The sequence below is a fragment of the Neisseria uirgultaei genome (assembly GCF_962719845.1).
GTDB lineage: Bacteria > Pseudomonadota > Gammaproteobacteria > Burkholderiales > Neisseriaceae > Neisseria > Neisseria bergeri.
Genome location: NZ_CAUIYF010000009.1, coordinates 1 through 55,257 on the forward strand (window position 1 = coordinate 1; position 55,257 = coordinate 55,257).

Annotated in this window: 57 protein-coding genes, 2 tRNA genes, 2 pseudogenes and 1 riboswitch (1 of these 62 only partly in view); of the genes and pseudogenes, 37 read left to right on the forward strand and 24 right to left on the reverse strand. The window is 54.3% G+C overall.

Annotated features, from left to right (window positions below; genetic code table 11):
* The first annotated feature begins 81 nt into the window (after window positions 1–81).
* The 5 genes from Q9J32_RS06685 (at window position 82) to ilvE (ending at window position 4,563) form a co-directional block, all read left to right on the forward strand.
* Window positions 82–1,002 carry a choline kinase family protein gene (locus Q9J32_RS06685; protein WP_301885580.1) on the forward strand — a complete coding sequence of 307 codons (921 nt, stop codon included), beginning with the start codon at window positions 82–84 and terminating at the stop codon, window positions 1,000–1,002.
* Window positions 1,002–1,880 carry a DMT family transporter gene (locus tag Q9J32_RS06690; RefSeq protein ID WP_301672803.1) on the forward strand — a complete coding sequence of 293 codons (879 nt, stop codon included), beginning with the start codon at window positions 1,002–1,004 and terminating at the stop codon, window positions 1,878–1,880. The genes Q9J32_RS06685 and Q9J32_RS06690 overlap by 1 nt, the downstream gene beginning before the upstream one ends.
* Window positions 1,877–2,605 carry an NTP transferase domain-containing protein gene (locus Q9J32_RS06695; RefSeq protein ID WP_301885581.1) on the forward strand — a complete coding sequence of 243 codons (729 nt, stop codon included), beginning with the start codon at window positions 1,877–1,879 and terminating at the stop codon, window positions 2,603–2,605. Before Q9J32_RS06690 ends, Q9J32_RS06695 begins: the two co-directional genes overlap by 4 nt.
* Window positions 2,606–2,679: 74 nt before the next feature.
* On the forward strand, window positions 2,680–3,483 hold the full coding sequence (locus Q9J32_RS06700) for a LicD family protein (RefSeq protein WP_301885583.1): 804 nt from the start codon (window positions 2,680–2,682) through the stop codon (window positions 3,481–3,483).
* An 81-nt stretch (window positions 3,484–3,564) separates the two neighbouring features.
* Window positions 3,565–4,563: a branched-chain-amino-acid transaminase gene (ilvE, locus tag Q9J32_RS06705; RefSeq protein ID WP_196979304.1), complete on the forward strand. Its 999-nt coding sequence runs from the start codon at window positions 3,565–3,567 to the stop codon at window positions 4,561–4,563.
* 243 nt (window positions 4,564–4,806) lie between these two features.
* On the opposite strand, the gene fabI is transcribed toward ilvE, so the two are convergent.
* The 3 genes from fabI to pgi form a co-directional block, all read right to left on the reverse strand.
* Complete coding sequence (fabI, locus tag Q9J32_RS06710) at window positions 4,807–5,592, reverse strand: enoyl-ACP reductase FabI (protein WP_002223367.1); 786 nt, start codon at window positions 5,590–5,592, stop codon at window positions 4,807–4,809.
* Window positions 5,593–5,746: 154 nt separating this feature from the next.
* Window positions 5,747–6,568 carry a 2,3,4,5-tetrahydropyridine-2,6-dicarboxylate N-succinyltransferase gene (gene dapD, locus Q9J32_RS06715; RefSeq protein ID WP_301885585.1) on the reverse strand — a complete coding sequence of 274 codons (822 nt, stop codon included), beginning with the start codon at window positions 6,566–6,568 and terminating at the stop codon, window positions 5,747–5,749.
* 214 nt (window positions 6,569–6,782) lie between these two features.
* Window positions 6,783–8,426 carry a glucose-6-phosphate isomerase gene (gene pgi / locus Q9J32_RS06720; protein WP_304666849.1) on the reverse strand — a complete coding sequence of 548 codons (1,644 nt, stop codon included), beginning with the start codon at window positions 8,424–8,426 and terminating at the stop codon, window positions 6,783–6,785.
* Window positions 8,427–8,743: 317 nt separating this feature from the next.
* Between pgi and Q9J32_RS06725 the strand changes: the two genes are divergently transcribed.
* From Q9J32_RS06725 to Q9J32_RS06750, 6 genes are all read left to right on the forward strand, one after another.
* The gene (locus Q9J32_RS06725; RefSeq protein WP_301885588.1) at window positions 8,744–10,063 is read left to right on the forward strand and encodes an MFS transporter; all 1,320 of its coding nucleotides are present in this window, start codon (window positions 8,744–8,746) and stop codon (window positions 10,061–10,063) included.
* Window positions 10,064–10,079: 16 nt separating this feature from the next.
* Entirely contained in the window at window positions 10,080–10,304 is a 225-nt protein-coding gene (locus tag Q9J32_RS06730; protein ID WP_301885589.1) for a hypothetical protein, read from the forward strand.
* 179 nt (window positions 10,305–10,483) lie between these two features.
* Window positions 10,484–11,716 carry a type 4 pilus assembly protein PilG gene (pilG, locus tag Q9J32_RS06735; RefSeq protein WP_107819070.1) on the forward strand — a complete coding sequence of 411 codons (1,233 nt, stop codon included), beginning with the start codon at window positions 10,484–10,486 and terminating at the stop codon, window positions 11,714–11,716.
* Window positions 11,717–11,789: 73 nt separating this feature from the next.
* Window positions 11,790–12,650, forward strand: a complete 861-nt coding sequence (locus Q9J32_RS06740; protein WP_301885590.1) for a prepilin peptidase — start codon at window positions 11,790–11,792, stop codon at window positions 12,648–12,650.
* Between the two features lies 1 nt (window position 12,651).
* The gene (gene coaE, locus Q9J32_RS06745) at window positions 12,652–13,284 is read left to right on the forward strand and encodes a dephospho-CoA kinase (protein ID WP_301885592.1); all 633 of its coding nucleotides are present in this window, start codon (window positions 12,652–12,654) and stop codon (window positions 13,282–13,284) included.
* A complete protein-coding gene (locus Q9J32_RS06750; protein WP_301885593.1) occupies window positions 13,277–13,486 on the forward strand; it encodes a DNA gyrase inhibitor YacG in 210 nt (69 codons plus the stop codon). The genes coaE and Q9J32_RS06750 overlap by 8 nt, the downstream gene beginning before the upstream one ends.
* An 84-nt stretch (window positions 13,487–13,570) precedes the next feature.
* Here the strand turns inward: Q9J32_RS06750 and pilB are convergent, their stop codons facing one another.
* From pilB to ispB, 5 genes are all read right to left on the reverse strand, one after another.
* A complete protein-coding gene (gene pilB / locus Q9J32_RS06755) occupies window positions 13,571–15,247 on the reverse strand; it encodes a type IV-A pilus assembly ATPase PilB (RefSeq protein ID WP_118792469.1) in 1,677 nt (558 codons plus the stop codon).
* A 190-nt stretch (window positions 15,248–15,437) separates the two neighbouring features.
* On the reverse strand, window positions 15,438–15,593 hold the full coding sequence (locus Q9J32_RS06760; RefSeq protein ID WP_301885594.1) for a hypothetical protein: 156 nt from the start codon (window positions 15,591–15,593) through the stop codon (window positions 15,438–15,440).
* A gap of 86 nt (window positions 15,594–15,679) precedes the next feature.
* Window positions 15,680–15,751, reverse strand: a tRNA-Arg gene (locus Q9J32_RS06765).
* Window positions 15,752–15,771: 20 nt separating this feature from the next.
* Window positions 15,772–16,218: a DUF441 domain-containing protein gene (locus Q9J32_RS06770; protein ID WP_002220271.1), complete on the reverse strand. Its 447-nt coding sequence runs from the start codon at window positions 16,216–16,218 to the stop codon at window positions 15,772–15,774.
* Between the two features lie 3 nt (window positions 16,219–16,221).
* Entirely contained in the window at window positions 16,222–17,196 is a 975-nt protein-coding gene (ispB, locus tag Q9J32_RS06775; RefSeq protein WP_301885595.1) for an octaprenyl diphosphate synthase, read from the reverse strand.
* A gap of 224 nt (window positions 17,197–17,420) precedes the next feature.
* Between ispB and rplU the strand changes: the two genes are divergently transcribed.
* From rplU to ubiM, 3 genes are all read left to right on the forward strand, one after another.
* Window positions 17,421–17,729 (forward strand): 50S ribosomal protein L21, encoded by a 309-nt coding sequence (gene rplU, locus Q9J32_RS06780; RefSeq protein WP_304675382.1) that lies wholly within the window; start codon window positions 17,421–17,423, stop codon window positions 17,727–17,729.
* Between the two features lie 24 nt (window positions 17,730–17,753).
* On the forward strand, window positions 17,754–18,026 hold the full coding sequence (gene rpmA / locus Q9J32_RS06785) for a 50S ribosomal protein L27 (protein ID WP_002212328.1): 273 nt from the start codon (window positions 17,754–17,756) through the stop codon (window positions 18,024–18,026).
* A gap of 234 nt (window positions 18,027–18,260) precedes the next feature.
* Entirely contained in the window at window positions 18,261–19,445 is a 1,185-nt protein-coding gene (gene ubiM / locus Q9J32_RS06790; RefSeq protein WP_301885596.1) for a 5-demethoxyubiquinol-8 5-hydroxylase UbiM, read from the forward strand.
* Window positions 19,446–19,657: 212 nt separating this feature from the next.
* On the opposite strand, the gene rpmG is transcribed toward ubiM, so the two are convergent.
* From rpmG to farA, 4 genes are all read right to left on the reverse strand, one after another.
* Window positions 19,658–19,813 carry a 50S ribosomal protein L33 gene (gene rpmG, locus Q9J32_RS06795; protein ID WP_002212306.1) on the reverse strand — a complete coding sequence of 52 codons (156 nt, stop codon included), beginning with the start codon at window positions 19,811–19,813 and terminating at the stop codon, window positions 19,658–19,660.
* Window positions 19,814–19,841: 28 nt separating this feature from the next.
* Complete coding sequence (rpmB, locus tag Q9J32_RS06800) at window positions 19,842–20,075, reverse strand: 50S ribosomal protein L28 (protein WP_002216391.1); 234 nt, start codon at window positions 20,073–20,075, stop codon at window positions 19,842–19,844.
* Between the two features lie 254 nt (window positions 20,076–20,329).
* Window positions 20,330–21,856: a fatty acid resistance MFS efflux transporter permease subunit FarB gene (farB, locus tag Q9J32_RS06805; protein WP_301885665.1), complete on the reverse strand. Its 1,527-nt coding sequence runs from the start codon at window positions 21,854–21,856 to the stop codon at window positions 20,330–20,332.
* 23 nt (window positions 21,857–21,879) lie between these two features.
* A complete protein-coding gene (farA, locus tag Q9J32_RS06810) occupies window positions 21,880–23,034 on the reverse strand; it encodes a fatty acid resistance MFS efflux transporter adaptor subunit FarA (protein WP_301885597.1) in 1,155 nt (384 codons plus the stop codon).
* Window positions 23,035–23,427: 393 nt separating this feature from the next.
* A riboswitch (PreQ1 riboswitch) is annotated at window positions 23,428–23,472 on the forward strand.
* Window positions 23,473–23,475: 3 nt separating this feature from the next.
* Here farA and queF point away from each other — a divergent pair.
* On the forward strand, window positions 23,476–23,949 hold the full coding sequence (gene queF / locus Q9J32_RS06815) for a preQ(1) synthase (protein WP_301885598.1): 474 nt from the start codon (window positions 23,476–23,478) through the stop codon (window positions 23,947–23,949).
* A gap of 74 nt (window positions 23,950–24,023) precedes the next feature.
* On the forward strand, window positions 24,024–24,701 hold the full coding sequence (locus tag Q9J32_RS06820; protein WP_301885599.1) for a 7-cyano-7-deazaguanine/7-aminomethyl-7-deazaguanine transporter: 678 nt from the start codon (window positions 24,024–24,026) through the stop codon (window positions 24,699–24,701).
* A gap of 465 nt (window positions 24,702–25,166) precedes the next feature.
* On the opposite strand, the gene Q9J32_RS06825 is transcribed toward Q9J32_RS06820, so the two are convergent.
* Complete coding sequence (locus Q9J32_RS06825; protein ID WP_301885600.1) at window positions 25,167–26,459, reverse strand: DD-carboxypeptidase/endopeptidase Mpg; 1,293 nt, start codon at window positions 26,457–26,459, stop codon at window positions 25,167–25,169.
* Window positions 26,460–26,536: 77 nt separating this feature from the next.
* Here Q9J32_RS06825 and Q9J32_RS06830 point away from each other — a divergent pair, with 77 nt between their 5' ends.
* Complete coding sequence (locus Q9J32_RS06830; RefSeq protein ID WP_301885601.1) at window positions 26,537–27,505, forward strand: hypothetical protein; 969 nt, start codon at window positions 26,537–26,539, stop codon at window positions 27,503–27,505.
* Between the two features lie 72 nt (window positions 27,506–27,577).
* Here the strand turns inward: Q9J32_RS06830 and dxs are convergent, their stop codons facing one another.
* Both dxs and Q9J32_RS06840 read right to left on the reverse strand, forming a co-directional pair.
* Window positions 27,578–29,482, reverse strand: a complete 1,905-nt coding sequence (gene dxs, locus Q9J32_RS06835) for a 1-deoxy-D-xylulose-5-phosphate synthase (protein WP_301885602.1) — start codon at window positions 29,480–29,482, stop codon at window positions 27,578–27,580.
* Window positions 29,483–29,566: 84 nt separating this feature from the next.
* Window positions 29,567–30,484 carry a tyrosine recombinase XerC gene (locus Q9J32_RS06840; RefSeq protein ID WP_301885603.1) on the reverse strand — a complete coding sequence of 306 codons (918 nt, stop codon included), beginning with the start codon at window positions 30,482–30,484 and terminating at the stop codon, window positions 29,567–29,569.
* A gap of 196 nt (window positions 30,485–30,680) precedes the next feature.
* Here Q9J32_RS06840 and fba point away from each other — a divergent pair, with 196 nt between their 5' ends.
* The 9 genes from fba to Q9J32_RS06885 all read left to right on the forward strand — a co-directional run bounded on the left by fba (window position 30,681) and on the right by Q9J32_RS06885 (window position 39,354).
* Window positions 30,681–31,745 carry a class II fructose-bisphosphate aldolase gene (gene fba, locus Q9J32_RS06845; protein ID WP_002219833.1) on the forward strand — a complete coding sequence of 355 codons (1,065 nt, stop codon included), beginning with the start codon at window positions 30,681–30,683 and terminating at the stop codon, window positions 31,743–31,745.
* Window positions 31,746–31,901: 156 nt separating this feature from the next.
* Window positions 31,902–32,741, forward strand: coding sequence for a factor H-binding protein (locus Q9J32_RS06850; protein WP_301885604.1), 840 nt, complete (start codon window positions 31,902–31,904; stop codon window positions 32,739–32,741).
* A gap of 138 nt (window positions 32,742–32,879) precedes the next feature.
* The gene (gene tsaB, locus Q9J32_RS06855; protein WP_301885605.1) at window positions 32,880–33,557 is read left to right on the forward strand and encodes a tRNA (adenosine(37)-N6)-threonylcarbamoyltransferase complex dimerization subunit type 1 TsaB; all 678 of its coding nucleotides are present in this window, start codon (window positions 32,880–32,882) and stop codon (window positions 33,555–33,557) included.
* Window positions 33,554–33,994, forward strand: coding sequence for a ribosomal protein S18-alanine N-acetyltransferase (gene rimI, locus Q9J32_RS06860; protein WP_301885606.1), 441 nt, complete (start codon window positions 33,554–33,556; stop codon window positions 33,992–33,994). Before tsaB ends, rimI begins: the two co-directional genes overlap by 4 nt.
* Window positions 33,988–34,725: a uracil-DNA glycosylase family protein gene (locus Q9J32_RS06865; RefSeq protein WP_301885608.1), complete on the forward strand. Its 738-nt coding sequence runs from the start codon at window positions 33,988–33,990 to the stop codon at window positions 34,723–34,725. Before rimI ends, Q9J32_RS06865 begins: the two co-directional genes overlap by 7 nt.
* Before the next feature lie 61 nt (window positions 34,726–34,786).
* Complete coding sequence (pyrE, locus tag Q9J32_RS06870) at window positions 34,787–35,428, forward strand: orotate phosphoribosyltransferase (RefSeq protein ID WP_003708289.1); 642 nt, start codon at window positions 34,787–34,789, stop codon at window positions 35,426–35,428.
* Between the two features lie 73 nt (window positions 35,429–35,501).
* A complete protein-coding gene (locus Q9J32_RS06875) occupies window positions 35,502–35,933 on the forward strand; it encodes an MJ0042-type zinc finger domain-containing protein (protein WP_301885610.1) in 432 nt (143 codons plus the stop codon).
* On the forward strand, window positions 35,930–37,240 hold the full coding sequence (gene argA / locus Q9J32_RS06880; protein ID WP_301885611.1) for an amino-acid N-acetyltransferase: 1,311 nt from the start codon (window positions 35,930–35,932) through the stop codon (window positions 37,238–37,240). The genes Q9J32_RS06875 and argA overlap by 4 nt, the downstream gene beginning before the upstream one ends.
* 95 nt (window positions 37,241–37,335) lie before the next feature.
* Window positions 37,336–39,354, forward strand: coding sequence for a prolyl oligopeptidase family serine peptidase (locus tag Q9J32_RS06885; RefSeq protein WP_301885613.1), 2,019 nt, complete (start codon window positions 37,336–37,338; stop codon window positions 39,352–39,354).
* A 54-nt stretch (window positions 39,355–39,408) separates the two neighbouring features.
* Here the strand turns inward: Q9J32_RS06885 and Q9J32_RS06890 are convergent, their stop codons facing one another.
* The 3 genes from Q9J32_RS06890 to Q9J32_RS06900 form a co-directional block, all read right to left on the reverse strand.
* Window positions 39,409–39,735: a rhodanese-like domain-containing protein gene (locus tag Q9J32_RS06890; protein ID WP_301885666.1), complete on the reverse strand. Its 327-nt coding sequence runs from the start codon at window positions 39,733–39,735 to the stop codon at window positions 39,409–39,411.
* Between the two features lie 76 nt (window positions 39,736–39,811).
* Window positions 39,812–40,468, reverse strand: a complete 657-nt coding sequence (locus tag Q9J32_RS06895) for a protein-L-isoaspartate O-methyltransferase family protein (RefSeq protein WP_301885614.1) — start codon at window positions 40,466–40,468, stop codon at window positions 39,812–39,814.
* A 101-nt stretch (window positions 40,469–40,569) separates the two neighbouring features.
* The gene (locus Q9J32_RS06900; RefSeq protein ID WP_301885615.1) at window positions 40,570–41,073 is read right to left on the reverse strand and encodes a free L-methionine (R)-S-oxide reductase MsrC; all 504 of its coding nucleotides are present in this window, start codon (window positions 41,071–41,073) and stop codon (window positions 40,570–40,572) included.
* A gap of 180 nt (window positions 41,074–41,253) precedes the next feature.
* Between Q9J32_RS06900 and tpiA the strand changes: the two genes are divergently transcribed.
* The 6 genes and pseudogenes from tpiA (at window position 41,254) to Q9J32_RS06930 (ending at window position 44,289) form a co-directional block, all read left to right on the forward strand.
* Entirely contained in the window at window positions 41,254–42,027 is a 774-nt protein-coding gene (gene tpiA / locus Q9J32_RS06905; RefSeq protein ID WP_003712638.1) for a triose-phosphate isomerase, read from the forward strand.
* A 6-nt stretch (window positions 42,028–42,033) separates the two neighbouring features.
* A complete protein-coding gene (secG, locus tag Q9J32_RS06910) occupies window positions 42,034–42,384 on the forward strand; it encodes a preprotein translocase subunit SecG (RefSeq protein ID WP_301885616.1) in 351 nt (116 codons plus the stop codon).
* Window positions 42,385–42,397: 13 nt separating this feature from the next.
* Window positions 42,398–42,483 (forward strand) — tRNA-Leu (locus Q9J32_RS06915).
* A 779-nt stretch (window positions 42,484–43,262) separates the two neighbouring features.
* Window positions 43,263–43,626: pseudogene (locus tag Q9J32_RS06920) on the forward strand (type II toxin-antitoxin system RelE/ParE family toxin).
* 2 nt (window positions 43,627–43,628) lie between these two features.
* Window positions 43,629–43,946, forward strand: a complete 318-nt coding sequence (locus Q9J32_RS06925; protein ID WP_301885617.1) for a helix-turn-helix domain-containing protein — start codon at window positions 43,629–43,631, stop codon at window positions 43,944–43,946.
* Window positions 43,947–44,055: 109 nt separating this feature from the next.
* The gene (locus Q9J32_RS06930) at window positions 44,056–44,289 is read left to right on the forward strand and encodes a hypothetical protein (RefSeq protein ID WP_301885618.1); all 234 of its coding nucleotides are present in this window, start codon (window positions 44,056–44,058) and stop codon (window positions 44,287–44,289) included.
* Between the two features lie 71 nt (window positions 44,290–44,360).
* Here Q9J32_RS06930 and Q9J32_RS06935 read toward each other — a convergent pair whose 3' ends face one another.
* From Q9J32_RS06935 to leuS, 4 genes are all read right to left on the reverse strand, one after another.
* Complete coding sequence (locus Q9J32_RS06935) at window positions 44,361–45,068, reverse strand: M48 family metallopeptidase (protein ID WP_304666927.1); 708 nt, start codon at window positions 45,066–45,068, stop codon at window positions 44,361–44,363.
* 261 nt (window positions 45,069–45,329) lie between these two features.
* On the reverse strand, window positions 45,330–45,443 hold the full coding sequence (locus Q9J32_RS06940) for a leucyl-tRNA synthetase (RefSeq protein ID WP_301670317.1): 114 nt from the start codon (window positions 45,441–45,443) through the stop codon (window positions 45,330–45,332).
* Between the two features lie 146 nt (window positions 45,444–45,589).
* A complete protein-coding gene (locus tag Q9J32_RS06945; RefSeq protein WP_301885619.1) occupies window positions 45,590–46,363 on the reverse strand; it encodes a DpnI domain-containing protein in 774 nt (257 codons plus the stop codon).
* Window positions 46,364–46,569: 206 nt separating this feature from the next.
* The gene (leuS, locus tag Q9J32_RS06950) at window positions 46,570–49,200 is read right to left on the reverse strand and encodes a leucine--tRNA ligase (RefSeq protein ID WP_301885620.1); all 2,631 of its coding nucleotides are present in this window, start codon (window positions 49,198–49,200) and stop codon (window positions 46,570–46,572) included.
* Between the two features lie 264 nt (window positions 49,201–49,464).
* Here leuS and Q9J32_RS06955 point away from each other — a divergent pair, with 264 nt between their 5' ends.
* The 4 genes from Q9J32_RS06955 to Q9J32_RS06970 all read left to right on the forward strand — a co-directional run bounded on the left by Q9J32_RS06955 (window position 49,465) and on the right by Q9J32_RS06970 (window position 52,887).
* Window positions 49,465–49,980, forward strand: coding sequence for an outer membrane protein assembly factor BamE (locus Q9J32_RS06955; RefSeq protein WP_301885622.1), 516 nt, complete (start codon window positions 49,465–49,467; stop codon window positions 49,978–49,980).
* 6 nt (window positions 49,981–49,986) lie between these two features.
* On the forward strand, window positions 49,987–50,430 hold the full coding sequence (locus Q9J32_RS06960; protein WP_301885624.1) for a murein L,D-transpeptidase: 444 nt from the start codon (window positions 49,987–49,989) through the stop codon (window positions 50,428–50,430).
* Between the two features lie 168 nt (window positions 50,431–50,598).
* Window positions 50,599–52,656, forward strand: coding sequence for a polyphosphate kinase 1 (gene ppk1 / locus Q9J32_RS06965; RefSeq protein WP_301885668.1), 2,058 nt, complete (start codon window positions 50,599–50,601; stop codon window positions 52,654–52,656).
* 24 nt (window positions 52,657–52,680) lie between these two features.
* Window positions 52,681–52,887, forward strand: coding sequence for a hypothetical protein (locus Q9J32_RS06970; protein ID WP_301885625.1), 207 nt, complete (start codon window positions 52,681–52,683; stop codon window positions 52,885–52,887).
* Window positions 52,888–53,072: 185 nt separating this feature from the next.
* Here the strand turns inward: Q9J32_RS06970 and dnaN are convergent, their stop codons facing one another.
* The gene (gene dnaN, locus Q9J32_RS06975) at window positions 53,073–54,176 is read right to left on the reverse strand and encodes a DNA polymerase III subunit beta (protein WP_301885626.1); all 1,104 of its coding nucleotides are present in this window, start codon (window positions 54,174–54,176) and stop codon (window positions 53,073–53,075) included.
* A gap of 22 nt (window positions 54,177–54,198) precedes the next feature.
* Here dnaN and Q9J32_RS06980 point away from each other — a divergent pair.
* Window positions 54,199–54,309, forward strand: a pseudogene (locus Q9J32_RS06980) (IS5/IS1182 family transposase); the annotation flags it as partial.
* Between the two features lie 51 nt (window positions 54,310–54,360).
* Here Q9J32_RS06980 and dnaA read toward each other — a convergent pair.
* Window positions 54,361–55,257: the 3' portion of a chromosomal replication initiator protein DnaA gene (gene dnaA, locus Q9J32_RS06985; RefSeq protein WP_301885628.1), read on the reverse strand. 660 nt of this gene lie beyond the right edge of the window; 897 of the gene's 1,557 nt are visible here — the last part of the coding sequence; its start codon lies off the right edge, out of view — the gene reads right to left on this strand; the stop codon is at window positions 54,361–54,363.

A 55,257-nucleotide genomic window follows, 5' to 3' on the forward strand; every position in this document is an offset into this window, starting at 1 on the left:
GGATAGGGAAGCCGCTGACACGGACAGGCCGCAATGCTAAAATATGCAAAGACAAACTCCCCGCGCCGATACAGAAATGCCATGCAATCAATCAATCAATCAATCAATAAAATTGTAGGCTTTGCCCGAACCTGCCGCAAGCCTGACGAAGTATTTGATTTTCTCACGCGCCACGCCGTCCCCTTCTCCCCCATCGGGGGGATGACCAACCAAAATATCCTGCTGGACCTACCCGGCGGGAAATTCGTCCTGCGCCTGCCCCATCCCGCCCGCGCCACCTTAATCGACCGGGAGCACGAGGCATTCAACAATGATTTGGCGTACCGCGCTGGTTTGAATGTGGAAACGCCTGTTTTGGATGTGCGAAGCGGAGTGAAGCTGACGCGTTATCTGGAAAACGGCGCGCCCTTAAATCAAACGCAACTGCAAGACGGACGCTGCCTGCGCCTGATTGCAGGCAACCTGCGTCGGCTGCACGGCGGAAACTTCGCCTTCCGCAACACATTCAATGCCTTTGACGCATTCCGCCGGTATTTCTCCTTATTGCAGGACAAGGATTTGTTCCTGAAGGCAGACGCGCGTATGGACAGGCTCGCGGATGCTTTTTGGCGGCTGGAAGGCGTATGCCGGAAACTGCCCCTGCACCCGTGCCACAATGATTTGGTACCGGAAAATATGCTGCTGCAGGGGGAGAGGCTGTTTTTTATCGATTGGGAGTATTCGGGTATGAACGACCCCTTGTTCGACCTTGCCGCCGTTATCGAGGAGGGGCGGATGCCGTCTGAAGCGACAGACTGCCTGCTGGAAGCCTATTTTGCCGGCGGGGCTTCAGACTGCATTTCGGCGCGGGACGCGGCGGCGCGCCTGACCATCCACCGGTTTTGCCAAAACGTGCTGTGGTTTTTGTGGACGAAGGTTAAAGAGGAACAGGGTGAAGATTTCGGCGGTTATGCGGCACGGCGGCTGGCTGCTGCGTTTGAACTGTCGGCGGTGCTGCCGTGATGCGCGGTTATCTGTTCGGAGCGGCCTCGGCGGTATTTTGGGCGGCTTCCGGCCTGTTGTTCGACCGTTTGCCGTTTGCGCGCGGCGCGGCATTCGGACAGATGGTTTTTTTGCTGTTTTTGATTGATTTGTGTTCTTTGTCGGCAGTGTGGGCGGGCTTGGGGAGCGGCGGGCGGCCGGGGTTTCGCGGCGTTTTTTGGCGGCCCGTGTTGTCGGGACTGCTCGGCGGGCCGGTCGGTATGTCGGCATACCTTTTGGGCATCCATTACCTGACGGTATATTACGCAGCGCCTTTATCGTCCCTGTTCCCCGTATTGGCGGCGGCTTTGTCGGCTTGGTTTTTAAAGGAACGCACGGGGGCGGCGGCGCGTGCCGGTTTCGCGCTGGCGGTACTCTCTTCGGCGGGCTTGGCTGCGGATGCGGGCGGACGGGGCGGACTGAACGCTTTGGGGTTGGTTTGTATCGCGGTGTGCGTTTCGGGCTGGTCGCTCGAGGTTGTTTTGTCTGCCCGGACGATGCGTACGCTCTCCGGCCTTCAGGTTTATTGTTTGCGCCTGTGCGGATCGGTATGCGGCTACCTGCTGATCCTTGTCTGCCTGTCTGCCCGGGGGTTTTCTTTAAACCCCTCCGATTTGTACGACGCGCGCATCATCGGCATCATTGCCTTCGGCGCGTTGTCTTATGCCTGTTATTATCAGGCGATTTATCTGTTGAAACCCCTCAAGGCGATGGCCTTGAACATCACCTATCCTGTTTGGGCGATGGTTTTGGGGTTCTTCGTTTACCGCCACCCGGTTCCGCCGTCCGCCATAATGTGGGCGGTTTTGTTGGGAACCGGCGCGGCATTGAGCCTGTGCGGGCGGAAAGGTGAAATATGAATGCCATTATTTTGGCGGCGGGGCTGGGCAGCCGCTTTAAAGAAATGACGCAAACCGTCCACAAAGCCCTTTTGGACATCTGCGGCACGCCCAACCTCGAAAGGACGCTGTCCTTCCTGCACGAAGCCGGCATAAGCAATATCGCCGTCGTAACCGGCCATTTGCACCGGCAATTCGATTATCTTCAAGAAAAATACGGCTGTATTTTGATTCACAACGAAAAATATCGGGAATACAACAGCATCTATTCCTTTTCGCTGGCGCGTGATTTTTTCAACGGCTGCTACGTCGTCGATGCCGACGTGGTGCTCGGACGCAATATTTTTTTAAACCGCCCGCGGCACAGCACCTATTTCACCGTCGTCCGCGCCCGCACGCACAACGAATGGCTGCCCGTTTCAGACGGCGCCGGACGGGTCGTCCGCATCGACATCGGTTCCCAATCCCGCCCCAGCCTGTCGGGCGTGTCTTACTGGACGGCGGAAGACTGCCGCACCGTCTTAAACCTGCTCGGGGCATACGCCGGCGCGGAACGCTTGGAAAACCCCAAACTCTATTGGGACAACATCCCGATGGAACACCTCGGCAAACTGGACATCCGCACCGAGCTGCTCGGCAGCGGCGACATATTTGAAATGGACGACCAAGAAGACTACCGCGCCATCTTGCGGCAACTCTCCCCCCTTAAAGAGCGGCAATGCTCCGACGCGCAAGGCGGCGCATAAAACACGCCCCTACCGTATTGCCCGAACAGGTTTGCCGCTACGGATGACGGCGTTTCAACCGGAAAGGAATTTAAATGAAAAAACTGACACTCAGGGAACAACAGCTTGTCTGCCTCGACATTTTGGACGATTTCCACGCCCTGTGCGAACGGCACGGCATCCGCTATTCGCTCGGCGGCGGCACACTGATCGGCGCGATACGCCACCAAGGCTTCATCCCTTGGGACGACGACATCGACGTTTATATGCACCGCGACGAATATCAAAAATTTGTCGGCGTTTGGCAAAAAACCGCGCACCCGCACTATTTTTTGGAAACCGCCGAAGACATCCGCGCCCGACATACCGGGGAAATGGCAAAAATCTTCGACCCGCGTGCAGAACTCATCGACGCATACGGCAAAAAAAGTCCTTTATTTATCGACATTTTCATTTATGACGGCGTGCCGGACGAGCCAAAAACCATTTTCCGTATGATGAAAAAACACCGCCGCATCAAGCTGCGCTTTTCTTCCTGCAAAAAAAGGTGGCTGAAAGCAAAAGAAGGCAGCCTGAAATACAAAATCCTCGGCAGCCTGAGCCGTTTCCTGTTCGACAAAATGACGCGCAACCTGCAACAGTTCCAAACCGCCTACCCGATTCGGGAATGCGGTTTCATCGGTTTGGTTTTGTCCGACTACGGCGGCTGGCGGAAATCCTATATGCCTAAAAAATATTTCGACAGCGTCGTCTATAAAACATTCGAGGGCAGGCAGTTTCAAGTGATGAACGGCTACCACGAACACCTGACGCAATATTACGGCGACTATATGCGGCTGCCGCCCGAAGAAGAACGGAAACCGCACCATACGTCCGAAGCATACCTGTTGTCCGAATGAGCGCGGCCGGCAGATTGTCATCCGTCCCCGATACGGATTAAAATGTCCGAATACATATCCGAACAAGAAAGGCTTTACATCATGAGCAGACCCGTACCCGCCGTATTCGGCAGCGTTTTTCACAGTCAAATGCCCGTCCTCGCCTACCGCGAAGGCAAATGGCAGCCGACCGAATGGCAATCTTCCCAAGACCTCTCCCTCGCACCGGGTGCGCACGCCCTGCACTACGGCAGCGAATGTTTCGAGGGACTGAAAGCTTTCCGTCAGGCAGACGGCAAAATCGTGCTGTTCCGTCCGACTGCCAATATCGCGCGCATGCAGCAAAGTGCGGACATTTTGCACCTGCCGCGCCCCGAAACCCAAGCTTATCTCGATGCTTTGGTTGAATTGGTTAAACGCGCTGCCGATGAAATTCCCGATGCGCCTGCCGCGCTGTACCTGCGCCCGACCTTAATCGGTACCGATCCCGTTATCGGCAAGGCCGGTTCTCCTTCCGAAACCGCCCTGCTGTATATTTTGGCTTCCCCCGTCGGCGACTATTTCAAAGTCGGCTCGCCCGTTAAAATCTTGGTGGAAACCGAACACATCCGCTGCGCCCCGCATATGGGCCGCGTCAAATGCGGCGGCAACTACGCTTCCGCCATGCACTGGGTGCTGAAGGCGAAAGCCGAATATGGCGCAAATCAAGTCCTGTTCTGCCCGAACGGCGACGTACAAGAAACCGGCGCGTCTAACTTTATCCTGATTAACGGCGATGAAATCATTACCAAACCGCTGACCGACGAGTTTTTGCACGGCGTAACCCGCGATTCCGTACTGACGGTTGCCAAAGATTTGGGCTATACCGTCAGCGAACGCAATTTCACGGTTGACGAACTCAAAGCTGCGGTGGAAAACGGTGCGGAAGCCATTTTGACCGGTACGGCAGCCGTCATCTCGCCCGTTACTTCCTTCGTCATCGGCGGCAAAGAAATCGAAGTGAAAAGCCAAGAACGCGGCTATGCCATCCGTAAGGCGATTACCGACATCCAGTATGGTTTGGCGGAAGACAAATACGGCTGGCTGGTTGAAGTGTGCTGATGCTTTAAATAAAAAATGCCGTCTGAAACCCGTTTGGCGTTTCAGACGGCATTTTCGCGTTCGGACCGTTTCCGCCGCGCCTGTAGCAAGTCAGCACAAAGGCAATCGGTTAAAACAAGCGTCCGCATTTCCCATCCCGCCTGCCGCAAGTCGGACATTTCTCTGGAAATACGCTTCAGACGGCAAACCGCCGCCCGAAACCGATATGCGGTACGGACGGCGCACGGATTTGAAAACGGCGGATTATCCCTCGGTGCTCAAGGCATTGATGCTGTAACCGCCGTCAACATAAGTAATTTCGCCGGTAATGCCGGACGACAGGTCAGATAGCAGGAAGGCGGCGGTATTGCCGACTTCTTCGATGGTAACGTTGCGGCGGAGGGGATTGTGGGCGGCGACGTGTCCCAAGAGTTTGCCGAAATCGGCGATGCCGGAGGCGGCAAGCGTTTTAATCGGGCCGGCGGAAATGCCGTTGCAGCGGATGCCTTCTTTGCCCAGGCAGGCGGCGGTAAAGCGGATGCCTGCCTCAAGGCTGGCTTTTGCCATACCCATCACGTTGTAGTTCGGAATCGCGCGCACCGCGCCCAAGTAGCTCAGGGCGACGATGGCGGAGTTTCTGCCGCGCATCATCGGACGGGCGGCTTTTGCCAATGCGGGCAGGCTGTATGCGGAAATTTCGTGTGCGGTGTTGAACGCTTCGCGGCTGATGCTGTCGAGGAAGTCGCCGCTCAAGGCTTCTTTCGGCGCGAAGCCGATGGAATGCACCAAACCGTCCAAGCCGTCCCAATGTTTGCCCAAATCGGCGAACACTTGGTTGATTTCGTCGTCGCTGGCGACATCGCAGCGGAATACGAGTTCAGAATCCAATTCCGCCGCCATTTTGCGGACGCGCTCTTCCAGTTTGTCCACAACGTAGGTAAACGCCAGTTCCGCGCCTTGTTCGCGGCAGGCTTTGGCGATGCCGTAAGCGATGGAACGCTCGGAAATCATGCCGGTAATCAGAATTTTTTTGCCTTGCAGAAAACCCATTTTGTATCCTTCAAATAGTGTTCGGTTCGTTCTAAACCGTTGATTATAGCAAATTGTCCCTGTTTCTGTGTTTTCACGTTGCAGCGTGCAAACGGCAATGCCGTCTGAAGCGGATTTCAGACGGCATTGGACGTTTCAAATACGGTTTAAGGCATCAGATGCCGCGCAACAATTCGTTCACGCTGGTTTTCGCACGGGTTTGCGCGTCCACGCGTTTGACGATGACGGCGCAGTAGAGGCTGTGGCTGCCGTCTTTGGAAGGCATGCTGCCGGACACGACGACCGAACCTGCCGGTACGCGGCCTTGGTAGATTTCGCCGGTAGTACGGTCAAAGATTTTGGTGGATTGGCCGATGAACACGCCCATCGAAATCACGCTGCCTTCTTCGACAATCACGCCCTCAACGATTTCAGAACGCGCACCGATGAAGCAGTTGTCTTCAATAATGGTCGGGGCGGCTTGCAGGGGTTCGAGTACGCCGCCGATGCCGACGCCGCCGCTCAAGTGGACGTTTTTACCGATTTGCGCGCAAGAGCCGACGGTCGCCCAAGTATCGACCATCGCACCTTCGTCAACGTATGCGCCGATGTTGACGTAAGACGGCATCAGCACGACATTTTTCGCCACAAAGCTGCCGCGTCGGGCAACCGCACCCGGAACTGCACGGAAACCTGCGCTGCGGAATTCGTCTTCAGACCAGTCGGCAAACTTGGTCGGCACTTTGTCAAAGTATTTGTTCACGCCGTCGTTGAGGACTTCGTTGTCTTGGATACGGAAGGACAGCAACACGGCTTTTTTCGCCCATTCGTTGACTTTCCACTCGCCCACGCCCAAGCGTTCGGCAACGCGCAGTTTGCCTGAGTCAAGTTGGCGGATGGTTTCCAACACGGCTTCTTTAACTTCGGGAGTAACGGTGGTTGGAGTGATGTCCGCGCGGTTTTCAAAGGCGGTTTCGATGATGTTTTGCAAAGACATAATGTTTCCTTATGTGAGATGTTTCGTGGGACGCTTGCCGGTATTTTCAGGCAGTATGTTCATTTGAAATGAATGCGCTATTGTGCCACGCAAACGCATATTCGTCAGCAATACGCGGGCGGTTGCCGAACATTGGCGTTTCGGAATCGGGCGGGCGGCGGGCTTATGCCTTTTTCCGCGCCCGAATCAATACAGAACGGCGGCGGCAGTACCTTTATGCCGCGCCGCCGCCTTTCAGACGGCATTCGCGGTAAAACGCCATCAGCCCTTCGGTCGAGGCATCGTGTACGGACGTGCCGCCTTCCAGTTCGCCGATGATGGTTTTTGCCAACTGTTTGCCGTACTCAACCCCCCACTGATCAAAGGGATTGATGTTCCAGATTACACCTTGTACAAAGGTTTTGTGTTCGTAAGCCGCCATCAGCATACCCAAATTGTAGGGCGTGAGGCGGTCGAGCAGGATGCTGTTGCTGGGGCGGTTGCCGGGGAACTCTTTGTGCGGCGCGAGACGTTCGCGTTCCGCTTCGGGCAAATCTGCCAGTTCGGCGCGTGCTTCGTCTAAGGTTTTGCCCTTCATCAAGGCTTCAGCCTGTGCAAAGGCGTTGGCAACAGTAAAACGGCTGCGTCCGTCCTCCACGCCCTGCGCCGTCACCGGGACGATAAAGTCGCAGGGAATCAGGCGCGTGCCTTGATGAAGCAGTTGGAAATAGGCGTGCTGGCAGTTGACCCCTTCACCGCCGAACACGATGCCGCCCGTTTTGCATACGGCGGGACTGCCGTCTGAAGCGCGGCTTTTGCCCAAACTCTCCATATCGAGCTGGTTCAGCCACGCCGGCAGCAGGCGCAGGTTGTGGCTGTACGGAACGGCGGTCTGCCCGTCCGCGTGCTGGAAATTGTTGTACCACACGGCAATCAGTGCCATTAAAACGGGGATATTATGACGCGTCGGCGTACTGAAAAAATGCCTGTCCATCGCGTGCGCCCCCGCCAACAATTCCCGAAAACACGCCCCACCGACAGCGACCATCACAGGAAGCCCGACAGGCGACCAGACGGAATAGCGTCCGCCCACCCAGTCGTACATCGCAAACACACGTTCCGCCGCAATGCCGAAACTTTGCGCCGCTTCCGTATCGGCAGATACCGCGCAAAAATGGCGTGCTGTTTCGGATTCCGGGAATCCCGCACCGCGATACCACGCCTTGACTGCCTGTGCATTGAGCAGGGTTTCGGGCGTTTTAAAGGACTTGCTGGCAACGCAAAACACCGCCGTTTCAGGGTTCAGACGGCATAAAACCGCATCCAGGCAGGCAGGATCGGCGTTGGCGGCAAAATGGACGGCGATATGCCGTCTGAACGGCTCGAGTGCCTGAACGCACATTGCCGGCCCGAGGTCGGATCCGCCTATGCCGATGTGGACAAAATCCGTAATCCGCCTTCCCGTCGCCCCCTTGTACGAACCGTCGTCCAAACTGTATGCAAACTTCAACGCACGATTTAACTCGCGGCGGATTTCGGGCAGCACATTTTTACCGTCCGCACAAACGGCATCCGCACCGTCGGGCAGGCGCAAAGCCGTATGCAGCGCGGCACGCCCCTCGCTGCCGTTGACTTTCGCACCCGTCCGCAAAGCACGCATTTTCCCTTCCAAATCCGCCGTCTCCGCAAGACGGCAGAGCAGTTGCAGCGTATCTTCGCCCAAACGGTTTTTGCTGTAATCGAACAACATCCCGTCCAAACGCTCATGCATACGCTCAAAACGGTCGGGTTCGGCAGCAAAACGGTCGCGCAAAAGGACATAACGCGTATCCTGATTGTGGCGTTCAAGCGCATGCCATGCACGGGTAAAAGCATCCATCTGTTTTCCTTGATTTTTCAGAACCGGATTAAAATGTAGCAGAATGTAGTTTAACAAACGGCAGCGGCTTTGGCGAATTACGGAAACACTACGCCCCGCTTTCAGACGGCAGCAGAATTGATTTTTATCAAGCAGGATACCGATGAAGGTGCAGGATGCAAAAAACTTGTGCTATTCTTTGTAATCGAATGAAAGACGGGGGTTATCGTCTGTAAGATACCTACAAGATGCCGCACGACGGCACGGTTGGCAAAAGAAAACGGCACACCGCTTCGCAAATTGTTGTTTCTTCCCATTTTCCTCAGGAGCAGGTCGATATGAAGGTTTCCCCACAAACGGCAATGACGCTTCGCCAAATCATGCTGATGAACTTCGGATTCTTCGGCATCCAATACAGCTTCGGTTTGCAGCAGACCGCCATCAACCCCATCTTCAGCTTTCTTCAGGCCGACCCCGCACAACTGCCCGTACTCAATATGGCGGGCCCGATTACCGGACTGCTCGTGCAGCCCATCATCGGCGCGATGTCCGACCGCACTTGGATACCCGGCCTGGGTCGCCGCCGTCCGTATTTCCTCATCGGCGCAATCGGGTGCAGCCTCTGCCTCTTCATCTATCCGCACGTTACCGCCCTGTGGGTCGCCGTCATGCTGCTCTGGCTGCTCGACATCAGCAACAACACCGCCATGGAACCCTTCCGCGCCTTCGTTGCCGACACCGTTCCCGAGAAACAGCAGCCTACCGGCTTTCTGATGCAGTCCGTGTTTACCGGATTGGGCATCACGCTGGCAAACGTCTCCCTCTACATCTTCCAACAAATCGGCTGGCTCAAACAAACCTCCGAAGCAGGCATCCCCTACTGGGTATTCGGTTCCTTCTACATCGGCGCGGCCTGTTCCATCGGCTCGGTGCTCATTACCATCCTCTCCACGCAGGAAAAAATGCCCACAGGCAAAGAAGCCGCCGAGTTGAAAGCCAAAACGGGCAATCCCTTGGGGGCAGTCAAAGACATCTTCGCCGCCATCAAAGAAATGCCCAAAACCCTGTGGCAGCTCGCCCTTGTGTACCTCTTCCAGTGGTACGCCCTCTTCATCTACTGGCAATACATCTCCCACAGCATCGTCCAATCCGTCTGGCACTCGACCGCCGCCGACAAAGCCGCCTACGAACAGGCAGTCGCCTGGACGGGTCTGGTCAACGGTTTCTACAACATCGTAACCTTCGTTTCCGCGTTCGGACTGATGTGGCTTGCACGCAAATACGCCGCCAAATACGTCCACGCCTTCGCCGTTTCCCTTGCTGCCGCCGCACTGTTGGCAATTCCCCACATTTCCGACAAATACCTCATGTTCGCACCCATGATCGGTTTCGGCGCAGGTTGGGCAAGTATGATGGGCGTGCCGTTCATGATTGTCGTCAACTCCATCCCCAAAGCGCGTTACGGCGTGTACATGGGCATCGTCAACATGATGATCGTCATCCCCATGCTGATCGAAACCGTAACCTTCGGCTGGGTTTACAACACCTTCCTCGGCGCAAACCCTGCCAACGCCATGACCTTCGCCGGCATTTTCCTCGCCGTCGCCGCCGTCCTGACGCTGGGCATCAAAACCAAAGGCAAACCGTCCGAATCCTGATACATCCGCCTGCCCCATGCCGTCTGAAGACAACCGTTTTCAGACGGCATCTTGTTTTCCGAACACCACAAAACACCCTCACACCGGTCTTTTAAAAATAAACGGGCATTCCGAAAAACTTCCTTACCGGTTAGAACGTACCTCTGAAAACAATAGATTTTTGGTTTATTCGAAAGGAGTACAGACCCTTCCAAATCAGGGCAATAAAGGGCTGCACCTTGTGTGCGGCACTGCATATTGAAACATTGCAGATGCATAGATGTCAGACAACCGTTTAATAAGGTATAATTGCACCCGATTCCGTCCCATTTGCACTCCGCAAACGGGCGGACGGCTGACCCTATATTATCGGAAAACACCGATACTGTTGTTTTAACAATATTTCTATACTTTATTCCAATTACTTTACGGGGCTAGAATATGGCTAAAAATGGGGGATTTTCTTTGTTCGCAAAGAAAGAAAAACGCTTTATCTTTGAAGGCAGGCATTCCGCCTCCGACAAACTGGTCAACGGCGAAGTATCCGCGTTTACCGAAGAAGAGGCGCGCAAAAAACTGGCCAAACGCGGCATCCGCCCGTTGCAGATTACCCGTGTGAAAACAAGCTCCAAGCGCAAAATCACACAAGAAGACATTACCGTCTTCACCCGCCAGTTGTCCACGATGATTAAAGCGGGCCTTCCGTTGATGCAGGCGTTTGAAATTGTGGCGCGCGGACACGGCAACCCGTCTATGACGGAAATGCTGATGGAAATCCGCAACAATGTGGAACAGGGCAGCACGTTGAGCCGCGCATTCTCCAACCACCCTAAATATTTCGACCGCTTCTACTGCAACCTGGTTGCGGCGGGCGAAACGGGCGGCGTGTTGGAAAGCCTGTTGGACAAATTGGCAGTTTACAAGGAAAAAACCCAGGCCATCCGCAAAAAGGTAAAAACCGCGCTGACCTATCCGGTATCCGTCATCGCCGTCGCCATCGGTTTGGTATTCGTGATGATGATTTTCGTACTGCCCGCCTTTAAAGAGGTTTACGCCAATATGGGCGCGGAGCTTCCCGCACTGACCCAAACAGTGATGGATATGTCCGACTTTTTCGTCTCATACGGCTGGATGGTGCTGATCGCACTCGGCTTTGCCATATACGGCTTCCTCAAATTGAAGGCGCGTTCGATTAAAATCCAACGGCGTATGGATGCCCTGCTGCTGCGTATGCCGATTTTCGGAGACATCGTCCGCAAAGGGACGATTGCCCGCTGGGGCAGGACGACGGCGACACTGATTGCGGCAGGCGTGCCTTTGGTCGATGTCTTGGACTCCACCGCCGGTGCGGCGGGCAATTTAATCTATGAAGAAGCCACCCGGGAAATCCGTACGCGCGTCATCCAAGGCCTGTCTATGACTTCGGGGATGCGTGCGACGGAACTGTTCCCCAATATGATGGTGCAGATGTCCTCCATCGGCGAGGAATCGGGTTCTTTGGACGATATGCTAAACAAAGCCGCCGAATTTTATGAAGACGAGGTGGACAATGCGGTCGGCAGGCTGTCCGCTATGATGGAGCCGATTATTATTGTGATTTTGGGCTTGGTCATCGGTACGCTTCTGGTCGCTATGTATCTGCCGTTGTTCAACTTGGGCAACGTGGTCGGCTGACCCGTCATACGGATCCGGCGCGGATTGATTCTGCGCCGGTTTGTTTTTGCTTTGAATATATCGAGGGCAAAATATGTTTGCTTTATCTGTACTGCCTCCGTTTGCCGTACCTTTGGCGGCGGTTTTGGGGCTGCTGGTCGGCAGCTTCCTGAATGTCGTCATTTACCGCGTGCCCGTTATGATGGAACGCGGCTGGACGGTATTTGCCAAAGAACATTTAAACCTGCCGCTGACCGACGAGGAAAGCCGTACCTTCAACCTGATGAAGCCGGATTCCTGCTGTCCGAAATGTCGCACACCGATACGCGCGTGGCAGAACATCCCGATTGTCAGCTACCTGCTCCTGCGCGGCAAATGCGCCTCCTGCCGCACAAAAATCAGCATACGTTATCCCTTAATCGAGCTGCTGACCGGCGTATTGTTCGGGCTGGTCGCCTGGCAATACGGCTGGTCTTGGATTACGCTGGGCGGATTGGTGCTGACTGCGTTTCTGATTTCCCTGACCTTTATCGATGCGGACACCCAATACCTGCCCGACTCGATGACATTACCCTTGATTTGGCTGGGGCTGATATTTAATTTGGACGGCGGCTTCGTGCCTTTGCAGTCTGCCGTTTTAGGTGCGGTTGCCGGCTATGGTTCGATATGGCTTTTATGCGCGGTATATAAACTGATTAAAGGCGAAACCGGTATGGGCAACGGAGATTTCAAACTGATTGCCGCATTGGGCGCGTGGCTCGGCATATCCGCATTGCCCGTGCTGATTTTTGTTTCCTCACTGATCGGTTTGATTGCGGCAATCGTTATGCGCATCGCCAAGGGGCAACATTTTGCCTTCGGTCCCGCACTGACAGTTTCGGGCTGGATAATTTTTACGGCAAACGATTCCGTATGGCGGGCGGTCAACTGGTGGCTGACCCATCCGGTGCTGTAAGATGACGGTATGGGTCGGGCTGACCGGAGGAATCGGCAGCGGCAAATCGGCAGCCGCGCAATGTTTTGCCGATTTGGGCGTGCCGCGCATCGATGCGGATGCGGCAGCGCACTCGCTGACGGCTTCAGACGGCATCGCCCTGCCGGAAATCAGGCGGCTGTTCGGCGACACCGTTTTCGACACACAGGGTTTGTTGCGGCGCGACATATTGCGTAAAGAAATCTTTGCCTCCCCATCGCGCAAAGCCTTGCTCGAATCCGTGATGTTGCCGCTGATTTTCTCAGAAATCAAAAAACAGCAAGAAACCTTTACCGATGCGACCTACGGCATTGTCGAAATCCCGCTGCTGACGGAAAAGCGTCAATTTATCAGCCTGATACGGCGTGTCCTGACCATAAGCGCACCTTTGGAAAAACGTATCGGCAGGGTGATGGCCCGCAGCGGGCTGACGCGCGGCGAAGTGGCGGACATCATCAGCCATCAGGCATCCGAATCCGAACGCCTGCTGCTTGCAGACGATGTGCTGCTCAATGACGGCAACCTCAAAAGCCTGCGTGAGAAAACAATGCGCCTGCACGCGTTTTATTCAGGGATTTTCGCCTCAAAACCAACACAAGGAAAACACAATGGCTGAATCGCGGCAAACACGCCTTCAAGTCAAATGTCCGACCTGTCAAACGGCAGTAATATGGGAACCGGAAAACGCATTCCGCCCATTCTGTTCGCAACGCTGCAAACTGATCGACTTGGGCGGATGGGCAGACGGGAAATATACAGTTTCCGGCCAAACGGAAAGTTTGCCGGAAATATCCGAACCCGACGGGGCATACCGCTGACCGCCCCGCCTTCCCGGCAATCACCCTGAAAGTCAAATGCCGTCTGAAACAAACACGCTTCAGACGGCATTTTCATTCTCAAACCTAATCGTTGGTATTTGCCGTTACCTCTTCCAATGAAGTAATGCCCTGCATAACTTTCAACAAACCGGCCCGGCGCAAATCCACCATACCCTCCTTATAGGCAACGTCCAAAATATCCACTTCCGTACCGTTGTTCATAATCACACGCTGCATTTCTTCGCTGATGGGCATAACCTCATACACGCCCGCACGCCCCTTATAACCCTGCCCCCGGCAACGGTCGCAACCGACGGCGCGGTAAAGTTTCCAATCTTTTGCAAGATCCTCATCGGTGAAACCGACTTCCTTCAAAGCAGAGGCAGACGGGCGTTCCACTTCCTGTTTGCAGCTCGAACACAGCCTGCGTAAAAGACGCTGCGCCATAATCAGGCTGACCGAACTGGCAATATTAAACGGCGCGACACCCATATTCAGCATACGCGACAACGTCGCCGGCGCATTATTGGTGTGCAGGGTGGAAAACACCATATGCCCTGTTTGTGCCGCCTTAATCGCAATATCGGCAGTTTCCAAATCACGAATCTCACCGACCATAATGATGTCCGGATCCTGACGCAGGAAAGACTTCAAAGCAGCGGCAAAAGTCAGCCCCTGCTTCTCATTGACGTTAACCTGATTGATGCCCGGCAGGTTAATCTCGGCAGGGTCTTCCGCCGTTGCAATATTTACCGACTCCGTATTCAAAATATTCAAACAGGTATAGAGCGACACCGTCTTACCCGAACCCGTCGGACCGGTTACCAGCACCATCCCGTAAGGACGGTGAATCGCTTCCAACAACAATTTTTTCTGAAACGGCTCAAAACCGAGCTGGTCGATGTTCAAAGACGCGGCATCGGAATTCAAAATCCGCATCACGACCTTTTCGCCAAACAGCGTCGGCAATGTGCTGACACGGAAATCGATAGGCTTGCCGCCCTTTTGAAAGGTCAGCTGCATCCTGCCGTCCTGCGGTATCCGTTTTTCGGAAATGTCCAAACGCGACATCACCTTAATCCGGGAAGCAAGCTGCCCCCTTACCGCAATGGGCGGCTGAACCACCTCGCGGAGCTGCCCATCCACACGGAAACGGATACGGGCATTGTGTTCGTAAAACTCAAAATGGATGTCTGATGCCCCGCTGCGCAAGGCATCAGACAAAGTTTTATGGATAAACCTCGGAACAGGGCCGTCCTCAGCCTCCTCATTGTCGATATACAGGGTGTGGCTTTCCTCTTCCTCCTGCTCCTCTCCAAGCTCCTGAAGCAGCGATGTCGAACGCGAACCCACCCAATCGAGCAAACCCGCCAACTGGTCATCCTCGACAATGACCAACTCAACCGCAATCCCTGCGGCAGAAACGGTTTTCTGAATTTGCGGCATCTGGGTCGGATCGGAAACCGCAAAAAATACTTTGTTGTCCCGACGGAAAACCGGCACACAGTGGAACTCCACCATCTGCTCCTCCGTCAACACCCCCATCAGCACCCTATGGCGCGGATAATGGCGCAAATCAAGAACCGAATAACTGAACACCCTCGCAATCAATGCCGCAAGCGACTTGGGCGAAATGACGCCGTCTGAAAACAGCATCGGCAATACTTCTTTACCCGCCTGCGACTCCTTGTAGTAATGCTCGGCCTGCTCAACAGTAACCACCTGGTTTTGAACCAGAATCCTCAGCAAACCTACGCTCATACGACCTTATCCCCAAACTTATTCATTGTTATACCAATATGACTTTTGTCATTGAATATTATCGGCGAACAGATTATCAAAAAAACAACCGCCTTGCAAATTCGGCATATTTCCATATATCCCGGCAAACGGACGGCATACGCCTCTCCTCCCTTATATATTGCGCCCCATCAAAGGGGGCATTACTTTTTTAACCATCCCCGTTGACAGCCGAGTAAAAAGGTTTTATGCCATCATCAAAATTAATATTTTCTTCTTCTGCCATATCATCCACATTAAAAAATGCGCCCCAAAACCCCCCGTTTCCCGGCAAAAAAGTTCCCGTACAACGCAAAAAGCCTTTCATATCGCTGAAAGGCTTGTTTTACTTTGGTTTGTTACCGCCGATTGTTACACATTGCATCGGCTTGAAACCCCATTTTAGGGATTCTGCCTCGCCAACAGGAATCGAACCTGTATTTTACGCTTAGGAGGCATACGTTCTATCCGTTGAACTATGGCGAGCCAAAATGAAGATGGGGATTTTAACCCTTTCCGACGACAAAAGACAAGATGCCGGCCGCAATCAGCGGCCCGACAGGAATGCCGCCCATAAATGCCACCCCGATAACCGTCCCGATTAACAGCCCTGTAATTAAAACAGGCTGCTGTCCCATCAGAGGCACGCCGCGCCCGGCCAGCCAAGCCACGAAAATACCGATAAAAACGGCGGATATCATTTTAAAATTCAAAAATTCGGCAACAGGAGGAACCTGCGCCTTTCCTGAAACCAACGGACTCAAAACCCCTATGGTCAAAAGAATGATACCGAGATTCAATCCGTGCTTCTCGACCAACGGGACAAACTGTACCAATGCCGTCTGCTGCATCAGCAGCAATATGGTTGCCGAGATGGTAATCGAATTGTTGTTGCTGACCACACCCAACAGAATCAGCGTAACCAGAAACAAGGGAACAAAACTGAAATTCATCGGTTACGACACCCTGACCAAAGATTCCTTCGCCAGCTGAATCATGGCATCTTTCACTTCGCTGTCGGGCAGGGCATCCAAGGCGGCAACGGCACAATCGACTGCTTTGCGCGCCTCGCCTATTGAATATGCCAAAGCATCCGAACGGACGACATAATCGTGGATTTTCTCAAAATAGCTGCGATCTGCATTTTTCAAAGCAGTACGCACATCGTTCGCAACCTGTTCGGAACCCTGACGCATCAGATAAATTAAAGGCAGGGTCGGTTTTCCTTCTGCCAAATCGTCGCCGACGTTTTTGCCGGTTTCTTCGGTTTCCCCCGAATAATCCAGCACATCGTCAATAATTTGGAATGCCGTACCGACATACATACCGTAGTCTTTCAAGGCCTGTTCGTGTTCGGGGGAAGCCTTGCCCAAAATTGCGCCGACTTGAGCGGCAGCTTCAAACAGTTTGGCCGTTTTATATTGGATGACTTGGATATATTGTTCTTCGGTAATGTCCGTATTGCCGATGTTCATCAACTGCATGACTTCGCCCTCGGCAATAATGTTGGTTGCATCCGCCATCACTTCCAAAACGCGCATACTGCCCGAGGCAACCATCAGTTGAAAGGCGCGCGTGTATAAAAAGTCGCCAACCAACACTGCCGCCGCATTGCCGAACAGATTGTTTGCCGTTGCCCGCCCACGGCGCAAATCACTTTCATCGACCACATCATCATGCAGCAGCGTCGAAGTGTGGATAAACTCGACCATCGCCGCCAGCGAATATAGTTTCTCATCATCATAACCGACCGCCTTACCCGCCAAAATCGTCATAATCGGACGCAGGCGTTTGCCGCCCGCGCTGATGATATATGTACCGATTTGCGAAATCAGTGCGACATCGGATTGCACCGCACGATTGATGACTTCATTGACTTTGGCAAGGTCTTCAGGCAGATGTCGCTGAAAATAGGGCAGATTCTCGAGCATGGCAGACTCTCAGGTTTACGCTTCCATCAAACGGCAAATACCGCTTGAAAGCTGATTCAAATAGCGGGCAATTATATCAGCAAAGCCATCAGGGTACATCTTTTCAGACGGCATATGGTTATCCGAACCGCGCAAACTTTGACAAAACAGGCAAATAACAATACAATGCCGAATTTCGCACAATGGTGTGCGGATATTAACCATAACCCTTAATGGAGTTGAGTATGTACGCGGTCGTAAAAACCGGCGGCAAACAGTATAAAGTTTCCGTCGGCGAAAAATTGAAAGTAGAACAGATACCAGCCGAACTCGACAGCCAAATCGAACTGACCGAAGTTTTGATGATTGCTGACGGCGAATCTGTAAAAGTTGGCGCACCCTTTATCGAAGGTGCAAAAGTAACAGCTAAAGTAGTGGCACACGGCTGTGGCGAAAAAGTCCGCATTTTCAAAATGCGCCGCCGCAAACACTACCAAAAACGCCAAGGCCACCGCCAAAATTTCACCCAAATCGAAATCGTGGCAATCGCCTAACCTTAAAACTTAGGAGCATTACAAATGGCAAGTAAAAAAGCAGGCGGCAGCACCCGCAACGGTCGCGATTCAGAAGCCAAACGCTTGGGCGTTAAAGCCTACGGCAACGAGCTGATTCCCGCAGGTTCCATCATCGTACGCCAACGCGGTACCAAATTCCACGCAGGCGACAACGTAGGCATGGGCAAAGACCACACTTTGTTCGCCAAAGTTGACGGTTATGTCGAATTCAAAACCAAAGGCGCGCTGAACCGTAAAACTGTCAGCATCCGTCCTTACACCGGTTCTGAAGAATAATCCAACCGATACCTGAAGCCGCATCTTTTCACGATGCGGTTTTTTATATACCCCATACCCGATTTGATACACATTAAGCTGAAAGTAAAAATCCGCATACACCCTCCCCTGCATATTTCTTCAACAGCGGGTTTTGATATAATCGCCTATCTATTACAGATAGTTCAAACGGCATTCAAACCCTTACAAATGCCGTCTGAAATCATCGGCATCCGCCTATGCAAAGGATATTTTATGAGTTTACACAGCGACATCCTCGTCGTCGGCGCAGGCCCGGCGGGTTTAAGTTTTGCAGCCGAACTTGCCGGCAGCGGTTTGAAAGTTACCCTGATCGAACGCAGCCCACTGACTGTTCTGCAAAATCCTCCATATGACGGACGCGAAATCGCCCTGACCCATTTTTCCCGCGAAATCATGCAGCGTTTGGGTGTGTGGGACAAAATTCCCGAAAACGAAATCTACCCTTTGCGCGATGCTAAAGTGCTGAACGGACGTTCCGACTACCAGCTCCACTTTCCCCAACCGACTGAAGCGCGCGGCGAACCTGCCGACTGTTTGGGCTATCTGATTTCCAACCACAATATCCGCCGCGCTGCCTACGAAGTCGTATCCCAACTCGACAACATTACCATTCTGACCGATACGGCCGTTAAAGAAGTCAAAACATCTGATAATGAAGCGCAAGTCTTTTTGGAAAATGGAGACATTCTGACCGCGCGTCTCCTTTTGGCAGCAGACAGCCGTTTCTCACAAACCCGCCGACAACTCGGTATTTCTTCAGATATGCACGACTACAGCCGAACCATGTTCGTCTGCCGCATGAAACATACTCTTTCCAACCAGCACACTGCTTACGAATGCTTCCATTACGGGCGCACCATTGCCCTGCTGCCCTTGGAAGAACACCTGACCAATACCGTCATTACCGTCGATACCGATAAAATCAACATCGTTCAAAACCTTTCGCCCGAAGAATTGGCGGCAAGCGTAAAAGAACAGCTCAAGGGCAGGCTCGGCGATATGGAACTGGTCAGCAGCATCCACCATTACCCCCTTGTCGGCATGATTGCCAAACGTTTCTACGGCAAACGCAGCGCGCTGATCGGCGATGCCGCCGTCGGTATGCACCCCGTTACCGCACACGGTTTCAACTTGGGGCTTTCCAGCGCAGATATTCTGGCCAAACTGATTATCGAAGCCGAACAGCGCGGTCAAGACATCGGTGCATCTTCATTACTGGAAAAATACAGTAACAAACATATGCTGCATGCCCAGCCGCTTTATCACGGAACCAATATGATGCTGAAACTGTTTACCAATGAAACCGCACCGGCAAAACTGTTGCGCGGCTTGGTATTGCGTGCCAGCAACAATTTCCCGCCGCTGAAAAAGCTGATTACCAAACAACTGACCGGTTAAAATCATATAAAAAATGCCGTCTGAAACATGTTCAGACGGCATTTTATTTGACTGCCTACTATATTGCCGTTCAAGTTCGACAGACAAATCCATTACCCTGTATAAATTGACTGATTACACAATATCATCTGACACCGACTAAAAATAAGAAATTTACAATACTTAAAAACAAAGCCTCCGAACAGTCGGAGGCTTTGTTTGCCAAACGGAAATTATTTCAGTTTAGTTTCTTTATACACTACGTGTTTGCGGGCAACTGGGTCAAATTTTTTGATTTCCAATTTGCCGGGCATAGTGCGTTTGTTTTTGGTAGTGGTATAGAAATGACCAGTACCTGCACTGGATTCCAGTTTGATTTTATCGCGCATTGCAGTAATCCTTAACTAAGGGTTTAAATTAAGCTTCACCGCGAGCACGCAAATCAGCCAATACGACATCAATGCCTACTTTGTCGATGGTACGCAGAGCGGCGTTAGAAACGCGCAGGCGAACCCAGCGGTTTTCACTTTCTACCCAAAAACGACGTGATTGCAAGTTGGGCAAAAAACGGCGTTTGGTTTTGTTGTTGGCGTGTGATACGTTGTTGCCAGACATCGGGCGCTTACCGGTCACTTTGCAAACTCGTGCCATGGTCAGTCTCCAAACTTCTAAAATAGTAAAACGTAGTTTATACCACGAAAAACAGTGTTAGTTCAAGTGTTTTAGAGAAAAACGGCTGTTTTACGCGAATTATCCTGCCGATTGTTGCATTCGGGAAACGTTTGCCGATACGAAACAGACGGAATGCGATTATAGCGGATTTCACAGATACCTGCATTCTAAATACTGTCCGAACATGTTTCCACATGTGTTTTCAGACGGCATTTTAGTCGAGGCAGGGAGTATTAATGCCCTCCCCCTCCATTATTGTGGAACGGCGGTTTTGCCAGCCATATGACGGGTATCATGATAATGAATAACAAGCTGCCCGCCATAAAGATTTCGTTCGAGCTGATGATGAAGCCCTGTTGCGTGATGGTGTTGTTGATGATGCCTAGGGTTTGACTGTCGGAAATGCCTTGTTGGGACAAATGAGCGGCCGTTTCATGCAATGTCGCGGAATATGGCGTGATATGTTCGGCAAAGCGTGTGTGGTGCAACGCTTCACGCCGTTCCCACAGGGTACTGACGAATGATACGCCGACACCGCCCATCAGCACGCGCAAGAAATTCGACAAGCTGCTGGCAGCGGCAATCTGCCCTCCCTTCATGTGTGATAGGGTGATGGTCGTCAGCGGCAGAAAAAACATGGCGACACCGACACCTTGCCAAAACTGAGGCCAGATGACGTTGCCGATATCCATATCGGCATAAAAATCCGTACGCCAATAGAAAGTAAAGGCAAAGGTCAGGAAGCTGGCGGTTACGAGCAGGCGCATATCGGCCTTGTTGCCGAATCTGCCGATAATGGGTGACAGGAAAACAGGCAGGATGCCGACAGGTGCGGCGGCAAGCCCTGCCCACGTGGAGGTATAGCCCAGGTTGGTCTGCAACACTAACGGCAGCAGGGTCAGCGTCCCCATATACACCATAAAACCCAATGATGTGGCAATTACGCCGACGGTAAAATTCCGATCTTTAAACAGCGATAAATCGACTATCGGGTATTTTTCGCCCAATTCCCAAACAATAAAATACGACAAGCACACCAGTGCGACTACGCCCAAGGTAATGATTTCTCCAGAGGCGAACCAGTCAAGTTCCTTACCCCTGTCCAGCATCATCTGTAACGCGCCGATACCGACTACCATCAATGTAAGCCCGACATAGTCGGTCGGCATTTTAACGGTTTCCGTTTCCCGATATTTCAAATGTTTCCATGTAATCCATGCCGATATGATACCGATGGGGATATTAATGAAGAAAATCCAACCCCAATGCCAGTTGCCGGAAATCCAACCGCCGAGTATCGGCCCGAGGACGGGGGCGACAACGACGGTCATTGCCCACAACGCCAGTGCCAGCGTCCGTTTTGCGGGCGGATAGGATGCCATTAACAGGCTTTGCGACAAGGGAATCAGCGGCCCGGCGATAAAGCCCTGCAAAATGCGGAAAACAACCAGCGACTGAAGGTTGGGCGAGATGCCGCACAGCCACGATGTGATGACGAAACCGACGGCGGCGGCGGTAAACAGTTTGACCTCGCCGATACGTTTTGCCAAAAATCCCGTTAACGGCACGGAAACGGCGTTTGCCACAGCAAAAGAAGTAATGACCCACGTCCCCTGAGTGGTTGCCGCACCGAGATTGCCGGCGATAACGGGAACGGCGACATTGGCGATAGTCGTATCTAAAACTTCCATAAATACGGCAAGCCCCAAAGACAGCGTAATCCATACCAATGCCGCACCTTTAAGCGGTGGATAATCCATTGTGTCCTCCGTTTCAGACGGCATCAATGCGCGTATTGCTCAAGAATTTCGTCCACCAGTCTGTCAGCTTCCGACCAATCCGTGCCTTCAGTTTCCGGCAACACGGCATCCGGCGTTTTTGAAATAGGCGCGCCTGCGGCGGAAGTATCCACTTTTACCGTCATCGACAAACCGATACGCAACGGATGCCTGTCCACATCTTCGCGGTTCAGCACGATACGGACGGGGACGCGTTGGACGACTTTAATCCAGTTGCCCGTTGCGTTTTGCGCCGGAATCAGCGAAAACGCGCTGCCCGTACCTGCCGAAAACCCTGCCACCCTGCCGCGATAAACAATTTGTTTGCCGTACAAATCGGACACCAGCTCGGCAGGCTGTCCGATTTTCATATGCCGCAACTGCGTCTCTTTAAAATTGGCATCCACCCACACATCCGACAGCGGCACCACCGCCATCAGCGGCGCGCCTGCCGCCACCTGCTGCCCGACCTGCACCGAACGCTTTGCCACCTGACCGTCCGCCGGCGCGCGGATTTGCGTCCGCTGAAGGTTCAACCACGCATCTTTCAACCTGCTGACTGCCGTCTGAACCGCCGGCTGTTCGCGCAAAGCGACCTGACCACCCAAAGCCGCACGCGCCGAAGATTCTTCCGCCAAAGCCGCCTTAACTGCCGCCTGAGCCTGAGACACTGCCGCACGGGCATGTGCCAGCTCTTCGGCGGACACGGCTCCTGATTCCGCTAAAGCAGACCGGCGGCGCAAATCATCCTGCGCGCGCGCCAAATCCGCACGGCGCAAAGCAACCTGCGCCCCCGCCTGCGAAGTGGCGGCATTTTGCTGGCGGTTTTGCCGCACCGCCTGAATCAGCTCGTTTTTTGCCCGTTCATACGCCAACACATAATTGCCGTCGTCCAATACGACCAACACATCACCTTTCTTCACAACATCCGTATCATCATGCAAGACCTTCCGCACCGTACCGCCCGTTTGCGGCGTAATCTGAACCACGCGTCCGGCAACATAAGCGTCTTCCGTTTCCTCTTCGTGCTGCCACCATAAAAAAAACGCCGATACGGCGGCGACGGCGGCAAGCGCGAACAGCAGCGTCAATGCCGTCAGGCGGCGTTTGCGTTTGGCTTGCGTGTTTTGAAGTTTTGTTTCGTCTGTGTGCGTATCCATAAGATTGGGTTCCGAATTTCCTGATTTCATATAAACAATGTTCTTTCAATAGGAAGCAGATTCTATATCCGCGCAATAACGCAATCAAGTCAGTATTTTAGATGCAATATTCAAAAAACAACGCTTCAGGCGGCAAAACTGAAAATATATTTCGTTTATATAGTGGATTAACAAAAATCAGGGCAAGGCGACGAAGCCGCAGACAGTACAAATAGTACGGAACCGATTCACTTGGTGCTTCAGCACCTTAGAGAATCGTTCTCTTTGAGCTAAGGCGAAGCAACGCCGTACTGGTTTTTGTTAATCCACTATATATGACACGGAAAACGCCGCCGTCCAAACCATGCCGTCTGAAGAAAACTACACAGATACCGCCGCTTATATTACAATCGCCGCCCCGTGGTTCGAAAACCTCCCACACTAAAAAACTAAGGAAACCCTATGTCCCGCAATACCGAAGAGCTGCAAGGCATCTCGCTTTTGGGTAATCAGAAAACCCGATATCCGATTGGCTACGCGCCTGAAATTCTCGAAGCATTCGACAACAAACATCCCGACAACGACTATTTCGTCAAATTCGTCTGCCCCGAATTCACCAGCCTCTGCCCCATGACCGGGCAGCCCGACTTCGCCACCATCTACATCCGCTACATTCCGCACATCAAAATGGTGGAAAGCAAATCCCTGAAACTCTACCTCTTCAGCTTCCGCAACCACGGCGATTTTCATGAGGACTGCGTCAACATCATCATGAAAGACCTCATTGCCCTGATGGATCCGAAATACATCGAAGTATTCGGCGAATTCACACCGCGCGGCGGCATCGCCATTCATCCTTTCACCAATTACGGCAAAGCAGGCACCGAGTTCGAAACATTGGCGCGTAAACGCCTGTTTGAGCACGACGCACAATAAACCATCCTTCCCATATTTCAGACGGCATTCCTTCGATACGATATGCCGTCTGAACGCCTTTCCGAAAGATTTTTATGTACGCATTTACCGCCGCACAGCAACAGAAGGCACTCTTCTGGTTAGTGCTTTTTCATATCCTCATCATCGCCGCCAGCAACTATCTTGTGCAGTTCCCCTTCCAAATTTTCGGCATCCACACCACTTGGGGCGCATTTTCCTTTCCCTTCATCTTCCTTGCCACCGACCTGACCGTCCGCATTTTCGGTTCGCACTTGGCACGGCGGATTATCTTTTGGGTGATGTTCCCCGCCCTTTTGCTTTCCTACATCTTTTCCGTTTTGTTCCACAACGGCAGTTGGACAGGCTTGGGCGCGCTGTCCAAATTCAATACCTTTGTCGGACGCATCGCCTTAGCCAGTTTTGCCGCCTACGCGCTCGGACAAATCCTTGATATTTTTGTATTCAACAAATTACGTCGTCTGAAAGCGTGGTGGATTGCACCGACCGCATCAACCGTCATCGGCAACGCCTTGGATACGTTGGTATTTTTCGCCGTTGCCTTCTACGCAAGCAGCGATGGATTTATGGCGGCAAACTGGCAGGGCATCGCTTTTGTCGATTACCTGTTCAAACTCACCGTCTGCACTCTCTTCTTCCTGCCTGCCTACGGCGTGATACTGAATCTGCTGACGAAAAAACTGACGGCCCTGCAAACCAAACAGGCGCAAGACCGCCCCGTGCCCTCACTGTAAAATCCGTAAAACAGCCCTGCCTGGAATCGGGACGGTTGGGTTTTCTTTTATAGTGGATTAACAAAAATCAGGACAAGGCGACGAAGCCGCAGACAGTACAGATAGTACGGATAGTACGGAACCGATTCACTTGGTGCTTCAGCACCTTAGAGAATCGTTCTCTTTGAGCTGAAGCGAGGCAACGCCGTACTGGTTTTTGTTAATCCACTATATTTGCAAACACTGCCGGAACGGATAAATTCGGACTCCCGCCACTTCGTCATTCCCGCGAAAGCGGGAATCCGGTGTGTTGGGTTTCAGTCATTTCCGATAAACTCCTGCCGCGTTGTATTTCTAGATTCCCGCTTTCGCGAGAATGACGGCAGTGCTTCCTTGGCTTAGTTTTATTTTAACCAACTGCAAATGCCGTCTGAAAACCTGTTTGCAGGTTTTCAGACGGCATTGTTTTCGTCGCCGGTTCAAACTTCAATCCGATTGCGACACGGTAACCGGTATGCCGCGCAAGCGCGCAAGCAGCGCGTCCGCCTGCTGTTTCTGCGCGGCAAACGCCGCCTTGTCCGCCTGCGTCAATTCGGGTGTCGGCAATGCGACCGAAACAGGATTGACGGGCTGCCCGTTGATGCGCGCCTCGTAATGCAGGTGCGGCCCGGTCGAACGCCCGGTCGAACCGACAAAACCGATGACCTCGCCGCCGCGCACATTGCCTTGTGCCTGCGAAAACGCGCTCAAGTGCGCATACAGCGTTTCCACACCGTTGGCGTGGCGTATCATCACCGCGTTGCCGTAGCCACCCTTCCGGCCTTTAAAGGTAATCACGCCGTCGGCGGAAGCCCTGACCGGCGTTCCCTGCGGTGCGGCATAATCGATGCCCGTGTGCAGCCGCCAAGTGTGCAGGATGGGGTGCATACGGTAGCCGAACGGCGAAGAAATGCGGGTGTAAACCAGCGGTTCGATGTTGAACCCTGTTTTCTGTTGTACGACTGTACCGTCTTGATCGTAATAGTTGCCGCCTTCCGAATCTTTGCTGCCGGAACGGTAATAAAACGCCCGATAGCTTGTGCCGCCTTTGACGACTTCCGCCGCCAAAATATCGCCCGCCGCCACCTGCTGCCCGTGGAAATACAGGCTGTCGTAAAGTAGGCGCACGGCATCGCCTTCCTTCAAACCGTCAAGGCTGAAGCGGCCGGCGAAAATCCCACTTAAGGATTCGCGGATTTCGACGGGCACTTCCGCCCGCGCCAGCGAACCGCGCGCCGACGTCTTAACCACGACCGAACGCAGCGTCGGCAAAACCTTCATATCCGCCTCAGAAGCCGACCGCCGCCATATGCCGCCTTTCTTTTCCAAAGCGACCAAATTGCGCTCGCCGTCTTCGTCGGTAAAAAACTGCACTTCGCGCGCGCCGCCGTCGCCGCCGACCAAAACATGAACCGACTGGTCGGCACGCAAATGCCGCAAATCGGCTTCGCCGCCATATTTTTCCGTGATTCGGGCAATCTCGTCCCGCGCCATACCCGAACGCGCCAGCACGTCCGCCAGCGAGTCGCCCGGCTGCACCGCCTCCTGCACCCAATATGCCGTCTGAACACCGCTGCCGCCCCAAGACAGCGGCGGCAGATTTTGTTCCACGCGCTGCGGTCTGACGCGCTCCGTCCTCTCTGTCGAAGCAATGTATGCCGCCGACACCAAAATAATCGAAACGGCAAGCGCACGCAGCGCGTATTTCCGATGTTTTGCCGAAAGTGGGAAGACAGCCATATTGTTCCTTTTTGACGGCGTTTGCGCCGAATCCTCTATAATGTTGCGCCTGACCTGCATTTCTGAAACGCCAAACGATGAAACTCACCCTCACCATTCCCTCGCTAAATTTGGATGAAGACGAAATCCGAATACCTCTATGCCTGCACGCTTTCAACAAAATCCTGCAATACGGCTCGCTGCACCGCCAAAGCTGCACGGCTTCGGCATTTTACGCGCGTTATTTGTGGTGCGGCAGACTGGTGGAACGCGCGGCGCAAAGCCTGAATATGCCGTCTGAAGCCGTCGCGCTCGCCACGCCCGTCTGGCAAAAGATGGGGATGCATCAGGCAAATGTGCTGACGGCGGAATATCTGAACGTCGGTACGGATGAAGCGGAACGGCTCTGCCGCGACCTGTCGGCGTTTTACGGCGATATTCCGTGGCGTTTCGTTCCCGTCCTGCCCGAATTATGGCTGGTTTCCCTTCCCCGCGCGTACCGCTGGGGCGCGAAGCCCGTTTTGGACTTGGGCGGATTGTTGGGCGCGGACGATCAGCCGGACGGAGAAGATGCGGTAACGTGGTTGCGCGTCCAAACCGAAATCCAAATGTGGCTGGCCGCGCATCCCGTCAACCATAACCGCAAAAAACGCGGGCTGCCCGAATTGAACGGCTTATGGTTTTGGGACGGCACAAACGGCGGCGCGCAAGGCGGCACGCTTTTCGCCGATACGGTTTGGAGCCGTTTCCACCCCGACCGCCGCGCATTGCCCGACAACTTCCGCGCCTATGAAGAAACGGCGGCATACCTGCCCGACACGCACCATATCCTGTTTATGGACGATTTGCGCCTGACCGCCCTGACAGGGGACAGGGAGCGGTATGCGGCAATATTGCAGCAGTGGGAAGAACGCTGGTTCGCACCGCTTTACGAAGCCGTCCGCATCGGCAAAATCAAACGGCTGGACATCGCCACGGACGGACAACACGGCGGTACGCTGACCTTCAAACCCGCTGACAGGTGGAAATTTTGGCGCGGCGCGAAAACCTTTGACGGAATCTGGTGAACCCGCCTGCCGCAACCGCGACAATGCCGTCTGAAGCCCGAATCGGGTTTCAGACGGCATTTCCGTATCCGTTCAGACCTGACGTGCCGACCAACCATTCACACGCCGTTCCACCGCTTCGGCACTCAAGCCCAAATCGTCTAAAAGTTTTTTCGGATCGCCGTGTCCGGTTACGGTATCGGCAACGCCCAAAAGCAAAACGGGTTTGCAGATGCCGTGTTTCGCCAACACTTCCAGCACCGCGCCGCCTGCGCCGCCCTGTTCGGCGTTTTCTTCAAGGGTAACGATGCGGTCGTGGCTTCGGGCAAGGTGGACAATCAACTCTTCGTCTATCGGTTTGACAAAGCGCATATCGGCGACGGTGGCGTTCAGTTTTCCGGCGACCGCCAATGCAGGGGCGACCATACTGCCAAAGGCAATGAAGGCGGTTTTCTCACCTTCGCGGCGGATAATGCCCTTGCCGATTTCCACGGTTTCCATGCCGTCTGAAACCGGCACGCCCGTACCCGTGCCGCGCGGATAGCGGACGGCGGCGGGCGCGTCTGCCTGATAGCAGGTCGAAAGCAGCAGGCGGCATTCGTTTTCATCGCTCGGCGCGGCGACAATCATGTTCGGCACGCAGCGCAAAAAGCTCAAATCGTACAGACCGGCGTGGGTCGGGCCGTCCGCACCGACGATGCCCGCACGGTCAACGGCAAACAAAACGGGCAGGTTTTGCAGGGCGATGTCGTGCACCAGTTGATCGTAGGCGCGTTGTAAAAAGGTGGAATAAATCGCCACGACGGGCTTCATCCCTTCGCAAGCCAAACCGCCGGCAAAGGTAACGGCGTGCTGCTCGGCAATGCCGACGTCGAAATAGCGGTCGGGGAATCGTTGTTCAAACTCCACCAGTCCACTGCCCTCGCGCATGGCGGGGGTAATCGCAACCAGTCGGGAATCTGCCGCCGCCCGGTCGCACAGCCATTTGCCGAACACTTGGGTATAGGTCGGTTTGGCGGCGGGCTTGGGTTCTTTTTCAGACGGCATTTGCGCCGCGCCTTCTTTGGGCAGCTTGGCGACGGCGTGGTATTTGACGGGGTCGTTTTCGGCGAGTTTGTAGCCGTTGCCTTTTTTGGTGATGACGTGCAGCAACTGAGGGCCTTTGCGGCTGCGCAAGTCTTTCAATACGTCCACCAGATTTTCGACGTTGTGTCCGTCCACGGGGCCGGTGTAGCGGAAGCCGAAGTTTTCAAACAGCGACAGCGACTGTTTGGCGTGTTCGGCTTCTTCGGCAAGGGTTTTGATTTTGTGTTCGACTTTTTGGGCAAGCTCCATCGCGCCGGGTATCTTGTCTAATACCTTGCCCGTTTGCGCTTTGACGGTACTCAACAGTCCGTGCATATCGCGCACGACGTTGCTGGCAAGGTATTTCGGCAGTGCGCCAACGTTGGGGGAAATCGACATTTCGTTGTCGTTGAGGACGACCAGCAGATCCACATCCATATCGCCCGCGCAATTTAAGGCTTCAAACGCCTGCCCCGCCGTCATCGCGCCGTCGCCGATGATGGCGACGCTGCGGCGGTCGCTGCCCAACTGTTTGTCCGCCGCCGCCATACCTAAAGCCGCGCCGATGGAGGTAGAGGAATGCCCCACGCCGAACGCGTCGTACTCGGACTCGCAACGTTTCGGAAAACCCGCCAAACCGCCATATTGGCGCATCGTGTGCATCTGGTTTTTGCGGCCGGTGAGGATTTTGTGCGGATAACTTTGATGCCCGACATCCCACACCAGCTTGTCTTCGGGCGTGTTGTAAACGTAGTGCAGCGCAACCGTCAGTTCGACCGCGCCCAAATTGCTGGCGAAATGCCCGCCGGTCTGCCCGACGGATTCCAACAGAAAGGCGCGCAACTCGCCGGCAAGGCGCGGCAGCTGTTTTTTGTCCAGACGGCGCAGGTCTTGCGGGCTGTCAATCAGGTCAAGTAGGGGGCTTGGGTTCATGGTGTGTCTTTTTTATGTGTCGTCCGGGTGCAACGGTCAATTATATATCAAGAGCGTGCGGCTGACGGCTGATTTTGCCGTATGTCATTCGTCCTGCCGCTTGGCGCGCGGGTGGGCTTCGTCATAGAGGCGGGCGATGTGGTCGAAATCGAGCTTGGTATAAATCTGCGTGGTCGAAAGGCTGCTGTGTCCGAGCAGCTCCTGCACCGCCCTGATGTCGCGCGAAGCCTGCAACAGGTGTCCGGCGTAGCTGTGGCGCATCATATGCGGCGAAACGTGCCTGCCGTCGCCGTATTGCGCCGCCCACGATTCGAGGCGTTTTTGGATTTGGCGTTGGCTCAGGCGCGTGCCGTTCCTGCCGGTAAACAGGGCTTTGCCGTCCGATGCCGTCTGACGCAGCGGCAGATAGTTTTTCAGGGCTTCCACGCTTTTGCCGGTCAGCGGCACCTGCCGCTGCTTGCGCCCTTTACCGGTAACGTGTACCCAACCTTCGTCCAGCCATATGTCCGCCGTGTCCAAGCCGTGTATCTCGCTCACGCGCAAACCGCTGCCGTACATCAGCTCGAACAGCGCGTGATCGCGCACCGCCAACGGGTTGCCGCCGTCCACGGGCAAATCCAGCATCCGGTTCAGCCATTCCTGCGGTAGGGCTTTGGGTACGCGCTCGGGCTGCTTCGGCGGTTTGATGTCGGCGGTCGGGTCGGTATGCAGCAGACCTCGTTTGACCAGCCAGACACAATACTGCCGCCACGCCGACAGCTTGCGTGCCAGCGTCCGACCAGCCAAACCGCGCTGAGACAGCCGCCGCAACGCCGCCGTAAAATCGCGCCGCGACAAATCCTGCGGCACGCCGCCTTCAGCTTCAGACGGCATTTGTGCCAACAGCGCAAACAGTTCTTCCAAATCGCGCCGGTATGCCGCAACCGTGTGTTCCGACTTGCCCTCGCGCACGATGTTTTCCAAATAAGCGTCAAAATGCGCCGCAAACCCGTCCAAAACCATAACCGTCCCACACAAATATCAAAAAACCAGTGAAAACATTATAATAAACGACACACCAAAACCCCGAACCACCCAAAATCCGACCCGTCCGCCCGCCGTTATCGTTAACATAAAATCAATGTAGCGGTTTGTAGTTTTTTGCCGCAAAAAACATTATAATCCAACTTATTTACCCCCACTGCCCAAGGAGACAAAAATGGCACTCGTATCCATGCGCCAACTGCTCGACCACGCCGCCGAAAACAGCTACGGTCTGCCCGCGTTCAACGTCAACAACCTCGAACAAATGCGCGCCATTATGGAAGCCGCCGACCAAGTCAACGCGCCCGTCATCGTACAGGCGAGCGCAGGTGCGCGCAAATACGCGGGCGCGCCGTTTTTGCGCCACCTGATTCTGGCGGCTGTCGAAGAATTTCCGCACATCCCCGTCGTGATGCACCAAGACCACGGCGCATCGCCCGACGTGTGCCAACGCTCCATCCAACTGGGCTTCTCCTCCGTGATGATGGACGGCTCGCTGATGGAAGACGGCAAAACCCCTTCTTCTTATGAATACAACGTCAACGCCACACGTACCGTGGTTAACTTCTCCCACGCTTGCGGCGTGTCCGTCGAAGGCGAAATCGGCGTATTGGGCAACCTCGAAACCGGCGAAGCAGGCGAAGAAGACGGTGTAGGCGCAGTGGGCAAACTTTCGCACGATCAAATGCTGACCAGCGTCGAAGATGCCGTACGCTTCGTTAAAGACACCGGCGTGGATGCGCTCGCCATCGCCGTCGGCACCAGCCACGGCGCATACAAATTCACCCGTCCGCCCACAGGCGACGTATTGCGTATCGACCGCATCAAAGAAATCCACCAAGCCCTGCCCAATACACACATCGTGATGCACGGCTCCAGCTCCGTTCCGCAAGAATGGCTGAAAGTCATCAACGAATACGGCGGCAATATCGGCGAAACCTACGGCGTGCCGGTTGAAGAAATCGTCGAAGGCATCAAACACGGCGTGCGCAAAGTCAACATCGATACCGACCTGCGCCTTGCTTCCACCGGCGCGGTACGCCGCTACCTTGCCGAAAACCCGTCCGACTTCGACCCGCGCAAATACCTGAGCAAAACCATTGAAGCGATGAAACAAATCTGCCTTGACCGTTACCTCGCGTTCGGCTGCGAAGGTCAGGCAGGCAAAATCAAACCGGTTTCCTTGGAAAAAATGGCAAACCGTTATGCCAAGGGCGAATTGAACCAAATCGTCAAATAACAGGTTGCCTGTAAACAAAATGCCGTCTGAACCGTTGTTCGGACGGTATTTGATTTTTGCTTCTTTGACCTGCCTCATTGATGCAGTATGCAAAAAAGATACCGCAACCAAAACGTTTATATATTATCTATTCTGTGTATGACTGGGAGCAAACCTGTGAACCGAACTGCCTTCTGCTGCCTTTCCCTGACCGCCGCCCTGATTCTGACCGCCTGCAGCAGCGGAGGCGGCGGAAGCGGAGGTGTCGCCGCCGACATCGGCACGGGGCTTGCCGATGCACTAACTGCGCCGCTCGACCATAAAGACAAAGGTTTGAAATCCCTGACATTGGAAGACTCTATTCCCCAAAACGGAACACTAACCCTGTCGGCACAAGGTGCGGAAAAAACTTTCAAAGCCGGCGACAAAGACAACAGCCTCAACACGGGCAAACTGAAGAACGACAAAATCAGCCGCTTCGACTTTGTGCAAAAAATCGAAGTGGACGGACAAACCATCACGCTGGCAAGCGGCGAATTTCAAATATACAAACAGGACCACTCCGCCGTCGTTGCCCTACAGATTGAAAAAATCAACAACCCCGACAAAATCGACAGCCTGATAAACCAACGCTCCTTCCTTGTCAGCGGTTTGGGCGGAGAACATACCGCCTTCAACCAACTGCCCGGCGGCAAAGCCGAGTATCACGGCAAAGCATTCAGCTCCGACGACCCGAATGGCAGGCTGCACTACTCCATTGATTTTACCAAAAAACAGGGTTACGGCAGAATCGAACACCTGAAAACGCCCGAGCAGAATGTCGAGCTTGCCGCCGCCGAACTCAAAGCAGATGAAAAATCACACGCCGTCATTTTGGGCGACACGCGCTACGGCAGCGAAGAAAAAGGCACTTACCACCTCGCCCTTTTCGGCGACCGCGCCCAAGAAATCGCCGGCTCGGCAACCGTGAAGATAGGGGAAAAGGTTCACGAAATCGGCATCGCCGGCAAACAGTAGCATTTGAAAAATGCCGTCCGAACACGATAATTTACCGTTCGGACGGCATTTTTGCGCCATACCGCCCTAGGATACGACGGCACGGCAGGCAAGCCGGTTTCACTATATAATGCCGTCTGAACCAACGAGAACCACACCATGCAAGCCGATTTCAACCGCCCCGTCCTCGCCGTCGATACCGGAACTTCCTATTTGTCGCTCGCGCTGCGCGCCGACGGCGAAACCCACCTGTTCCATCAAGAGGCCGGCAGCCGCCAATCCGAACTGATCCTGTCGGAAATCCGCACTCTATTCCGAAATGCGGGCATTACCGCCGCCGATTTGGGGGCGATTGTTTATGCGAAAGGTCCCGGCGCGTTTACGGGACTGCGTATCGGCATCGGCGTGGCGCAAGGTTTGGCAACGCCGTTTGATACCCCCTTAATCGGCGTACCCTCGCTCGATGCCGCCGCCTCGCTGCCGCCGCCGCAAAGCTGCATACTCGCCGCTGCGGACGCGCGTATGGGCGAAGTGTTTTATGCGTGGTTCGACACGCTGAACCGCCGCCGTTTGAGCGATTATCAAGTCGGTAGGGCGGCAGACATTGCCCTCCCCGAGGGACACGTCTTTTCAGACGGCATCGGCAATGCGTTCGCGCTGGAAAACCGTCCGCCCTTCGCAGGCAAACCCGATATGCCGACTGCCGCCGACTTTCTCAATCTGGCGGCGGAAGGCGGTTTTCCCGCCGTCGCTGCGGCACACGCCGAGCTGCTCTACGTCCGCAACAAAATCGCCCTGACTGCCAAAGAACAGGCGGAACGGAGGGCGCGTCCGTGAACATCCGCCGCGCCTCACCGTCCGACTGCGCCGCACTCGCCGCGCTCGATGCCGTCTGCAACCCGTCCGCGTGGACGCAACGCCAATTTGAATCCGCACTCGTTTCGCCGTCCGAACAGGTTTTCTTTGCGGAAAAAGACGGCAGGATTGCCGCCTTTATCGTTTGGCAGAACCTGCCCGATGAATCTGAACTGCACCTGATTGCCACCGCTTTGGAATACCGCCGCCGGGGTGTCGCGTCCGCCCTGCTCGAATATTGGTTCGCACATATGCCTGAAGGCACGCAACGCCTGCTGCTCGAAGTCCGCGCGAGCAACGCAGCCGCACACTCGCTGTACGCGGCACACGGCTTTACCGATGCGGGCAGGCGGAAAAACTATTACCGTACAGCCGACGGTAAAACCGAAGATGCCGTCTTAATGGAGAAAATATGTTAAGCGCGCGCTACCTCCACCTGCACGAAGCTTTGGGCTTGGGCCCGATGTGGCTGAAACAGACCGCCGTCGTCCTGCCGCCCAAAAACACACCCGCAATCCCGACACAGGCACGTCCCCAAACCGTCCGTGCCGCGCCGATTCGCCCTTCCCAACCCCATAACGTTCAGGCGCGGCTCGAAACGATGAAAGCGTTGGAAACCGCCGCCGTACCTACGCGCAAACCCGCGCCTGAAACCGAAACGCCCCCGCCCGGCCTTTCAGACGGCATCGCCCCCGTTCCCGCCACTTCGGGCATCACCAAGCTTGCCGTCGTCAGCCTGTGTCCGCCGATCGAGGATGCGGTTTACGGGCAACTGTTCCACGGCAAAGCGGGTGTTCTGCTCGACAACATACTCAAAGCCGTAGGACTGGATGCCGCTTATGTACACAAGACCAGCTGGGTGAAAACCGCCGCCGTCGGCAACCCGATGCCGTCTGAACAGGCCGTCGCGAATGCGCTGGGTCAAATCGCCCGCGAACTCGACGGCTGCCGCGCCCCGGCTGTCCTTTTCCTCGGGCAGGCTTTTGTCCAGCCTGAACGGCAAACGATGATTGAAACTTTGTGCGGCAGCCGTCCCTTCTTCATCATCGACCATCCCGCCCAGCTGTTGCGCCAACCCGAACTCAAAGCCCGAAACTGGCAGGTGTTGAAACAGTTGAAACGCGCCTTGCGGCAAGGCGGCGGCAGTTGAAGCGCGCCGCACGGGGCGGTAGAATCACCACTGCATCGCAATACCTGACAGAAAGCACAAAATGACCGATTTCCGCCAAGATTTCCTTAAATTCTCCCTCGCCCAAAACGTCTTAAAATTCGGCGAATTTACCACCAAGGCAGGACGGCAGTCGCCTTACTTCTTCAATGCCGGCCTCTTCAACGACGGCGCGTCCACGCTGCAACTGGCAAAATTCTATGCACAATCCATCATTGAAAGCGGCATCCGATTCGATATGCTGTTCGGCCCCGCCTACAAAGGCATTATTTTGGCGGCGGCAACCGCGATGATGCTGGCGGAAAAAGGCGTGAACGTCCCGTTTGCCTACAACCGCAAAGAAGCCAAAGACCACGGCGAAGGCGGCGTGTTGGTCGGCGCGCCGCTTAAAGGCCGCGTGCTGATTATCGACGACGTGATTTCCGCCGGCACATCCGTACGCGAATCAATCAAACTGATTGAAGCGGAGGGCGCAACCCCCGCCGGTGTCGCCATCGCGCTCGACCGTATGGAAAAAGGTACGGGTGAATTGAGCGCGGTTCAGGAAGTGGAAAAACAATACGGCCTGCCCGTCGCCCCCATCGCCAGCCTGAACGATTTGTTTATCCTGTTGCAAAACAACCCCGAATTCGGACAGTTCCTCGAACCCGTCCGAGCCTACCGTCGGCAGTACGGCGTAGAATAAAAACAAAGCATATGCCGTCCGAACCGCCTTACGCCTCAGACGGCATCAAACCTGACACACACGAGGAAATACCATGCCCGCCTGTTTCTGTCCGCACTGCAAAACCCGCCTTTGGGTCAAAGAAACCCAGCTCAATGTCGCCCAAGGCTTCGTCGTCTGCCAAAAATGCGAAGGGCTGTTTAAAGCCAAAGACCATCTGGCAAGCACGAAAGAACCCATATTCAACGATTTGCCCGAAGCTGTTTCGGATGTCAAACTCGTCCACCGCATCGGCACGCACGCCATCGGCAAAAAACAGATTTCCCGCGACGAAATCGCCGGCATCCTCAACGGCGGCACAACCCCGCCCGATATTCCGCCCGCAACCACCGCCGCGCCTGCTGCGACACCCGCGCCCGTACAGACTGCCGCCCCCGCACGTCAGGAAGGGTTCAACTGGACTATTGCAACCCTGTTCGCACTTATCGTCCTCATTATGCAGCTTTCCTACCTCTTCATCCTATGAACGCGCCCGACAGCTTTGTCGCCCACTTCCGCGAAGCCGCCCCCTACATCCGCCAAATGCGCGGCACGACACTGGTCGCCGGCATAGACGGCCGCCTGCTCGAAGGCGATACCTTAAACAAGCTCGCCGCCGACATCGGGCTGTTGTCGCAACTGGGCATCCGCCTCGTCCTCATCCACGGCGCACGCCACTTCCTCGACCGCCTCGCCGCCGCGCAAGGCCGCACGCCGCATTATTGCCGGGGTTTGCGCGTTACCGACGAAACCTCGCTCGGACAGGCGCAGCAGTTTGCCGGCACCGTCCGCAGCCGTTTTGAAGCCGCATTGTGCGGCAGCGTTTCCGGGTTTGCGCGCGCGCCTTCCGTCCCGCTCGTATCGGGCAACTTCCTGACCGCCCGTCCGATAGGTGTGATTGACGGAACCGATATGGAATACGCGGGCGTTATCCGCAAAACCGACACCGCCGCCCTCCGTTTCCAACTCGACGCGGGCAATATCGTCTGGCTGCCTCCGCTCGGGCATTCCTACAGCGGCAAAACCTTCAATCTCGATATGGTGCAGGCCGCCGCTTCCGTCGCTGTCTCGCTTCAGGCCGAAAAACTCGTTTACCTGACCCTTTCAGACGGCATTTCCCGCCCCGACGGCACGCTCGCCGAAACCCTCTCGGCACAGGAGGCGCAATCGCTGGCAGAACACGCCGGCAGCGAAACGCAACGGCTGATTTCGTCCGCCGTTGCCGCGCTCGAAGGCGGCGTGCACCGCGTCCAAATCCTCAACGGGGCCGCCGACGGCAGCCTGCTGCAAGAACTCTTCACCCGCAACGGCATCGGCACATCCATTGCCAAAGAAGCCTTCGTCTCCATCCGTCAGGCGCACAGCGGCGACATTCCGCACATCGCCGCCCTCATCCGCCCGCTGGAAGAACAGGGCATCCTGCTGCACCGCAGCCGCGAATACCTCGAAAACCACATTTCCGAATTTTCCATCCTCAAACACGACGGCAACCTGTACGGTTGCGCCGCCCTGAAAACCTTTGCCGAAGCCGATTGCGGCGAAATCGCCTGCCTTGCCGTCTCGCCGCAGGCACAGGACGGCGGCTACGGCGAACGCCTGCTTGCCCACATCATCGATAAGGCGCGCAGTATGGGCATAAGCAGGCTGTTCGCCCTCTCCACAAATACCGGCGAATGGTTTGCCGAACGCGGCTTTCAGACGGCATCGGAAGACGAGTTGCCCGAAACGCGGCGCAAAGACTACCGCAACAACGGACGGAACTCGCATATTCTGGTGCGTCGCCTGCACCGCTGACCGCAACGGAAAGCCGCCGCAGAAATGCCGTCCGAACCCCGTTTCAGACGGCATTTCCCCGATGACAAAGACCTGCCCGACCCTCAAGGACTCCGATGAAATCCTACCCCGACCCCTACCGCCATTTTGAAAACCTCGATTCCGCCGAAACGCAAAACTTCGCTGCTGAAGCGAATGCCGAAACGCGTGCGCGTTTTTTGGAAAACGACAAAGCGCGCGCGCTTTCAGACGGCATTTTGAATCAAATGCAGGACACGCGGCAGATTCCGTTTTGTCAGGAACACCGCGCGCGGATGTACCATTTCCATCAGGACGCGGAATATCCGAAGGGCGTGTACCGCGTGTGTACGGCGGCGACCTACCGTTCGGGTTATCCCGAGTGGAAAATCCTGTTTTCGGTGGCGGATTTTGACGAGTTGCTCGGCGACGATGTGTATTTGGGCGGGGTGTCGCACTTGGTGGAGCAGCCCAACCGCGCGTTGTTGACCTTGAGCAAATCAGGCGGCGATACGGCGTACACGCTGGAAGTGGATTTGGAAGCAGGGGAATTGGTAGAAGGCGGTTTTCATTTTCCGGCAGGTAAAAACCATGTGTCGTGGCGCGATGAAAACAGCGTGTGGGTGTGTCCGGCTTGGGACGAACGCCAGTTGACCAAATCTGGCTATCCACGCGAAGTGTGGCTGGTGGAGCGCGGCAAAAGTTTCGAGGAAAGCCTGCCGGTGTATCAAATCGATAAAGGCGCGATGATGGTAAACGCGTGGCGTTACCTTGATCCGCAGGGTTCTCCGATTGATTTGATTGAAGCGTCGGACGGTTTTTACACCAAAACTTATTTGCAGGTGTCGGCCGAAGGCGAGGCGAAACCGTTGAACCTGCCTAATGATTGCGACGTGGTCGGCTATCTGGCCGGACATCTTTTGCTGACGCTGCGCAAGGACTGGAACCGCGCGAACCAAAGCTATCCGAGCGGCGCGCTGGTGGCGGTGAAGCTGAATCGGGGCGAACTCGGGGCGGCGCAACTTTTGTTTGCGCCCGATGAAACGCAGGCATTGGAAAGCGTGGAAACGACCAAGCGTTTTGTGGTGGCGAGCCTGCTGGAAAACGTACAAGGCCGTCTGAAAGCGTGGCGCTTTACCGATGGTAAATGGCAGGAAGTCGAGTTGCCGCGCCTGCCTTCGGGTGCGTTGGAAATGACCGACCAGCCGTGGGGCGGAGACGTAGTTTACCTTGCCGCCAGCGATTTCACTACGCCGCTGACGCTGTTTGCGCTGGATTTGAACGTGATGGAACTGACCGTCATGCGCCGTCAGCCACAGCAGTTTGATTCAGACGGCATCAACGTGCAGCAGTTTTGGACGACTTCGGCCGACGGCGAGCGCATTCCTTATTTCCACGTCGGCAAAAATGCCGCTCCCGACACGCCGACTTTGGTTTATGCCTACGGCGGTTTCGGCATTCCCGAATTGCCGCATTATCTGGGTAGCGTCGGCAAATATTGGTTGGAAGAGGGTAACGCCTTTGTGTTGGCGAACATACGCGGCGGCGGCGAATTCGGCCCGCGCTGGCATCAGGCGGCGCAAGGCGTGAGCAAACACAAAAGCGTCGATGATTTACTGGCCGTCGTGCGCGATTTGTCCGAACGCGGCATGAGTTCGCCCGAACACATCGGTTTGCAGGGCGGCAGCAACGGCGGCCTGATTACCGCCGCCGCCTTCGTGCACGAACCGCAAAGCATAGGCGCACTGGTGTGCGAAGTACCGCTGACCGACATGATCCGTTATCCGCTGCTGTCCGCCGGTTCAAGCTGGACGGACGAATACGGCAATCCGCAAAAATACGAAGTCTGCAAACGCTGGCTGGGCGAATTGTCGCCGTATCACAATCTTTCAGACGGCATCAATTATCCGCCTGTACTCATCACCACCAGCCTCAGCGACGACCGCGTCCATCCCGCCCACGCGCTCAAGTTCTACGCCAAACTGCGCGAAACCTCCGCGCAATCGTGGCTCTACTCGCCTGACGGCGGCGGCCATACCGGCAACGGCACGCAACGCGAATCCGCCGACGAAATGGCGTGCGTCTTATTGTTCCTCAAAGAATTTTTGGCATCATAAATCAAGACGGCATTCCGTACCGTATCCGATAAGGAATGCCGTCTGAAGCCGCCTTCAATAACGCGCTATTTCCGCGTCAACCTCAACCGCCCATGCATCGATGCCGCCCTGAAGGTTGTACAGGTTTTCAAAACCCGCGTCCGCCAAATACATCGCCGTATGCAGGCTGCGGATACCGTGATGGCAATACACCACAAGCGGCACGCCGTCGTCCGGCAGCTCGTTCTGCCGTAGCGGAATCAGATTCATCGGGATATGTACCGCATCGGGCAGCGAACAAATCGCCGCTTCTTCATCCGTTCGCACGTCCAACAGTCGGAACGCCCGTCCCTCATCCATCCAAATTTTCAGTGCCAACGGCGAGAGTTGCACAATATCCATCGGGTTTCCTTTCCCCAATCGAACAAAATGCCGTCTGAAACGCAATCTGCTTTCAGACGGCATCACAATCCGAACATCAAAAATTAAAACTGTCGAAAGGATGGGCATCCTTATCGGTCAAATTGGCCACCAAAGTATCGAACAGCACCTTCTCTTCAAACACATCGCCCTTGCGCGTAATCAAAAGCGCGCGCTGAACAGGCTTGCGTCCTACGATAACCGCCATGCGTCCGCCATCTTTCAACTGTTCTTTCAGCACTTCAGGCACAAGGTTTACCGCCCCGCCGACATAAACCGCATCAAACGGCGCACCTGCGGAAAGTTCGTTCAGCCCGTTGTTTTGCACATAATCGATATTGTCCAAACCCAAGCCGTCCAACACCGCTTTGGCGCGGTTTTGCTGTTCGGCATCGATGTCGTCCGAAACCACCCTGCCCGCCAATTTTGCCAACAGCGCGGCCGCATAGCCCGAACCCGTGCCGATTTCCAAAACCGTATCGTTTTTCGTCAGCTTCAAGCCCTGCGCCAGCCGCGCCACGACTTTTGGCTCCAGCATCTTATGCCCGTTGGCAAGTGGCAGTTCCATATCCGCATATGCCAAGCCCTGCAAAGACCCGTTCACGAAACGCTCGCGCGGAATCTCCGCCAAAGCGTCCAACACGTCAAAATCCAATACATCCCAAGGACGGATCTGCTGTTCGACCATATTGAACCGCGCTTTTTCAAAATCCATTTAGTGCTCCGTCAAATAATTGTTCCAACAATGGCAGGCATTATAAAACCACACTCCCGCCGCGCCAACTTCGGCACGCTCCGCCCGCCCCTTTCCCTCACTCAAGCCGCCTGACGCGAAGCCTCAAATCGCTTCTCCAAAATCTTCGCCAGTTCGCCCAAATACAAAGCATCTGTCTCATCAAACTGCGCCAAATATTCGCTGTCCGCGTCCAACACGCCGATACAGCGGCCGTCTGAAAACAGCGGCACGACAATCTCCGAACGCGACAAAGACGAACAGGCAATATGGTCGGGATACGCGTTGACATCCCCGACGACCACCGTCTCTCCCTTCGCCCAAGCCTGACCGCACACCCCGCGACCGAACGGAATCCGCGTACACGCCAAAGGCCCCTGAAACGGTGCCAAAACCAATTCGTCCGAACGCGTATCGACCAAATAAAAACCCACCCAAAACCAGCCGAACGCCTCCTTCAAAACCGCCGCCGTGTTCGCCAAATTCGCCACCCAATCCATCTCATCCGCCACCACAGACTCAATCTGCGGCAACACCTCCCGATAAAGCGCGGCCTTGTCCGAAGCCGAAAAATGAAGCGCGTGCATCACATCTCCTATATTTGCATACATATCAGGCAGCCATTATAAAACAGCCTGCCCGAAACAACATTCCAAACCGCCCCGGCCGACCGCTTCAAGTTGCGAACCCGCCGCATATCCACTAAACTTCACGTTGCACCGCGCCACACGCGGCAGACAGAAAAAACACGACACGGAGCAAAAAAGATGTATCGCCAAATCGGAATGTGGGATCAAAAATGGGTCATCGGCAACTGGAAAATGAACGGCCGGCTCCAAAACAACAACGCACTGATGCACCGCTTCCGCATCCACCCCACCGCCGAACGCGTCCTCATCGGGCTCGCCGCCCCGACCGTTTACCTGCTGCAACTGCACAACGCCATGCAAATCGTTTTAAACAACCGCATCCTCACCTGCGCCCAAGACGTGAGCCGCTTCCCCAATAACGGCGCGTACACCGGCGAAGTATCCGCCGAAATGCTCGCCGACATCGGAACAGACATCGTCCTCATCGGACACTCCGAACGCAGCCTCTATTTCGGCGAAAAAAACGAAATCCAACGCCGCAAAATGGAAAACGTCCTCAACGTCGGACTCATCCCATTATTGTGCGTCGGCGAAAGCCTCGAAGAGCGCGAAGCCGGCAAAGAACACGAAGTCATCGCCCACCAACTCTCCATATTGCAAGGGCTGGACACCAAAAACATCGCCGTCGCCTACGAACCCGTCTGGGCGATCGGCACCGGCAAAGTCGCCACCGTCGAACAGATTGCCGATATGCACGCATTCATCTACAAAGAAATCTTGTCTTTGTGCGGAAGCGATGTTAAAATCCGCGTCCTTTACGGCGGAAGTGTGAAAGCGGACAACGCGGCCGACATCTTCGCAGTACCTTATGTGGACGGCGCACTCGTCGGCGGCGCGTCATTGTCGTACGACTCTTTTACCGCCATCATCAGTGCCGCACAAAATGCGTAGAAAAATATGGAAGCCTTCAAAACCCTAATTTGGATTATTAATATTATTTCCGCTTTGGCCGTCATCGTGTTAGTATTGCTCCAACACGGCAAAGGCGCGGATGCCGGCGCGACCTTCGGATCGGGAAGCGGCAGTGCGCAAGGCGTATTCGGCTCGGCCGGCAACGCCAACTTCCTCAGCCGCTCGACCGCCGTTGCAGCAACATTTTTCTTTGCAACCTGCATGGCTATGGTGTATATTCACACCCACACGACAAAACACGGTTTGGACTTCAGCAACATACAACAGACTCAGCAAGCACCCAAACCCGTAAGCAATACCGAACCTTCTGCCCCTGTTCCTCAGCAGCAGAAATAACAGTTTTTCAAATGCCGACATGGTGAAATTGGTAGACACGCTATCTTGAGGGGGTAGTGGCCGTAGGCTGTGCGAGTTCAAATCTCGCTGTCGGCACCAACACACAAAAACGCCTGAAAATTTCAGGCGTTTTTTGTTCAATCCCATCCAACGCTGTCAACCAATTCCAATCAATACAAGGATTTCAGGCTGATTATTATCCTGCCGCCCCCCCTTCCTGACCGTACAATCCCGTCCAATCCGCCCTAATTGAACTAACCTGATTTTTACGGTATCCGAAAAATAACGCAAAAATAAAGCTGAACGACCGCCAAATCAGGAATGCCAAGCGGAAAAGAGCTTGTGGGGAATACTGACGAACCGTAGGGAACGAGGGGGAAACCGTCCAAGATGCAGGGCGGTTTTTTTGGTTCTCGGAAAATCCCTATATAAAAATGCACCACCCTTACCCGTTACCGCCGTTACTGAAAGATATTATAAAAATAAATATATGAAATAAAATAATAAAAAAATAAAAATCGGTAACAATTACGGTAACAAGTAGTAACGGATTGGTGGCGGGTTTTGTATGTTTGCGTTTTTTTGCCGTCTTAGCGGCGCGGGTGCATCGGGACAGAAAGCGGAAACGCACGGAAATACGCCAATTTTTGGTAGGAAAGGTGATTAAACCGCTTGGTTATATTGCGGCATAGGAAGACGGCGAAACGTGCTAAAAACGGGAATTTGAGCCATTGGCGGCGGTTGGTTAAAAAACAGGCAGATTAGCCGCCGGTGCTTTCAGACGGCATAAGTGTGGGGATCAGGGGGCGCAAAAGGCGGCTTGCCGTCTTATCTGTCTTTGGTATAATTCCAAGTATCACTAAACTGACGGCGGCACGATGCGGATATTCAAAAACCAGTGGATAGCGAAATTTGCCAAGAAACATAAAATCAGCGATTCCGAGCTGATAGAAGCGGTGGAGCGGGCAGATAACGGGCTGATAGATGCAGATTTGGGCGGCGGCGTGATTAAGCAGCGCATAGCGCGGCAAGGACAAGGCAGAAGCGGCGGCTATCGCAGCCTGATACTGTTCAAACAGGCAGACAGGGCATTTTCTTGTTTACGCCTTTGCCAAGAACGACAGGGAAAACATTACAGATAAAGAACTGGCAGCCCTGAAGGATTTGGCGCGATATTCCGCCAAGTGCAACAAGCAGGAGCTTGAAGCCCTGATTGTCAAAATGGATTTACAGGAGATTTGAAAATGGAACGGAAATATAAAAGCGAGCTAAGCGGCGTAATCCACGAAATGGCAAGCGCATTGCACGACATCGGCGCAATCGACAAAAAGACTATGCGCGGCTTTGACAAGTCCTGCCTGACCGAAATCAAACCGTTGAGCGGCGGGGACATCAAGGCAATCAGGGAGAAGGAGGCACTATCGCAAGCCGCCTTTGCCATCTATCTCAACGTGGGAAAAAATCACGTTTCGGCTTGGGAGCGGGGCGTTAAGAAGCCAAGCGGCGCGGCGTTGAAGCTGCTGACCATCGTCAAAAACAAGGGCATCGAAGCCATTGCGTAACCGGCTTGGCAAACGGCAAAATCAGCAAGTTCACAATAGACGCGCTGCTGAATATGCCTGACGAAACAGGCAAGACCGCCGAACCGAATATCAGGGCGTAGCCGCACAAATGCCCCTGCCACATCAAACCAAGCCGAAACGGCGGCGGTGCAGACGGCATAGCCCGACCGCGAGGCACGGCGCAGACGGCATAGCCCGACAGCAAGGCACGGCGCAGACGGGCGCGAAACCCGAAACATCCCCGACCGCAAGGCACGGGGATTTTTTGCGCCCGTTGCAGGGGGGATTGGATTTAAGCGGCGCGGGCTTGAAGGCAAAACGGGCGGGGCGCAGAACTGTTTAAATGCCGTCTGAATCTCAAACGATTTCAGACGGCATTTTGAAACAACAGCTCAAATTCTCGATTTCCTTCCCTTACCGCCGACGTTTTTTATTAACGCGCCCCTTATTTCTGACACTTTGCTCATAAACCGGCATAACGGTCGGCAACAACCGTTTTAGATTTTCTATACGGGCATTGTTTGTCGGATGAGTAGAGGTAATAGCATAAATAAAGCCGTTTTGGTCGTTTTCCTGATTCATTTTTTCCCAAACCCTGACAGCGGCCGCCGGATGATAGCCTGCCTGCGCCATCAACATCATTCCCCCCTCATCGGCTTCTTCTTCCAAGCTGCGGCTATAAGGCAAGGTAAGACCGTACGTCCCCAAAATATCCATACCCAATCCGACCAATTCCGGATTAGTGTCCGGTTTTTTGTCTAATATAATCTGCGTGCCTATCTGCGCCGCCGTATTGGTCAAGATTTGCTGCCCAACCTTATTTTTACCGTGTTCATGCAGGGCGTGCGTCATTTCATGCCCCATAATGGCGGCAATTTCGTCATCGGTCAGCTTGAGTTTGTCGACTATCCCCGTATAAAACGCCATTTTCCCGCCGGGCATCGCCCACGCGTTCAGCTCATCGTTTTTGAAAACCGTCATTTTCCAGTCAAACTTATGGCCGGTATTATTTGCCGCATCGGCATAAGGCAGCATACGTCGAAATACTGCCTGCACCCTACGGGCTGTTCTGGATGTGGTATCGACATTGCCAGCAGACTTGTTCAACTCAACCGTTTTCATATAATCTTCGGCAGCCGCAGCGTTCATTGTGGCGGAATCATGACCGTAAACATCAGCAACGACCGCACAACCTCCCAATATCGAAATGACTGCCGACAGGCAGACTATCCGTTTAAAGGAAGGAAGGAAGGAAGGAAGGAAGGAAGGAAGGAAATTTCATATTAGGCTTATCCCTTAAAAAATTAAATTTAAAAAATGCCGTCTGAATCCAAAACGGATTTCGGACGGCATCTTAACATTATTTAATGTTTTAAAAAAGATTTACACCGCAATGCCCGTCCGCTTTCCCAGTACGGCGATGATTTTCTTGGCAGGCTTGCCTTCTATGGATTTCACTTCACCTTCGGAGGCGGCCGGTTTGTCGAAATCAATCATAAATTGCCAATAATCCCCCGACTTTTTTACGGCTGCTGCCTTTTGCGGCAATATTGCGCTGTACTTCAATTGTTTTCAGAATGGCAGAAGAATAAATATCCCTTTTAAATCCAGTATCATGATTTGAAATCAAAACTCCTTGGGAGTTAAGCGAAATTTATTGATTTTTTGTAAAGTCCGCGACCAATGAATTCGATCGTATTTTGGTCGCGCAAAATTTGCAACTGTTGGCGGATTTTGTCTTTGATATGGTTGTTTTGGGGAAATTGGATGGATAGTTTGTTTTCAAATTCATACATTTGCGACAATGTGAATTCTTCGGGGAGTTGGTCGATACATTTCATAACAGCCAAAAGCCAGCCTTTGCGCTCCGCATTTTGGTTGCGTAAAAACAGGTTGGATTGCCATTTTTTCAGAACGGTTTCGGGTTCGATAATGCGGGAATCGTCTATTAAGAATATTTTGCCGCTTTCAGGCAAAGTGGCGAGATTGATGGAACACATGATGTGGTGCGGCCGGTTTTTAATGCCTTTATTTCGGGGAATAATCATATCCGGCGTGATGAAATGTTTGGGTACAAGCACCAATTGCTGTATGGAGTAATCCGCTTTTTTATATGCAAGAAAGAAAAAGTTGGGGTTGGTATCTGACTGGATGCGCTCCAACATGGTGCGATATGCACCGTCAGGCACGCTGTTGCCTATGGTTTTTTGATTTTTACTCTTTAATTCATATTGCTCGTGGCAATTTGGGCAAAAGAAGTCTGCAACAGGTTTGTTATTGGCAAATCTCTGCATCGGCTTGCTTCCGCAACAGGGGCAGTAGCCGTTTTTTTCCAGCCAAGCCTCGCTCATTACACGGATTTTGTGGGTTGCTTTATTTTGTTGCTTTCCCAATTCGGTATCGAAAAATAAATTCATATTTTGGATCTTGAGATTAAGTTTTAGTGGATTAACAAAAATCAGGGCAAGGCGGGGCAACGCCGCACCGGTTTAAAGTTAATCCGCTATATTTGAGGTCTGTCATGCAGACAACTCAATCTACCTTAAAAAGGTCGTCTGAAAACTTGGAAATCAAGTTTTCAGACGACCTTTCTTAATTACAGCAATCAATGCCGAATCGGGCTTTACACCACGATGTTCACCAGTCTGCCCGGTACGACGATGATTTTCTTCGCAGGTTTGCCTTCCATGAATTTCACCGCGCCTTCGGTGGCGAGTGCGGCGGCTTCGAGGTCGGCTTTGGAGGCGTCGGCGGCGACGGTGATTTTGCCGCGCAGTTTGCCATTGACTTGAACCATGACTTCGATTTCGGATTTGACCAAGGCGGCTTCATCGACTGTCGGCCAGCCTGCTTTCCACAGTTTAGCGCCGTTCAATTCGCTCCACAGGGTTTCGCAGATGTGCGGCACGATGGGCCACAACAGGCGTACGGCGGTTTCCAATACTTCTTGGGCGACGGCGCGGCCTTGTTCGCTGCCGGTGTCGGTTTTGTCGTATTGGTTGAGCAGTTCCATCACGGCGGCGATGGCGGTGTTGAACTGCTGGCGGCGGCCGTAGTCGTCGCTGACTTTGGCGATGGTGGAATGCAGTTTGTGGCGCAGGTCTTTGAGTTCTTTAGACAAGCCGTCTTGATTGCCTGCAAACGCTTTGACCGCGCCGCCTTGTTTCAGGTATTCGTAAACGGTACGCCACAGGCGGCGCAGGAAGCGGTGTGCGCCTTCGACGCCGCTGTCGCTCCATTCGAGGGACTGTTCGGGCGGTGCGGCGAACATCATGAACAGGCGGGCGGTATCCGCGCCGTAGGCGTTGATCAGCTCTTGCGGATCGACGCCGTTGTTTTTGGACTTGGACATTTTTTCCGTGCCGCTGATGACGACGGGCAGTCCGTCGGCTTTCAGGACGGCGGAAACAGGGCGGCCTTTGTCGTCAAAAGTCAGCTCGACATCGGCGGGGTTGATCCAGTCTTTGCCGCCTTTGTCGTTTTCGCGGTAGTAGGTTTCGCAAACAACCATGCCTTGAGTCAGCAGGCGTTCAAATGGTTCGTCAACATTGACCAAGCCTTCGTCGCGCATCAGTTTGGTGAAGAAGCGCGCGTACAAGAGGTGCAGAATCGCGTGTTCGATACCGCCGATGTATTGGTCGACCGCGCCCCAGTATTTCGCGGCTTCAGCCGATACCATGCCTTCTGCGAACTTGGGCGACATATAGCGGAAGAAATACCAGCTTGATTCCATGAAGGTGTCCATGGTGTCGGTTTCGCGTTTCGCCGCACCGCCGCAGCACGGGCAGGCAGTTTCGTAAAACTCGGGCATTTTTGCCAGCGGCGAACCCATGCCGTCGGGTACGACGTTTTCAGGCAGGACGACGGGCAGTTGGTCGGCTGGGACGGGTACGTCGCCGCATTTTTCACAATGGACGATGGGAATCGGGCAGCCCCAGTAGCGTTGGCGCGAAATGCCCCAGTCGCGCAGGCGGTATTGGGTTTTCGGTTCTCCTGCGTCTTGGTTTTGCAGCTTGGCGGCAATGGCATCAAATGCCGTCTGAAAATTCATGCCGTCCAAGTCGCCGCTGTTGACCAATACGCCGTTTTCTTTGTCGCCGTACCATTCTTGCCATTGGTTTGCGTCGAATGCGTTGTCGCCGACGGCAATGACTTGTTTTTTCGGCAGATTGTATTTGGTGGCGAACTCGAAATCGCGTTCGTCGTGCGCCGGAACCGCCATTACCGCGCCGTCGCCGTAGCCCCACAATACATAGTTGGCAATCCACACTTCCAGCTTGTCGCCGTTGAGCGGGTTGACGACGTAGCGGCCGGTCGGCACACCTTTTTTCTCCATTGTCGCCATATCGGCTTCGGCAACCGAGCCGGCTTTGCACTCGGCGATAAATGCCTGCAATTCAGGTTTGTCGGAGGCAGCGGCGGTTGCCAGCGGATGCTCGGCGGCAACGGCAACATAAGTCGCGCCCATCAGCGTGTCGGGACGGGTGGTATAAACTTGCAGGAATTTCGCGTAATCGCCTTCCAAGCCTTGTTTGCTGTCGTCTGAAACGGCGAAGCGCACGGTCATACCGCGTGATTTGCCGATCCAGTTGCGCTGCATGGTTTTGACTTGTTCCGGCCAGTGTTCCAGCTTGTCCAAATCGTTGAGCAGCTCTTCGGCGTAATCGGTGATTTTGAAGTAATACATCGGGATTTCGCGTTTTTCGATCAACGCGCCGGAACGCCAACCGCGTCCGTCGATAACTTGTTCGTTGGCAAGGACGGTTTGGTCGACCGGGTCCCAGTTCACCGTGCCGTTTTTGCGATAGACGATGCCTTTTTCAAACAGCTTGGTGAACAGCCATTGTTCCCAGCGGTAGTATTCGGGTTTGCAGGTGGCGACTTCGCGCGCCCAGTCAATTGCAAAACCCAGGCTTTTGAGCTGGGTTTTCATGTATTCGATGTTGTCGTACGTCCAAGCGGCGGGTGCGACATTGTGTTTCATCGCCGCGTTTTCCGCCGGCATGCCGAACGCGTCCCAACCCATGGGCTGCATGACGTTGAAGCCGTTTAAAAGTTTGAAGCGGCTCAATACGTCGCCGATGGTGTAGTTGCGCACATGCCCCATGTGCAGCTTACCGCTGGGATAGGGGAACATGGAGAGGCAGTAGTATTTGGGTTTGGAAGCGTCTTCGGAGACGTTGAAAATACGGGCATCGTCCCATTTTTTCTGCGCCGCAGGCTCGATGGCGGCGGGCTGGTAATGTTCTTGCATGGTCATTCTGTTTTTCGCTTGAAAACGTTAGGAATTTAAAGGAGGAATTATAACAGGTTGCCGATGCCGGCGAATCGGCAAATTGCCGGCAGGATACGTAAATTCGCACGCGCATCATTCCGTATGCCGTACAAGTACACCGCGTTTACTGATACGCACGTTTTTTATGCTAATATTACAAACCAAAATCAAACGTTTAAACTCCCTGTAACAAGTCTGCCAAATCAGACGGCAAACAGGTATCAGACAAAAAGGACTTTGCACATGAAAACAAAACAAATCGTTAAACTTGGCTTAGCAGTATTGGCAACCGGCGTTCTGTCTGCCTGCGCAACCAAAAGCAACGTCAAAGCCGACGGCACGACCGACAATCCGGTTTTCCCGAAACCCTATTCCGTAACGCTCGACAACAAGCGCGGTACATTCCCGACTTATGACGAACTGGATCAGATGCACCCCGGCCTGACCAAAGACGACATCTACAAAATCCTGGGCCGCCCGCATTACGATGAAGGCATGTACGGCGTACGCGAATGGGATTACCTGTTCCACTTCCATACCCCAGGCGTGGGTATCGACCCTGAAAACACTTCCGGCGTAGAAGGCGTTACCACCTGCCAATACAAAGTGGTTTTCGATAAAGACAAATTTGCCCGCAGCTTCTACTGGAATCCCGTATTCCCGAAAGATGCCGTCTGTCCGCCGCCCGCACCCAAAGCCGAGCCGCAAGTCATCATCCGCGAAATCGTACCGGCAAAACCGAAACGTATCCGCCAATAATACGCAATGCCGCCCCGCCTGCTTTCAGGGATATTGTGCTGCCTGCTGACGGCTTCCCCCGTATTCGCACAAGGGCAGCCGGATGCGGTCAATGCCTATATCCAAAAGAAAAAAGTCATCGTCGATACATCCAAAGCGGAACTCTGTTTTGCCGATGACAGGCAGTGCCACCCCGTCCTCATCGGTGTTGCCACGCCCAAGGGGACGTTCGGGCTGACGCTGAACAGTACCGACAAGCCCGGATACGGCGGCGAAGTCATCGGTTTCAAACAGGAGGGCGACTTTCTTTTCGCCCTGCACCGCGTTTGGAATCAGATACCGTCGGAAAGGCGGAACGAACGTATCGCCTCCCCGTCCGTGTCCGACAGGATTATGACCAACGGCTGCATCAACGTCAGCGATGCGGTGTATGAAAAACTGCGTCATTATTTCGTATTGGAAGTGATTTGAAACAGACGGATACCGCACGCGCCGGTATCCGTTTTCACATTGCCCCGATGCCTGAAACAGACTGTCCGCCACGTCATGCCGTCTGAAACCGGCGCAGGTGCCGCCAAGCCTTCAGACGGCATTGTCCGCCTGCTCCGACCGAACAACAACCATCTTTGGGAGAACCTTATGCCCGAACAAAACCGCATCCTCTGCCGCGAACTGAGCCTGCTAGCATTCAACCGCCGCGTGTTGGCGCAGGCGGAAGACAGAAACGTCCCCCTTTTGGAACGCCTGCGCTTCCTGTGCATCGTGTCGTCCAATCTTGACGAGTTTTTCGAAGTCCGCATGGCGTGGCTCAAGCGTGAAAACAAGCTGCACCCCCGGCGCAGGCTGGACAACGGCAAAATGCCGTCTGAAACCATCACCGACGTTACCGAAGCGGCACGCTCCCTGATACGGCACCAGTACGACCTGTTCAACAACGTCCTTCAGCCCGAGCTGGCGCGGGAAGGCATCCATTTTTACCGCCGCCGCAATTGGACGGGCGCGCAGAAAAAATGGATCGAAGACTATTTCGACCGCGAACTGCTGCCGATTCTGACCCCCATCGGCCTTGACCCTTCCCACCCCTTCCCGCGCCCGCTGAACAAATCGCTCAACTTCGCCGTAGAACTCGACGGCACAGACGCATTCGGCAGGCCTTCGGGTATGGCGATTGTCCAAGCACCGCGCATCCTGCCGCGCGTTGTCCCCCTGCCGTCCGAACTGTGTGGCGGCGGACACGGCTTCGTCTTCCTGTCGTCCATCCTCCACACCCACGTCGGCAAACTTTTCCCGGGCATGAACGTCAAAGGCTGCCACCAGTTCCGCCTCACGCGCGACAGCGATTTGAACGTCGATGAAGAAGACGTGCAAAACCTCCGCGCCGCCATTCAAAACGAACTGCACGACCGCGAATACGGCGACGGCGTGCGGCTCGAAGTCGCCGACACCTGTCCCGCCTACATCCGCGACTTTCTGCTCGCGCAATTCAGGCTGACCGCCGCCGAACTCTATCAGGTCAAAGGCCCGGTCAACCTCGTGCGCCTCAACGCCGTCCCCGATTTGGTCAACCGCCCCGATTTGAAATTCCCGCCGCACACGCCGGGCCGTCTGAAAGCCTTGGGCAAAAACAGCCCGATCTTCGATTTGGTGCGCCAATCGCCCATCCTTCTGCACCATCCGTACCAGTCCTTCGACCCCGTCGTCCATATGATACGCGAAGCCGCCGCAGACCCCGCTGTCCTTGCCGTCAAAATGACCATCTACCGCACCGGCAGCAATTCCGAACTCGTACGCGCCTTGATGAAGGCCGCGTTGGCAGGCAAACAGGTTACCGTCGTGGTCGAACTGATGGCGCGTTTTGATGAGGCCAACAACGTCAACTGGGCGCAACAGCTTGAAAATGCAGGTGCACACGTCGTTTACGGCGTGTTCGGCTACAAAGTCCACGCCAAAATGGCACTCATCATCCGCCGCGAAGACGGCGTGCTCAAGCGTTACGCCCACCTCGGCACGGGCAACTACCACCAAGGCACATCGCGCATCTACACTGACTTCGGCATCATTACCGACGACGAACAAATCACCGCCGATGTGAACACATTGTTCATGGAAATCACAGGCTTGGGCAAGCCGGGCCGTCTGAACAAACTCTACCAAAGTCCGTTTACCCTGCACAAAATGGTCATCAACCGCATCAGGCAGGAAACCGCACACGCCAAAGCCGGCAAACCGGCGCGGATTACCGCCAAGATGAATTCGCTCATCGAACCGACCGTCATCGAAGCCCTGTATCGGGCAAGCGCGGCAGGCGTGCAAATCGATTTGATTGTGCGCGGTATGTGCACCTTGCGCCCGGGTGTAAAAGGCTTGTCCGAAAACATCCGCGTCCGCTCCATCGTCGGCAGGCAGCTCGAACACGCGCGCGTGTATTGCTTCCACAACAACGGCGCGGACGATACCTTTATCTCCAGCGCGGATTGGATGGGGCGCAACTTCTTCCGCCGCATCGAAACCGCCACGCCGATTGCCGCGCCCGAACTCAAAAAACGCGTCATCCGCGAAGGTTTGGAAATGGCACTGGACGACAACACCCATGCATGGCTGATGCAGCCGGACGGCAGCTATATCAGGGCTACACCTGCCGAAGGCGAATCCGAAGCCGACCTGCAAAACGATTTGTGGGATTTGCTCGGAGGCTGACCCGTACCGCCCCAATCAAAAACCATGCCGTCTGAAACCTTTCCGTTTCAGACGGCATGGTTTTGCAGCAATCCAAACAGGGCGGACTGGAATCAAAAACACACCTTCGCCATTTCCGCACAAGCACTTCCCCTATACGCTCCCAACCCCGATCCGCCGCATTCCAGACGGCATTATAGTGGATTAACAAAAATCAGGGCAAGGCGACGAAGCCGCAGACAGTACAGATAGTACGGAACCGATTCACTTGGTGCTTCAGCACCTTAGAGAATCGTTCTCTTTGAACTAAGGCGAGACAACGCCGTACTGGTTTTTGTTAATCCACTATACCTTTCCGACAGCCGAACAAAACCCCGAATCCGTCTGCACGGTTCGGGTGCATATCTCCAATACGGGCATCGTGTTCCGGAAAACCGTCAAATCCGCATCGGCATCACAATATATTTAAAATTCGGATTGTTCGGCACAGTAAACAGCGTCGAGCGGTTGGCATCGCCGAAAGCAAGCTGCATATCGTCGGAATGAATATTTCGCAACACGTCCATCAGATAGCCGATATTGAAACCGGCTTCCAATTCCCCGCCCTGATAGGCGATTTCGATTTCTTCGCGGGCTTCCTCCTGCTCGTTGTTGCTGCACACGACGCTCAACAGACCGGGTTGCAGGAACAGGCGCGCGCCACGGAATTTTTCGTTGGCAAGAATGGACACACGTTCCAGCGCACCCAAAAGTTCGGCACGGGACAAAACGAAAATCTTGTCGTTGTCCAAAGGAATCACGCGGTTGAAATCGGGGAATTTGCCGTCGATGACCTTGCTGACGATGGTCGTGCCGTTGCATTGGAAACGCACCTGCTTGTCCAGCAGCTCGATTTGAATCGGATCGTCGGGGTTGTTCAACAGTTTGAACAGTTCCAGCACCGTTTTGCGCGGCAAAATCACTTCGGCGCGCGGCAAATCCGCATCAATCGCGCAGGCGGCATAGGCAAGGCGGTGTCCGTCGGTCGCCACAAGGCGCAACTGGCCGCCCTCAACCTGCATCAGCAGACCGTTGAGATAATAGCGGATGTCCTGCACCGCCATGCTGTACTGCACTTGCGACAGCATGGTTTTGAAACGCTCCTGCTCCAGTGAGAAAGTCGTGCTGATGTCCTCGCCGACATTCATCATCGGAAAATCGGCGGCAGGCAGGGTCTGAAGTGCAAAACGCGATTTGCCCGCCTTCAGCGTCAGACGGCTGTCGTCCCAATCCAGCGACACCAGCGCACCGGCAGGCAGCGCACGCAAAATGTCCTGAAATTTCTTGGCATTGGTGGTGATGCGGAAGTCGCCCGCGCCGCCCTCGGGACCTGCAGTGTCGATTTGGATTTCCAAATCGGTTGCCAAAAGCTGGGTCTGACCGCCCCTGCCCCCAATCAGGACGTTGGACAGGATGGGCAGGGTGTGGCGGCGTTCGACGATGCCGGTAACGGCTTGCAGCGGCTTGAGCAGGCTGTCGCGTTCGGCTTGTAAAATCAACATTTTCGCTCCTTAAATCGGTTTGTATAGTGGATTAAATTTAAATCAGGACAAGGCGACGAAGCCGCAGACAGTACAAATAGTACGGCAAGGCGAGGCAACGCCGTACTGGTTTAAATTTAATCCGCTATATCTTTACCCTTCGGACGGCATGGGCAATATCATGCCGTCTGAAAGGCGTGTCCGGTCAGTTTTGAATCAAAATCAGCAGTTTCTCATAATCCTGCGCCAACTCGGGGTCTTCCTCGCGCAGTTTCGCCACCGCCCTGATGCCGTGCATGACGGTCGTATGGTCGCGTCCGCCGAACGAATCGCCGATAGACGGCAGGCTCAAAGTGGTCAGTTCTTTGGTCAGGCTCATGGCAACCTGACGCGGACGGGCAATGTTGCGCGTACGTTTTTTGCCGAGTACGTCGCTGATTTTGATGCGGTAATATTTCGCCACCGCATCGATGATGATGTCGGCGGTGATGACTTTGTGCTTCTCCGCAATAATGTCCTGCAAAGCGGTACGCGCCAAATCGATGTCGATGACGGGACGGTTCATAAAGCGGCTGCTCGCTCCGACACGGTTGAACGCGCCTTCAAGCTCGCGCACGTTGGAACGGATCAGGTTGGCAATGAACAGCGCGGCTTCGTCTTCGATACTGATGCCCGCCGCTTCCGCCTTTTTCTGCAAAATGGCGATACGCATTTCCAATTCGGGCGGCTCGAGTTCCAAAGTCAGCCCCCATGAAAAACGGGATTTGAGGCGGTCATCCATACCTTCGATTTTGGCGGGTAAAACATCGCAAGTGAGGATGAGCTGTTTTTTCTCGTTGTGGAAATGGTTGTACAGATAGAAAAACTCTTCCATCGTACGGTCTTTGCCTTTGATGAACTGGATGTCGTCGATAATCAGCAGGTCGTATTGCTTGTATTGCTGTTTGAACACGTCGTAAGTGTTGTTGCGCACGGCTTTCATGAAGCTGCGGATATAATCGTCCGAATGCATATAGCGTACTTTCGCGTCGGGACGGTTTTTCAAAAGCTCGTTGCCGATGGCTTGCACCAGGTGGGTTTTGCCCAAACCCGTGCTGCCGTA

Bases quoted from the DNA above. Each gene is read 5' to 3' on its own strand.
- Q9J32_RS06685 (WP_301885580.1), top strand. From the start codon at position 82: ATGCAATCAATCAATCAATCAATCAATAAAATTGTAGGCTTTGCCCGA.
- Q9J32_RS06740 (WP_301885590.1), top strand. From the start codon at position 11,790: ATGTTTGCTTTATCTGTACTGCCTCCGTTTGCCGTACCTTTGGCGGCG.
- Q9J32_RS06840 (WP_301885603.1), bottom strand. From the start codon at position 30,484: ATGGTTTTGGACGGGTTTGCGGCGCATTTTGACGCTTATTTGGAAAAC.
- Q9J32_RS06820 (WP_301885599.1), top strand. From the start codon at position 24,024: ATGTACGCATTTACCGCCGCACAGCAACAGAAGGCACTCTTCTGGTTA.
- Q9J32_RS06940 (WP_301670317.1), bottom strand. From the start codon at position 45,443: ATGATTGATTTCGACAAACCGGCCGCCTCCGAAGGTGAAGTGAAATCC.
- Q9J32_RS06865 (WP_301885608.1), top strand. From the start codon at position 33,988: ATGTTAAGCGCGCGCTACCTCCACCTGCACGAAGCTTTGGGCTTGGGC.
- rpmA (WP_002212328.1), top strand. From the start codon at position 17,754: ATGGCAAGTAAAAAAGCAGGCGGCAGCACCCGCAACGGTCGCGATTCA.
- Q9J32_RS06875 (WP_301885610.1), top strand. From the start codon at position 35,502: ATGCCCGCCTGTTTCTGTCCGCACTGCAAAACCCGCCTTTGGGTCAAA.
- pilB (WP_118792469.1), bottom strand. From the start codon at position 15,247: ATGAGCGTAGGTTTGCTGAGGATTCTGGTTCAAAACCAGGTGGTTACT.
- Q9J32_RS06955 (WP_301885622.1), top strand. From the start codon at position 49,465: ATGAAAACAAAACAAATCGTTAAACTTGGCTTAGCAGTATTGGCAACC.
- fba (WP_002219833.1), top strand. From the start codon at position 30,681: ATGGCACTCGTATCCATGCGCCAACTGCTCGACCACGCCGCCGAAAAC.
- ubiM (WP_301885596.1), top strand. From the start codon at position 18,261: ATGAGTTTACACAGCGACATCCTCGTCGTCGGCGCAGGCCCGGCGGGT.
- fabI (WP_002223367.1), bottom strand. From the start codon at position 5,592: ATGGGTTTTCTGCAAGGCAAAAAAATTCTGATTACCGGCATGATTTCC.
- rplU (WP_304675382.1), top strand. From the start codon at position 17,421: ATGTACGCGGTCGTAAAAACCGGCGGCAAACAGTATAAAGTTTCCGTC.
- ispB (WP_301885595.1), bottom strand. From the start codon at position 17,196: ATGCTCGAGAATCTGCCCTATTTTCAGCGACATCTGCCTGAAGACCTT.
- ilvE (WP_196979304.1), top strand. From the start codon at position 3,565: ATGAGCAGACCCGTACCCGCCGTATTCGGCAGCGTTTTTCACAGTCAA.
- farA (WP_301885597.1), bottom strand. From the start codon at position 23,034: ATGGATACGCACACAGACGAAACAAAACTTCAAAACACGCAAGCCAAA.
- rpmB (WP_002216391.1), bottom strand. From the start codon at position 20,075: ATGGCACGAGTTTGCAAAGTGACCGGTAAGCGCCCGATGTCTGGCAAC.
- Q9J32_RS06725 (WP_301885588.1), top strand. From the start codon at position 8,744: ATGAAGGTTTCCCCACAAACGGCAATGACGCTTCGCCAAATCATGCTG.
- Q9J32_RS06970 (WP_301885625.1), top strand. From the start codon at position 52,681: ATGCCGTCTGAAACCTTTCCGTTTCAGACGGCATGGTTTTGCAGCAAT.
- dxs (WP_301885602.1), bottom strand. From the start codon at position 29,482: ATGAACCCAAGCCCCCTACTTGACCTGATTGACAGCCCGCAAGACCTG.
- Q9J32_RS06690 (WP_301672803.1), top strand. From the start codon at position 1,002: ATGCGCGGTTATCTGTTCGGAGCGGCCTCGGCGGTATTTTGGGCGGCT.
- pgi (WP_304666849.1), bottom strand. From the start codon at position 8,426: ATGGATGCTTTTACCCGTGCATGGCATGCGCTTGAACGCCACAATCAG.
- ppk1 (WP_301885668.1), top strand. From the start codon at position 50,599: ATGCCCGAACAAAACCGCATCCTCTGCCGCGAACTGAGCCTGCTAGCA.
- leuS (WP_301885620.1), bottom strand. From the start codon at position 49,200: ATGCAAGAACATTACCAGCCCGCCGCCATCGAGCCTGCGGCGCAGAAA.
- Q9J32_RS06830 (WP_301885601.1), top strand. From the start codon at position 26,537: ATGAAACTCACCCTCACCATTCCCTCGCTAAATTTGGATGAAGACGAA.
- pyrE (WP_003708289.1), top strand. From the start codon at position 34,787: ATGACCGATTTCCGCCAAGATTTCCTTAAATTCTCCCTCGCCCAAAAC.
- Q9J32_RS06945 (WP_301885619.1), bottom strand. From the start codon at position 46,363: ATGAATTTATTTTTCGATACCGAATTGGGAAAGCAACAAAATAAAGCA.
- Q9J32_RS06730 (WP_301885589.1), top strand. From the start codon at position 10,080: ATGCCGTCTGAAGACAACCGTTTTCAGACGGCATCTTGTTTTCCGAAC.
- Q9J32_RS06825 (WP_301885600.1), bottom strand. From the start codon at position 26,459: ATGGCTGTCTTCCCACTTTCGGCAAAACATCGGAAATACGCGCTGCGT.
- tpiA (WP_003712638.1), top strand. From the start codon at position 41,254: ATGTATCGCCAAATCGGAATGTGGGATCAAAAATGGGTCATCGGCAAC.
- dapD (WP_301885585.1), bottom strand. From the start codon at position 6,568: ATGTCTTTGCAAAACATCATCGAAACCGCCTTTGAAAACCGCGCGGAC.
- queF (WP_301885598.1), top strand. From the start codon at position 23,476: ATGTCCCGCAATACCGAAGAGCTGCAAGGCATCTCGCTTTTGGGTAAT.
- Q9J32_RS06925 (WP_301885617.1), top strand. From the start codon at position 43,629: ATGGAACGGAAATATAAAAGCGAGCTAAGCGGCGTAATCCACGAAATG.
- Q9J32_RS06750 (WP_301885593.1), top strand. From the start codon at position 13,277: ATGGCTGAATCGCGGCAAACACGCCTTCAAGTCAAATGTCCGACCTGT.
- coaE (WP_301885592.1), top strand. From the start codon at position 12,652: ATGACGGTATGGGTCGGGCTGACCGGAGGAATCGGCAGCGGCAAATCG.
- Q9J32_RS06885 (WP_301885613.1), top strand. From the start codon at position 37,336: ATGAAATCCTACCCCGACCCCTACCGCCATTTTGAAAACCTCGATTCC.
- Q9J32_RS06900 (WP_301885615.1), bottom strand. From the start codon at position 41,073: ATGCACGCGCTTCATTTTTCGGCTTCGGACAAGGCCGCGCTTTATCGG.
- Q9J32_RS06890 (WP_301885666.1), bottom strand. From the start codon at position 39,735: ATGGATATTGTGCAACTCTCGCCGTTGGCACTGAAAATTTGGATGGAT.
- Q9J32_RS06760 (WP_301885594.1), bottom strand. From the start codon at position 15,593: ATGAAAGGCTTTTTGCGTTGTACGGGAACTTTTTTGCCGGGAAACGGG.
- Q9J32_RS06935 (WP_304666927.1), bottom strand. From the start codon at position 45,068: ATGAAAACGGTTGAGTTGAACAAGTCTGCTGGCAATGTCGATACCACA.
- dnaN (WP_301885626.1), bottom strand. From the start codon at position 54,176: ATGTTGATTTTACAAGCCGAACGCGACAGCCTGCTCAAGCCGCTGCAA.
- tsaB (WP_301885605.1), top strand. From the start codon at position 32,880: ATGCAAGCCGATTTCAACCGCCCCGTCCTCGCCGTCGATACCGGAACT.
- Q9J32_RS06895 (WP_301885614.1), bottom strand. From the start codon at position 40,468: ATGGATTTTGAAAAAGCGCGGTTCAATATGGTCGAACAGCAGATCCGT.
- Q9J32_RS06700 (WP_301885583.1), top strand. From the start codon at position 2,680: ATGAAAAAACTGACACTCAGGGAACAACAGCTTGTCTGCCTCGACATT.
- Q9J32_RS06960 (WP_301885624.1), top strand. From the start codon at position 49,987: ATGCCGCCCCGCCTGCTTTCAGGGATATTGTGCTGCCTGCTGACGGCT.
- pilG (WP_107819070.1), top strand. From the start codon at position 10,484: ATGGCTAAAAATGGGGGATTTTCTTTGTTCGCAAAGAAAGAAAAACGC.
- Q9J32_RS06770 (WP_002220271.1), bottom strand. From the start codon at position 16,218: ATGAATTTCAGTTTTGTTCCCTTGTTTCTGGTTACGCTGATTCTGTTG.
- secG (WP_301885616.1), top strand. From the start codon at position 42,034: ATGGAAGCCTTCAAAACCCTAATTTGGATTATTAATATTATTTCCGCT.
- farB (WP_301885665.1), bottom strand. From the start codon at position 21,856: ATGGATTATCCACCGCTTAAAGGTGCGGCATTGGTATGGATTACGCTG.
- argA (WP_301885611.1), top strand. From the start codon at position 35,930: ATGAACGCGCCCGACAGCTTTGTCGCCCACTTCCGCGAAGCCGCCCCC.
- Q9J32_RS06695 (WP_301885581.1), top strand. From the start codon at position 1,877: ATGAATGCCATTATTTTGGCGGCGGGGCTGGGCAGCCGCTTTAAAGAA.
- rpmG (WP_002212306.1), bottom strand. From the start codon at position 19,813: ATGCGCGATAAAATCAAACTGGAATCCAGTGCAGGTACTGGTCATTTC.
- Q9J32_RS06930 (WP_301885618.1), top strand. From the start codon at position 44,056: ATGCCCCTGCCACATCAAACCAAGCCGAAACGGCGGCGGTGCAGACGG.